Source organism: Methylosinus sp. RM1 (genome assembly GCF_011378635.1).
GTDB lineage: Bacteria > Pseudomonadota > Alphaproteobacteria > Rhizobiales > Beijerinckiaceae > Methylosinus > Methylosinus sporium.
Genome location: NZ_WOVC01000008.1, coordinates 57,672 through 114,324 on the forward strand (window position 1 = coordinate 57,672; position 56,653 = coordinate 114,324).

General features: G+C 66.3%; 50 protein-coding genes (1 of these 50 running past the window's edge). 19 read left to right on the forward strand and 31 right to left on the reverse strand.

The window, feature by feature from the left end; genetic code table 11:
• On the reverse strand, positions 1-194 hold the 5' portion of the coding sequence (locus FMZ75_RS07595; RefSeq protein WP_024880662.1) for an aminotransferase class I/II-fold pyridoxal phosphate-dependent enzyme. 1,048 nt of this gene lie to the left of the window's left edge; 194 of the gene's 1,242 nt are visible here — the first part of the coding sequence; the start codon lies at positions 192-194; its stop codon lies beyond the left edge, outside the window.
• Between the two features lie 224 nt (positions 195-418).
• Here FMZ75_RS07595 and ccmA point away from each other — a divergent pair, with 224 nt between their 5' ends.
• Both ccmA and ccmB read left to right on the forward strand, forming a co-directional pair.
• Positions 419-1,090: a heme ABC exporter ATP-binding protein CcmA gene (ccmA, locus tag FMZ75_RS07600; RefSeq protein WP_166142072.1), complete on the forward strand. Its 672-nt coding sequence runs from the start codon at positions 419-421 to the stop codon at positions 1,088-1,090.
• Positions 1,087-1,758 (forward strand): heme exporter protein CcmB, encoded by a 672-nt coding sequence (gene ccmB / locus FMZ75_RS07605; protein WP_166141910.1) that lies wholly within the window; start codon positions 1,087-1,089, stop codon positions 1,756-1,758. Before ccmA ends, ccmB begins: the two co-directional genes overlap by 4 nt.
• A 5-nt stretch (positions 1,759-1,763) precedes the next feature.
• On the opposite strand, the gene FMZ75_RS21530 is transcribed toward ccmB, so the two are convergent.
• The 3 genes from FMZ75_RS21530 to FMZ75_RS07625 form a co-directional block, all read right to left on the reverse strand.
• The gene (locus tag FMZ75_RS21530; protein ID WP_246728837.1) at positions 1,764-2,468 is read right to left on the reverse strand and encodes a nucleotidyltransferase domain-containing protein; all 705 of its coding nucleotides are present in this window, start codon (positions 2,466-2,468) and stop codon (positions 1,764-1,766) included.
• 27 nt (positions 2,469-2,495) lie between these two features.
• Entirely contained in the window at positions 2,496-4,913 is a 2,418-nt protein-coding gene (locus tag FMZ75_RS07620) for a penicillin-binding protein 1A (RefSeq protein WP_108917465.1), read from the reverse strand.
• A 143-nt stretch (positions 4,914-5,056) separates the two neighbouring features.
• The gene (locus FMZ75_RS07625; RefSeq protein WP_246728838.1) at positions 5,057-6,301 is read right to left on the reverse strand and encodes an N-acetylmuramoyl-L-alanine amidase; all 1,245 of its coding nucleotides are present in this window, start codon (positions 6,299-6,301) and stop codon (positions 5,057-5,059) included.
• 822 nt (positions 6,302-7,123) lie between these two features.
• On the opposite strand from FMZ75_RS07625, the gene FMZ75_RS07630 reads away from it, so the two are divergent.
• On the forward strand, positions 7,124-10,042 hold the full coding sequence (locus tag FMZ75_RS07630) for a ribonuclease E/G (RefSeq protein WP_166141916.1): 2,919 nt from the start codon (positions 7,124-7,126) through the stop codon (positions 10,040-10,042).
• 67 nt (positions 10,043-10,109) lie between these two features.
• Here the strand turns inward: FMZ75_RS07630 and FMZ75_RS07635 are convergent, their stop codons facing one another.
• From FMZ75_RS07635 to FMZ75_RS07645, 3 genes are read right to left on the reverse strand one after another with little or no spacing between them, the layout of a single operon-like run.
• On the reverse strand, positions 10,110-10,346 hold the full coding sequence (locus FMZ75_RS07635) for a cysteine rich repeat-containing protein (protein WP_161913268.1): 237 nt from the start codon (positions 10,344-10,346) through the stop codon (positions 10,110-10,112).
• Between the two features lie 25 nt (positions 10,347-10,371).
• The gene (locus FMZ75_RS07640; RefSeq protein WP_166141917.1) at positions 10,372-11,247 is read right to left on the reverse strand and encodes a sterol desaturase family protein; all 876 of its coding nucleotides are present in this window, start codon (positions 11,245-11,247) and stop codon (positions 10,372-10,374) included.
• A gap of 37 nt (positions 11,248-11,284) precedes the next feature.
• Positions 11,285-11,584, reverse strand: coding sequence for a hypothetical protein (locus FMZ75_RS07645; protein WP_166141919.1), 300 nt, complete (start codon positions 11,582-11,584; stop codon positions 11,285-11,287).
• Positions 11,585-11,766: 182 nt separating this feature from the next.
• Here FMZ75_RS07645 and FMZ75_RS07650 point away from each other — a divergent pair, with 182 nt between their 5' ends.
• A complete protein-coding gene (locus FMZ75_RS07650; protein WP_166141921.1) occupies positions 11,767-12,480 on the forward strand; it encodes a response regulator in 714 nt (237 codons plus the stop codon).
• A complete protein-coding gene (locus FMZ75_RS07655; RefSeq protein ID WP_246728840.1) occupies positions 12,477-13,814 on the forward strand; it encodes an ATP-binding protein in 1,338 nt (445 codons plus the stop codon). Before FMZ75_RS07650 ends, FMZ75_RS07655 begins: the two co-directional genes overlap by 4 nt.
• A 9-nt stretch (positions 13,815-13,823) precedes the next feature.
• On the opposite strand, the gene FMZ75_RS07660 is transcribed toward FMZ75_RS07655, so the two are convergent.
• Together FMZ75_RS07660 and FMZ75_RS07665 are read right to left on the reverse strand one after the other, a co-directional pair.
• Entirely contained in the window at positions 13,824-14,987 is a 1,164-nt protein-coding gene (locus FMZ75_RS07660) for an aminotransferase class I/II-fold pyridoxal phosphate-dependent enzyme (RefSeq protein WP_166141923.1), read from the reverse strand.
• Between the two features lie 60 nt (positions 14,988-15,047).
• Positions 15,048-17,102 (reverse strand): M3 family metallopeptidase, encoded by a 2,055-nt coding sequence (locus FMZ75_RS07665; RefSeq protein ID WP_166141925.1) that lies wholly within the window; start codon positions 17,100-17,102, stop codon positions 15,048-15,050.
• A gap of 152 nt (positions 17,103-17,254) precedes the next feature.
• Between FMZ75_RS07665 and epsC the strand changes: the two genes are divergently transcribed.
• The gene (gene epsC / locus FMZ75_RS07670) at positions 17,255-18,190 is read left to right on the forward strand and encodes a serine O-acetyltransferase EpsC (RefSeq protein ID WP_166142076.1); all 936 of its coding nucleotides are present in this window, start codon (positions 17,255-17,257) and stop codon (positions 18,188-18,190) included.
• 3 nt (positions 18,191-18,193) lie between these two features.
• On the opposite strand, the gene FMZ75_RS07675 is transcribed toward epsC, so the two are convergent.
• A complete protein-coding gene (locus tag FMZ75_RS07675) occupies positions 18,194-18,469 on the reverse strand; it encodes a hypothetical protein (protein ID WP_108917458.1) in 276 nt (91 codons plus the stop codon).
• A gap of 134 nt (positions 18,470-18,603) precedes the next feature.
• On the opposite strand from FMZ75_RS07675, the gene FMZ75_RS07680 reads away from it, so the two are divergent.
• Positions 18,604-18,999: a YidH family protein gene (locus FMZ75_RS07680; RefSeq protein ID WP_166141927.1), complete on the forward strand. Its 396-nt coding sequence runs from the start codon at positions 18,604-18,606 to the stop codon at positions 18,997-18,999.
• A 6-nt stretch (positions 19,000-19,005) separates the two neighbouring features.
• Here the strand turns inward: FMZ75_RS07680 and FMZ75_RS07685 are convergent, their stop codons facing one another.
• Positions 19,006-19,890: a hypothetical protein gene (locus FMZ75_RS07685; RefSeq protein WP_166141929.1), complete on the reverse strand. Its 885-nt coding sequence runs from the start codon at positions 19,888-19,890 to the stop codon at positions 19,006-19,008.
• A gap of 315 nt (positions 19,891-20,205) precedes the next feature.
• On the opposite strand from FMZ75_RS07685, the gene FMZ75_RS07690 reads away from it, so the two are divergent.
• The 3 genes from FMZ75_RS07690 (at position 20,206) to FMZ75_RS07700 (ending at position 25,488) form a co-directional block, all read left to right on the forward strand.
• Positions 20,206-21,816 carry a PepSY domain-containing protein gene (locus tag FMZ75_RS07690; RefSeq protein ID WP_246728842.1) on the forward strand — a complete coding sequence of 537 codons (1,611 nt, stop codon included), beginning with the start codon at positions 20,206-20,208 and terminating at the stop codon, positions 21,814-21,816.
• 394 nt (positions 21,817-22,210) lie between these two features.
• Positions 22,211-24,661, forward strand: a complete 2,451-nt coding sequence (locus tag FMZ75_RS07695) for a TonB-dependent receptor (protein WP_166141931.1) — start codon at positions 22,211-22,213, stop codon at positions 24,659-24,661.
• A 68-nt stretch (positions 24,662-24,729) separates the two neighbouring features.
• Positions 24,730-25,488 carry an outer membrane protein gene (locus FMZ75_RS07700; protein ID WP_246728843.1) on the forward strand — a complete coding sequence of 253 codons (759 nt, stop codon included), beginning with the start codon at positions 24,730-24,732 and terminating at the stop codon, positions 25,486-25,488.
• A gap of 16 nt (positions 25,489-25,504) precedes the next feature.
• Here the strand turns inward: FMZ75_RS07700 and FMZ75_RS07705 are convergent, their stop codons facing one another.
• Entirely contained in the window at positions 25,505-26,146 is a 642-nt protein-coding gene (locus FMZ75_RS07705; protein WP_166141933.1) for a LysE family translocator, read from the reverse strand.
• A gap of 326 nt (positions 26,147-26,472) precedes the next feature.
• Between FMZ75_RS07705 and petA the strand changes: the two genes are divergently transcribed.
• From petA to FMZ75_RS07720, 3 genes are read left to right on the forward strand one after another with little or no spacing between them, the layout of a single operon-like run.
• Complete coding sequence (petA, locus tag FMZ75_RS07710) at positions 26,473-26,991, forward strand: ubiquinol-cytochrome c reductase iron-sulfur subunit (RefSeq protein ID WP_142861492.1); 519 nt, start codon at positions 26,473-26,475, stop codon at positions 26,989-26,991.
• A 40-nt stretch (positions 26,992-27,031) separates the two neighbouring features.
• Entirely contained in the window at positions 27,032-28,282 is a 1,251-nt protein-coding gene (locus tag FMZ75_RS07715; RefSeq protein WP_166141935.1) for a cytochrome b/b6, read from the forward strand.
• 22 nt (positions 28,283-28,304) lie between these two features.
• On the forward strand, positions 28,305-29,162 hold the full coding sequence (locus FMZ75_RS07720; RefSeq protein ID WP_166141937.1) for a cytochrome c1: 858 nt from the start codon (positions 28,305-28,307) through the stop codon (positions 29,160-29,162).
• 40 nt (positions 29,163-29,202) lie between these two features.
• On the opposite strand, the gene FMZ75_RS07725 is transcribed toward FMZ75_RS07720, so the two are convergent.
• Positions 29,203-29,829, reverse strand: a complete 627-nt coding sequence (locus FMZ75_RS07725) for a MarC family protein (RefSeq protein WP_142861489.1) — start codon at positions 29,827-29,829, stop codon at positions 29,203-29,205.
• A gap of 162 nt (positions 29,830-29,991) precedes the next feature.
• Between FMZ75_RS07725 and FMZ75_RS07730 the strand changes: the two genes are divergently transcribed.
• Complete coding sequence (locus tag FMZ75_RS07730) at positions 29,992-31,419, forward strand: MBOAT family protein (protein WP_166141939.1); 1,428 nt, start codon at positions 29,992-29,994, stop codon at positions 31,417-31,419.
• 3 nt (positions 31,420-31,422) lie between these two features.
• Positions 31,423-32,640 (forward strand): alginate O-acetyltransferase, encoded by a 1,218-nt coding sequence (locus FMZ75_RS07735; RefSeq protein WP_166141941.1) that lies wholly within the window; start codon positions 31,423-31,425, stop codon positions 32,638-32,640.
• A gap of 62 nt (positions 32,641-32,702) precedes the next feature.
• Here FMZ75_RS07735 and FMZ75_RS07740 read toward each other — a convergent pair whose 3' ends face one another.
• The 4 genes from FMZ75_RS07740 to FMZ75_RS07755 all read right to left on the reverse strand — a co-directional run bounded on the left by FMZ75_RS07740 (position 32,703) and on the right by FMZ75_RS07755 (position 35,580).
• Entirely contained in the window at positions 32,703-33,497 is a 795-nt protein-coding gene (locus FMZ75_RS07740; RefSeq protein ID WP_166142083.1) for an EcsC family protein, read from the reverse strand.
• A gap of 176 nt (positions 33,498-33,673) precedes the next feature.
• Positions 33,674-34,402, reverse strand: a complete 729-nt coding sequence (locus FMZ75_RS07745; protein WP_166141943.1) for an SDR family NAD(P)-dependent oxidoreductase — start codon at positions 34,400-34,402, stop codon at positions 33,674-33,676.
• Positions 34,399-34,950 (reverse strand): Uma2 family endonuclease, encoded by a 552-nt coding sequence (locus FMZ75_RS07750; protein ID WP_166141946.1) that lies wholly within the window; start codon positions 34,948-34,950, stop codon positions 34,399-34,401. Before FMZ75_RS07750 ends, FMZ75_RS07745 begins: the two co-directional genes overlap by 4 nt.
• A 6-nt stretch (positions 34,951-34,956) precedes the next feature.
• Positions 34,957-35,580, reverse strand: a complete 624-nt coding sequence (locus FMZ75_RS07755; protein WP_166141949.1) for a DUF938 domain-containing protein — start codon at positions 35,578-35,580, stop codon at positions 34,957-34,959.
• Positions 35,581-35,718: 138 nt separating this feature from the next.
• Between FMZ75_RS07755 and FMZ75_RS07760 the strand changes: the two genes are divergently transcribed.
• Complete coding sequence (locus FMZ75_RS07760; RefSeq protein WP_166141951.1) at positions 35,719-38,859, forward strand: autotransporter domain-containing protein; 3,141 nt, start codon at positions 35,719-35,721, stop codon at positions 38,857-38,859.
• 168 nt (positions 38,860-39,027) lie between these two features.
• On the opposite strand, the gene purF is transcribed toward FMZ75_RS07760, so the two are convergent.
• From purF to FMZ75_RS07805, 9 genes are all read right to left on the reverse strand, one after another.
• Positions 39,028-40,587: an amidophosphoribosyltransferase gene (purF, locus tag FMZ75_RS07765; protein ID WP_370464686.1), complete on the reverse strand. Its 1,560-nt coding sequence runs from the start codon at positions 40,585-40,587 to the stop codon at positions 39,028-39,030.
• Between the two features lie 41 nt (positions 40,588-40,628).
• A complete protein-coding gene (locus FMZ75_RS07770; RefSeq protein WP_166141953.1) occupies positions 40,629-41,315 on the reverse strand; it encodes a CvpA family protein in 687 nt (228 codons plus the stop codon).
• Positions 41,316-41,667: 352 nt separating this feature from the next.
• On the reverse strand, positions 41,668-42,057 hold the full coding sequence (locus FMZ75_RS07775; RefSeq protein WP_244594737.1) for a hypothetical protein: 390 nt from the start codon (positions 42,055-42,057) through the stop codon (positions 41,668-41,670).
• A gap of 253 nt (positions 42,058-42,310) precedes the next feature.
• Positions 42,311-43,729, reverse strand: coding sequence for a DNA repair protein RadA (gene radA, locus FMZ75_RS07780; protein ID WP_108918125.1), 1,419 nt, complete (start codon positions 43,727-43,729; stop codon positions 42,311-42,313).
• The gene (locus FMZ75_RS07785) at positions 43,722-44,942 is read right to left on the reverse strand and encodes an MFS transporter (protein ID WP_166141955.1); all 1,221 of its coding nucleotides are present in this window, start codon (positions 44,940-44,942) and stop codon (positions 43,722-43,724) included. Before FMZ75_RS07785 ends, radA begins: the two co-directional genes overlap by 8 nt.
• Before the next feature lie 133 nt (positions 44,943-45,075).
• A complete protein-coding gene (locus FMZ75_RS07790; RefSeq protein WP_370464688.1) occupies positions 45,076-45,435 on the reverse strand; it encodes an integration host factor subunit alpha in 360 nt (119 codons plus the stop codon).
• Positions 45,436-45,724: 289 nt separating this feature from the next.
• Positions 45,725-46,714, reverse strand: coding sequence for a beta-ketoacyl-ACP synthase III (locus tag FMZ75_RS07795; RefSeq protein WP_166141957.1), 990 nt, complete (start codon positions 46,712-46,714; stop codon positions 45,725-45,727).
• Positions 46,711-47,760: a phosphate acyltransferase PlsX gene (gene plsX / locus FMZ75_RS07800; RefSeq protein ID WP_142863145.1), complete on the reverse strand. Its 1,050-nt coding sequence runs from the start codon at positions 47,758-47,760 to the stop codon at positions 46,711-46,713. The genes FMZ75_RS07795 and plsX overlap by 4 nt, the downstream gene beginning before the upstream one ends.
• A gap of 259 nt (positions 47,761-48,019) precedes the next feature.
• Complete coding sequence (locus FMZ75_RS07805; protein ID WP_246728844.1) at positions 48,020-48,661, reverse strand: DUF177 domain-containing protein; 642 nt, start codon at positions 48,659-48,661, stop codon at positions 48,020-48,022.
• Positions 48,662-48,913: 252 nt separating this feature from the next.
• Between FMZ75_RS07805 and FMZ75_RS07810 the strand changes: the two genes are divergently transcribed.
• Both FMZ75_RS07810 and FMZ75_RS07815 read left to right on the forward strand, forming a co-directional pair.
• Positions 48,914-49,369 carry an outer membrane protein assembly factor BamE gene (locus tag FMZ75_RS07810; RefSeq protein WP_166141959.1) on the forward strand — a complete coding sequence of 152 codons (456 nt, stop codon included), beginning with the start codon at positions 48,914-48,916 and terminating at the stop codon, positions 49,367-49,369.
• A gap of 370 nt (positions 49,370-49,739) precedes the next feature.
• Positions 49,740-50,696: a transglycosylase SLT domain-containing protein gene (locus FMZ75_RS07815; RefSeq protein WP_246728845.1), complete on the forward strand. Its 957-nt coding sequence runs from the start codon at positions 49,740-49,742 to the stop codon at positions 50,694-50,696.
• A gap of 58 nt (positions 50,697-50,754) precedes the next feature.
• Here the strand turns inward: FMZ75_RS07815 and FMZ75_RS07820 are convergent, their stop codons facing one another.
• On the reverse strand, positions 50,755-51,774 hold the full coding sequence (locus FMZ75_RS07820) for an AraC family transcriptional regulator (protein ID WP_166141963.1): 1,020 nt from the start codon (positions 51,772-51,774) through the stop codon (positions 50,755-50,757).
• Positions 51,775-51,912: 138 nt separating this feature from the next.
• Between FMZ75_RS07820 and FMZ75_RS07825 the strand changes: the two genes are divergently transcribed.
• On the forward strand, positions 51,913-53,109 hold the full coding sequence (locus FMZ75_RS07825) for a DUF3047 domain-containing protein (protein WP_166141965.1): 1,197 nt from the start codon (positions 51,913-51,915) through the stop codon (positions 53,107-53,109).
• Here the strand turns inward: FMZ75_RS07825 and FMZ75_RS07830 are convergent, their stop codons facing one another.
• The 4 genes from FMZ75_RS07830 to uvrC all read right to left on the reverse strand — a co-directional run bounded on the left by FMZ75_RS07830 (position 53,110) and on the right by uvrC (position 56,641).
• Positions 53,110-53,568 carry a molybdenum cofactor biosynthesis protein MoaE gene (locus FMZ75_RS07830; protein ID WP_142863140.1) on the reverse strand — a complete coding sequence of 153 codons (459 nt, stop codon included), beginning with the start codon at positions 53,566-53,568 and terminating at the stop codon, positions 53,110-53,112. It lies immediately after the preceding gene.
• Positions 53,569-53,620: 52 nt separating this feature from the next.
• Positions 53,621-53,872, reverse strand: a complete 252-nt coding sequence (gene moaD / locus FMZ75_RS07835) for a molybdopterin converting factor subunit 1 (protein ID WP_024880614.1) — start codon at positions 53,870-53,872, stop codon at positions 53,621-53,623.
• Positions 53,869-54,489 carry a CDP-diacylglycerol--glycerol-3-phosphate 3-phosphatidyltransferase gene (gene pgsA / locus FMZ75_RS07840; protein WP_244594734.1) on the reverse strand — a complete coding sequence of 207 codons (621 nt, stop codon included), beginning with the start codon at positions 54,487-54,489 and terminating at the stop codon, positions 53,869-53,871. The genes moaD and pgsA overlap by 4 nt, the downstream gene beginning before the upstream one ends.
• Positions 54,490-54,670: 181 nt before the next feature.
• The gene (gene uvrC, locus FMZ75_RS07845) at positions 54,671-56,641 is read right to left on the reverse strand and encodes an excinuclease ABC subunit UvrC (protein ID WP_166141967.1); all 1,971 of its coding nucleotides are present in this window, start codon (positions 56,639-56,641) and stop codon (positions 54,671-54,673) included.
• Positions 56,642-56,653 lie beyond the last annotated feature (12 nt).

The window sequence follows — 56,653 nt, forward strand, 5'->3', positions numbered from 1 at the left end:
AGAATCTTGGGATGATTGGCGAGGCCGAGATAATCGTAATTGGCGAAGCTGACGAAATGCGTCCCCTTCGCCTCGAAATCGGCGCGAAGCCGATCGATCTGCGCGAAGAAGGGATCGTGATATTGGAGGAGCGCATTGCCGGCGAAACGAAATCGTCTCGATGCGTAGTCCGAAAGGCTGTTATGCTTCGCCACTTAGTGCGTCATCCCTCGAGTCTGCGGCCGCGCGCGCGTCTCGCGGCGCCGCATTGGAAGAGGACGCCCGATTCCTCGGAACGTCCGCGGTCGGCCCGCAGGCTTAGCACCCTTCGGCGCCATAGCGCCAGCGAAAGCATCGTGGCGCGGGGGAAGTCCTCCTATGCCGGCGGGCCAGAGGCGGGGATTTCCCCTGCGGCGGAGTTGCTCTATTGGCTCTGCCGATGACCGACATTCCGCATCCTCCCTCCCGTCCCCATGCCGAGCGCGCCTCCGCCCTACGTCTGCGGGTGGAGGATCTCGCCATCGCCCGCGGCGGGCGGCGCGTGCTCGCGGGACTCGGCTTTACGCTCGCGAGCGGGGAGGCGCTGATCGTCACCGGCCGCAACGGCGCCGGCAAATCGACGCTTTTGCGGGCGCTCGCGGGGCTTTTGCCGCGTCTTTCCGGCCATATTGCGATCGAGGGCGCCACGGAGGCGGAGGAGCCGGCGACGCTGCTGCATTATCTCGCCCATGCCGATGGGCTGAAGGCGCCGCTCACCGCCCGCGAGAATCTGGAGTTCTGGGCGCAATTTCTGGGGGAGGAGCCGGATCGGCGCAGCCTCGCCCCGGCGGAGGCGCTGGAGCGCGTAGGGCTCGCGCATCTTTCGGAGACGCCGGTCGCCATGCTCTCCGCCGGGCAGAAGCGCCGCATCGCGCTCGCCCGGCTGCTGGTGGTCTTCCGGCCGCTATGGCTGCTGGACGAGCCGACCAGCGCGCTCGACGCCGCCTCGCGGGTGCGGCTCGCCCGGCTGATGACGGAGCATCGCGCGCTCGGCGGAATGATCATCGCCGCCACTCACGAGCCGCTCGGCCTCGAGGATGCGCGCGAGCTGGCGCTGGGAGCGAATTCGTGAATTCTCCGCTTCTCGCTCTCTTCCTGCGCGATTTGCGCGTCGCTCGCCGCATCGGCGGCTCGGCGACCATGGGCGTCGTGTTTTTTCTGGTGATGGTGTCGATCGTCCCTTTCGCCATCGGCCCGGACCCCAATCTCCTCGCCCGCATCGGCCCGGCGATCCTCTGGATCGCGGCGCTGCTGGCGAGCCTTCTCTGCCTCGATCGGCTGTTTCAGGCCGATCTCGAGGACGGCTCGCTCGATCTCTTTCACCTCGGCCGCGCCCCGCTCGAGCTGGCGGTTCTGGTGAAATGCGCCGCCCATTGGGTGACGACCGGCCTGCCGCTGACGCTGGCCGCGCCTTTTCTCGGCCTGATGCTCCAGCAGGAGGAGGCCGCGCTCGCCGCCGTGACGGTCACGCTTCTGGCCGGCACGCCAGCGCTGACGCTGATCGGCGCCATAGGCGCGGCGGCGACGGTGACGCTGCGCCGCGGCGGCCTGCTGATGGCGCTGCTGGTGCTGCCGCTGACGATTCCGGTGCTGATTTTTGGCGTCTCGGCGGCGGAGGCGGCGACGGGCGGCACAGTATCCTTCGCCGCGCCTTTCGCCATTTTATGCGCGATCAGCCTCGGCGCGCTGGCGCTGTGTCCCTTCGCCGCGGCGGCGGCGTTGCGGAGCGCGGGGGAGTAGAGGCGTCACTCTGTAGCCAGCAAAGCCGCTATGCTATCGATGAAGTGCGTCGCCGCCACGATCGCGTCTTCTGCGTCAGAGGGCGTGACATCGGCGCCGGGACCGGCGCCGATGTCGCTGATTTCCTTGTAGATATAGGCTTTCGCGAGGAATTTCGGCAGCGACTTGTCGATCGCTCCGCTGTCTTTCGCCAGACGAGCGAACTCGGCTCTCGCGCCGGAGTGGGTCTTCACGCTCTTTCCGGTCGCTTCGACGATGAAGGCTTCGGCTGCGTGAAAAGCGGCGTAATAAGCGCAACGAGCGGCGACTTTGGAGAGTCCGATCGCGGCGATCTTTCGGGCGTCGCTCAGATCCTCGCGCGCCTTCTCGAGAAAGTCGGCGGCTTCCGCTTTCACAGATCGACGCCTTCGCGTCGTAGCTCTCCCATCAGCGCGGTCGGCTCGCGATAGGCTGCTGCGAGGAAGGGGCAGGGCGTTGATGACGGCCCCGGTGTCGTAGAGAATGTCTGTCTCGATCTCGGCGATCCGATCCGCCTCGCGGCCGAGGCTCTCCATATCCGTCAGAAAAATCGCCACGTCATAATCGGAATCGGGACGCGCATCGCCGCGCGCCCTCGAGCCGAATAGCACGACTCGTTCGAGCCGCGGGCCGTAAGCCTCGCCGAGCGCGGCGCGGAAGCGGCTCATGATCGGATCGATCGCTGTCATCATCGGCCGAACATCGCTTCCCGCCCCGCTTCAGTACAACCCGCCCGTTCCGCTGCCCACCTGCTTGTCCACATCCTGCGCGGCTCCAGACTGGAGCCCGCCGTCGCTGCCGGCCGGGGAGTAGGAATCCGGAGGCGCAGTGCCGGGCTTGAAGGCCTCGAGGATCGAGCCGGCGCCCTTGGAGCGCAGGCCCGAATGCGGATCGACCGAGATCAGCTTGATGCCCGGAGGCACGCGGAAGGGCACGTCGGGCTTGTCCTTCAGCGCCACCGTCATGAAGTCGCGGAAGATCGGCGCGGCATAGGTCGCCGCCTGCGCGCTCTTGCCCTCGCCGACGGGGCGCGGGCGGTCGTATCCGATATAGACGCCGACGGCGAGATCGGGCGAGAAGCCGACGAACCACAGATCCTTGGCCTCGTTGGTGGTGCCCGTCTTGCCGGCGAGATGCTTGCCCACGGCCTTGATCGACTGCCCGGTGCCGCGCTCGATGACGCCTTCCATGATCGAGGTGATCTGATAGGCGGTGAGTGGATCGAGCACCTGCTCGCGCTTGTCGATCAGCTTGGGCTCGTTCTGGCTCTCCCATTTGGGGGCGTCGCAGCCCAGGCACTGGCGCTCGTCATGGCGGTAGATCGTCTTGCCCCAGCGGTCCTGAATGCGGTCGATCAGCGTCGCCTTCACCCGTTTGCCGCCATTGCAGAGCATGGAATAGGCGGTCACCATGCGCATCACCGTCGTCTCGCCGGCGCCGAGCGCCATGGGCAGATAGAGCGGCATTTCGTCATAAATGCCGAAGCGTTTGGCGTATTCGGCGATCAGCGGCATTCCGACGTCCTTGGCGAGGCGCACCGTCATCATATTCTTGGAGTGCTCTATGCCATAGCGCAGCGGATGCGCGCCCGTGCCGTGAGCGCCCTCGAAATTCTCCGGCGTCCAGCTCTCGCCATTGGCCTGCACGATGGTGATCGGCTCGTCCAGAATGGAGGAGGAGGGCGTGTAGCCATTGTCGAGCGCGGTGGCGTAGACGAAGGGCTTGAAGGAGGAGCCCGGCTGGCGCAGCGCCTGCGTCGCGCGGTTGAACTCCGATTGATCATAAGAAAAGCCGCCGACCATGGCGAAGACGCGGCCCGTATAGGGGTCCATCGCCACCATGGCGCCGGAGATTTCCGGAATCTGGCGCAGCCGAAACTGTCCCGGCCGGCCCGAGAGCGGCTCGACATAAATGACGTCGCCCGGCGACAGGGCGGCGCGAATGCTGCGGCCGGCCCAGCGCATCCCTTCCTGGCCGAGCTGGCCGGTCTCGCGCTCGCGCGCCACCTCGCCGGATTTCTCGCGCCCGGGCTGCAGGCCGATGCGGGCGAAGCTGTCATTCGTCTCCAGCACCACGGCGAGACGCCAGGGCTTCACATCACCCAGAGCCGGAATATCGGCGAGCGGCAGGCCCCAATCATAGGAGATGTCGATATGGCGCATCGGCCCGCGGAAACCATGCGCCTCGTCGAAGCGCACGAGGCCGTCGGCCAACGCCTTGCGCGTGATGGCCTGCATCTTGGGGTCGAGCGTCGAGCGCACCGAGAGGCCGCCCTCATAAAGCTTCTTGTCCCCATATTTGTCGAGCAGCTCGCGGCGCACCTCCTCGGCGAAGAAGCCGGCGACATAGGTGTTGGGCGAGGTGACGCGCGGATTGACGCCGAGCGGCTCGGTCTTGGCCTTGTCGCCGTCCTTCTGCGAGACGAAGCCGTCGGCGACCATGCGATCGATGACATAATTGCGGCGCTCGAGCGCGCGGTCGCGATGCAGGAAGGGGTGATAGTTGTTCGGCGCCTTGGGCAGAGCGGCGAGATAGGCGGCTTCCGGTATCGTCAGCTCATAGACCGATTTGTTGAAATAATTCAGCGCCGCGGCGGCGACGCCGTAATTGCCGAGGCCGAGATAGATCTCGTTGAGATAGAGCTCGAGGATGCGGTCCTTGGGATAGGCCGCCTCTATGCGGAAGGAGATCAGCGCCTCGCGGATCTTGCGCTCGAAGCTGCGCTCATTGCCGACGAGGAAGTTCTTGGCCACCTGCTGGGTGATGGTGGAGGCGCCCTGCATGTGCCGGCCGCCTTGGGCGAGGATCGAGGCGGCGCGGGCGATGCCTTCGAAATCGACGCCGTTGTGCGTGTAGAAATTCTTGTCCTCGGCCGAGATGAAGGCCTGCTTGACGAGCGGCGGAATCGCCGAGCTCGGCAGGAACAGCCGGCGCTCGCGCGAATATTCGGCGAGAATGGAGCCGTCATTGGCGTGGATGCGCGTCGTGACCGGCGGCTCGTAATTGCGCAATTGCGCCGTGTCCGGCAGGTCTTTCGAGAACACATAGACGACGCCGGCGGCGGCCGTCACGGCGATCAGGAAGACGATGGCGCCGGTCGCGAAGAGGAAGCCGAAGAACCGGACGAGCAGACGCATGACGGATGATCCTCGAAGGAGACGCATTGCCGTGAAATCTGGCGCGCGTCGCGCCGTCGGCGTCTCGTTTAGAGATATTTTATCGCGACGGAAACCCGAATCGGCCCCGCATCCGCGCCCTTCCTTATGCCAGTTTTTATGTTTTATTGTGGGCGCGCGGTCGCGGCCACGGCTTGCGCGGGCGCGCTGGCCTGCGCCTGCTCGCGAGCCGGGTCCTGGCGTTCCTCGAAATAGCGCTCGATCGCCTGCGCTGTGGCCGCGGCCGCGCGTTCGCGCCATTCCGGCGAGACGAGCCGCGAGAGATCGCGCGCGCTCGAAAGATAGCCGAGCTCGAGCAGAACCGAGGGAATATCGAAGGCCTTCAGCACGACGAAGCCGGCGGAACGGCTCGGATTCTTGTTGAGATGGCCGAAGGTTTGCCAATAGGCGATCAGCGTGCGGGCGAAGACGCGGCTATAGGCGCGGGTCTCGCGGCGGGTGAGGTCGTAGAGAATGTCGCCGACCTCGCCGGCGTCCTCCGATTTCGGCTCCAGCCCGGCGGCGCGATCGGCGAAATTCTCTTTTTCCGCGATCTTCGCCGCCTCGGCGTCCGAGGCGCGGCCGGAGACCGTATAGACCGTCGCCCCTTCGACGCTCGCCTCGCCGAGCGTATCCGCATGAATCGACAAGAACAATTCGGCGCCTGCCTGGCGAGCGACGCGCACCCGCTCGTCGAGCGCCATAAAGGCGTCTTCATTGCGGGTGAGGGCCACGCGCAGTCTGCCGCTCGCCTCGAGCTTGGCCTTCAGCACGCGGGCGAATTCGAGGACGATGGTCTTCTCCTGCTCGCCATGCGGTCCGGCCGCGCCGACGTCGACGCCGCCATGACCGGGGTCGATGATCAGCATGGGCTTGCTTCCCGGCGGCGGAGGCGGCTCCACGGCCGCGCTCTGTGCGATTCTCGGGACGGCGGCCGGCGCTCTTCGGGCCGCCTCTGCGGCAAAGCTCGCGGGGTCGGTCGCTTCGAGCTCGACGACGAATCGGGGAGACTTCGGCTTCGAATCGCTCTCGGCGCGGATGATTTTGGCCGGACGCGCGAGATCGATGACGATTCGCGACCGTCCCGGCGCGAAATGGCCGAAGCGGAAGGAGGCGACGAGATCGTCGGCGCCGCGCTTGTCCTTGGCCGGGCGGCCGATTTCGGGGTCGAGCCGGAAGGCCATTTCCGGCAGATCGACGACGATTCGGTACGGATCGGCGACGGGAAAGACAGTGGGCGTCACCTCTGCCGTCGTCTCGAAGACGAGGCGCGCCCGGTCCTTCTTCTGCTCGATTCGCGCGGCGATCGCCGAGACCGGCTCGGCCGACGACGCGGACTCGGCGCCGGCGCCGAATGGGGCGAAAGCCAAGCTAAAGGTCAGAACCGCCGCAGAAAATCGTCGCCGAGGCGCGAGCCGGCCCGACCGATCCTGAGCCCGCAAAGGCCGAGCTCCCCTCGGTCGCCTGTCGTTCATTTCGAAAATCGCCCCGCTCGCGCGCTCGCCCGAAAACAATATGGCGCGGCTCGCGCATGGGCGCGAGCCCGAAATCTTTCTGAGGATATCTGGTTAACGCGAAGTTTAGGACAGGCTGTGGGCGAAGGCGCCGAATGGGCTCGCCCAACTTGCGGTGTCGCCTTCGAGACATTATGTATGGAAACGTTCCGTGGAAGGGTCCGAAATACGCCGCGCGTATTTCGTCGGCTCTCGGCGCTGGGAACCGTCTCGGGACGGACGGCGTGTTTTCCGCGGAACGAACACGTTCGAATGCACGCCTCGCGCGCGGGTTCCGGACGGGCGGGCGCCGCCGTAAGGCGCTGTGACATAAGGTTTTTGTGACGAGCTCATGGCGAAGTACGAGCTCATGGCGAAGTCCATGACATGCCGCCGATCGAGGCCCCGCTCAGCTCGCGAGTATCGCGCGCCGGCGGAGCAATCGATTCGCGCTGTCGCGCCGAGCCGTCGTCACTTCGGCTCCCGGTCGGATTCGCTTCGGCGGCCGATCGGGCCTCTCGCCCAGTCCGCCGGCGGTCGCGCCGGTTCGCGTATCCGATGTTTCGCGATCGACACCAACTCCCAGAAAACACGCGTCGACGCTCCGACGCTTCGCCGGACCGCGGTCGCATCATCCTCTAGGGGATGTTCGCTCGAGACCGCCGGCGTCGCCTCGCGTCGCGCCGCAAAGAGTTTCTCATGGCCAACAAAATGCTCATCGACGCCTCCCACCCGGAGGAAACCCGCGTAGTCGTGCTACGTGGAAATCGCGTTCAGGAATTCGACTTCGAAGCCGCCGACAAAAGGCCTCTGCGCGGCAATATCTATCTCGCCAAGGTCACGCGTGTGGAGCCTTCGCTCCAGGCCGCCTTCGTGGATTACGGCGGCAATCGCCACGGCTTTCTGGCCTTCGCCGAAATTCACCCGGATTATTATCAGATTCCCGTCGCCGATCGGATCGCTCTGCTCGAGGAGGAGAGCCGCGTTCATCAGCAGGAGGACGAGGAGCCGCGCCAGCACAGCGGACGCCGCCGCTCGCGCCGCCGCCATTCGGACGGAGCGGAGAAGCGCGCCAACGCCGATGAGGTGATTTCCGAAAGCGCGCCCGAAAACGAGGAGGGCGCCGAGGCCGAGGCCCCGGCCGTCGAGGCGGCCGGTCCTGTCGAGGCCGAGACGCGAGCGCAAGCCGAGACGCCGGCGCAGGACCCGAGCGTCGAGAGCGCCGAGCCCGAATCGGCGCCTGTCGCGGAGGTGGCCGAGGCGCTCGCGCCGGAGGCGGCCGAGGCGCCGATCTCCGTCGATCCGCAAGGCTTCGGCGTCGTCGAGGCCGGCCATGCCGAGGAAGCGCCGGCCGAGCCGGCCGAGGCCGATCACGAGGTCAAGGCCCGTCGCCAGGACGAGCGTGATGAAGAGCATGAGGCCGAGCGCGAGGAGGCCGAGGCCCGCCGCCGCGACGACGACCATGACGACGAGGAAGAGCACGAGGACGAGGAAGAGCACGTCGAGCATATCGGCGGCGACGCGATGGAAGAGGTGCCGCACCGGCCCTCGCGCTCGCGCCGTCAGTACAAGATCCAGGAGGTCATCAAGCGCCGCCAGGTTCTGCTCGTGCAGGTCGTCAAGGAGGAGCGCGGCAACAAGGGCGCGGCGCTGACCACCTATCTCTCGCTCGCCGGCCGCTATTCCGTGCTGATGCCCAACACCGCGCGCGGCGGCGGCATCTCCCGCAAGATCACCGACGGCGCCGATCGCAAGCGCCTGAAGGAGATCGTGCAGGAGCTCGAGGTGCCGGAGGGCATGGGCGTCATTCTGCGCACCGCCGGCGCCACCCGCACCAAGGCCGAGGTCAAGCGCGACTTCGAATATCTGCTGCGCATGTGGGAGAGCGTGCGCGAATTGACGCTGCGCTCCAGCGCGCCGACCCTCGTCTATGAGGAAGGCTCGCTCATCAAGCGCGCCATTCGCGATCTCTACGGCCGCGACGTCGAGGAGGTCATCGTCTCCGGCGAGGAGTCCTATCGTGAGGCCAAGGACTTCATGCGTATGCTCATTCCGAGCCACGCCAAGAACGTCCGCCTCTATCGCGATCCCAATCCGATCTTCGCCGCCGCCGGCGCGGAGGCGCAGCTCGACGCGCTCTTCTCCAATCAGGTGACGCTGAAATCGGGCGGCTATCTCGTCATCAATCAGACCGAGGCGCTGGTCGCCATAGACGTGAACTCGGGTCGCTCCACGCGCGAGCACAATATCGAGGACACGGCGCTGCGCACCAATCTGGAGGCGGCCGACGAGGTCGCCCGCCAGCTGCGCCTGCGCGATCTCGCCGGCCTCATCGTCGTCGATTTCATCGACATGGAAGAGAGCCGCAACAATCGCTCGGTCGAGCGCCGCTTGAAGGACGCGCTGAAGAACGACCGCGCCCGCATTCAGGTCGGTCGCATCTCGCATTTCGGCCTGCTCGAAATGTCGCGCCAGCGCATCCGCGCCGGCGTGCTCGAGGGCTCGACCGTGCCCTGTCCGCATTGCGCCGGCGCCGGCACGGTGCGCTCCACCGCCTCCATCGCGCTGCATGTGCTGCGTGTGCTCGAGGATGCGCTCATCAAGAGCGCGGCGCATGACATCATCCTGCGCACGCGCACTGTGGTGGCGCTCTATATTCTCAATCAGAAGCGCGGCCATCTGCAGGCGCTGGAGCGCCGCTTCGGCGTCGCCATCACCGTTTCGGCGGACGACAGCCTGACCGGCACCTCCTATCATGCGCTGGAGCGCGGCGAGCCGGCCACCGGCGTGCGCGAGCTTCCGACGCAGCAGCCGCTGCGCGTCGATTCGCTCGCCGATCTCGAGGAGGAGATCGAGCCCGCCGAGACCGAGGCCGAGGCGGACGAAGGCGAAATCATTGCCGAGCGTCGGCCGGAGGCTCCGCGGCGGGAAGAGCGTGCGGAACGCGCGCCTTTCACCGAGGAAGAGGGCGAGGGGCAGGCCCGCGGGCGCCGTCGGCGCCGTCGTCGGGGACGCGGCGGCGGAGTGGCTGGCGGTGAAGCGCCGGCGCCGGGCGCCGAGCAGCCGTCGGATGAAGGCCTCGCCATTGTCGCGGAGATCGATGGCGTGCCCGCCGCGCCGGCCAATGAGGTTCCGCGGCCGGCGGAACGCGGCAGCCGCGGCGGACGCGGTCGTCGCGCCGGCCGCTGGACCCGCTCCTCGCCGCTGCCGCCCGAGTTTCGCGAGCAGGGCGCCTTCCCGCTCGACGAGGGCGCCGCAGAGACGGCCGTCTCTGCGGCCGAGGCGCATATTCCGCCTTATGAGGCGACCGAGGCGGCTCCGGCTCCCGTCGTGACGGAGGCGGCCCAGATCGCCGAGGCTCCGGCCCCGGAAGCTCCGGCCGATTCGGCTACGCCGGTCGAGGTCGCGGCCCCTGCCGCGCTTGCGCCCGAGGCTCCCTCGGCGGCTGCGGAGGCTCCAGAGCCCGCGGCTCCGCCTACCCCCATCGTGCACGAGGCCGTAGCCCCGCCGGCTCCGCCCCGCAAGCCGACCGAGACGGTTATTACCGAGGCCGACCCCAATCGTCCCAAGAAGGGCGGCTGGTGGCAACGCGCCAAGGCCTCGCTCGGCGGCGAGTGACGAAAAAAGCGCGACGGCCTCGAGCGGCCGTCGCGCCTTTCTTTTCCGTGGGAGCCTACTTGCCGAGTTACTTGCCGAGCGCCTTCGCGCAATCCGGCCCGAGTTCCGACGCATGGTTCTGCAGGCAGGCGATGATGCGGCCGCCGCCCGGCATGACGCCGCTGCAGAAGCGCTGATAATCCTGCTTGCAGGCTTTCTTCATCGCATCGGCCTTGGCGCCGGCGGGCGCCGTCTGCGCTGCGGCCGGACCCGCGGCCAGGGCGAGCGCGACTGCGGCGAGGGCGTAAAGCGTCGTCTTATTCATCGTCATTCTCCTCTTTTTAAAAAGCTCAGGCCGGGATGGCCTTCGCCTCGCCGGGGCGGGGCGTTTCCTCGGATGCGCCGGGCGGCGCGAGCAATGTCCGCCAATCGGCGGCGGAGGCGGCGTCGCGGAACATTGCGGCCCATTCGCCGAGCGCGATCTTCAGCGGATTGAAGCTCGGCGTTCCGCCGACGAGCCCGTAGCGCAGCGCTTCCTGCTTCGGCGCCTCGGCGAATGTGCCGAATAGGCGATCGAAGAGGATCAGCACGCCGCCGTAATTCCTGTCGAGACAGGATTCGTTGGAGGCGTGATGCACGCGATGATGCGCCGGCGTGTTGAGCACATATTCCAGCACGCCCAGGCGCGGACAGAGTTCTGTATGGATGAAGAACTGGTAGAGCAGATTGCCGGTCAGCATCAGCGCTATGGCGATGGGGTGGAAGCCGATGAAGGCGAGCGGCAGGAAGAACAGGAAATTGCCCGAGAGCCCCGCCGTCCATCCGAGCCGCACCGCCGCCGTATAATTCATGCGCGTCGGCGAATGATGAACGCTATGCGTCGCCCACAGCCAGCGCACGCGATGCGAGGCGCGATGGTCCCAATAATAGAAGAATTCGACGCCGATGAAGAGCGCGACGAGAGCGAGCGCGCTGGTCGGATCGAAATCGAGGAGGCGATGCTCATAGGCGAGGGCGTAAGGCCCGGCCATGATCAGCGCCTCGGCCCCGCGCAGCAGCGAGCGGCCGAGCGCGACGCCCAGCGAGGCGGCGCTCTCGCGCAGATCGTGACGCTCGTGCGCGGTAAAACGCGCGAACGCATATTCGAGCGCCATGAAGCCGATGGCGACGGCGAGAATGATCAGCCTCGCATGGAGGTCGATCGGAGAGTTCGTGAGTTGCGGCATGATGCGAATTCCTGGCGGCTCGACGCGGGCCGGCCGCTCAACGCGAGACGGAGCGGGAATAGCTATAGGATCGGCCGCCTCGTCCCGAGCCTTGGCCGCTGACATTGCAGACGCCGCCGGCGCAGCTCGCGGCGCCGGAGCGGCTCCAGGCGCCGTGCGGACCGGAGGCGCCGCGCCCCCAGGAGCAAGAGCCGCCGCCGCAGCTTCTCGAAGCGTTCCAATTGCTCGTCCCGCGCGGGCCGGTGAAGGAGCCGCTGCGCGTCCAGGCGTCGGCCTCGGAGACGGCGGCGAGTATCGTCAGCGCGGCCAGAGCCGGAGCGGCGATGGATCGAAACATGTGAAATCTCCTCTTCCTCTTGCCGTCGATGCTTCGACGTGAGGATGAGGATGCGCGCGCTTCGTCCTGCGCCGATCACCATCGCGCGACTTTTCGTCTCCTTTTGTCGCGCTTTCGTAACATCGTGTAACAGCGCCTCCCGCGCTCTTGCGTGAAGGGCGCTGTGGATCGACATTCGCCTCATGAGCGCGCCCGCAGCCCGAATTCTGATGGTGGAGGACGATCCCGAGATCGGCCGGCTGGTCGGCGATTTTTTACGCCGTGAGGGCTTCGAGCTCATTCTCGCTCAGGATGCGCGCGCGATGGACGAATCGCTCTCTCGCGCGCGGCCGGATCTGCTGATCCTCGATCTGATGCTGCCGGGCGAGGACGGCCTCTCCATCTGCCGGCGCTTGCGCGCGAGCGATTCTCTGCCGATCCTGATGCTGACGGCGAAAAGCGACGAGATCGATCGCGTCGTCGGCCTCGAAATGGGCGCCGATGATTATCTGACGAAGCCATTCGGGCCGCGCGAATTGCTCGCCCGCGTGCGCGCGCTGCTGCGTCGCGCCCAGGCGGAGCCGATCCGGCCGGCGAGCCGGCGCTATGCTTTCGATCGCTTCGTGCTCGATCTCGACGCGCGCAACTTCGAATCGGCCGACACGCCGATCGCGCTGACCAGCGCGGAATTCGATTTGCTCGCTTGTTTCGTCCAGCATCCGCGCCGCGTGCTGACGCGCGATCAATTGCTCGATTGGACGCATGGCCGCAACGCCGATCCTTATGATCGCGCGATCGACATGCTGGTCTCGCGCCTGCGCAAGAAGCTCGATGCGGCGGGGGCGAGCGGCGATCTCATCGCCACTGTGCGCAATGGCGGCTATTTGCTCAAAGCCGAGGTCCGACGCCTCTCATGATGTCGCGCTGGACCATAGCCGCGCGCCTCACGCTCATCGTCATCGTGAGCCTGACGGCGGTTTGGGTCGCCGCCATCGCTGCGCTCTATCGCTTCACCGCCGATGAGAGCGCGCGGGCCCGGCCGACGCCCGAGCATGTCGCCGCCGTCGTCGAGCTGATCGAGCGCACGCCGCCGCAAATGCGCGCGCTGGCGCTGGAGGCGGTGGCGTCGCCCCTATTCGCGCCGCGGCTCTTGCCGGCCGGCGTGGTCATGGCGCCGTCCGGTCCGCTCGTCGCGGACGACATTCGCCGCGACTATGCCGACGCGCTGGATGGCCGCGCGCTGATTTTGGAATGGCGCCCCACTTTGTCGATCGGCCGCCGATTTCCGCGTCTCGCGGGCGCGCTCTCCAATGCGCTCGAGTTCCGCATTTCATTGCGGGGCGGCGAGACGCTGCTCATCGACACGCGCGGCGCGATGATGGTGGCGCGCTCGGGCGTTCCGGTCGGGCTGCTCGCCGGCCTTTTCGGCACGCTCGTGGCGCTCGCCGCTCTGCTCGTCATGCATCGCGAGACGAAGCCGATCGCGCGTCTCGCCGCCGCGGTCGACGCGATCGATCTTTCCGGCGAGCCGGCGCCGCTGCCGCGCCAGAGCGGCAATGCGCCGGAAGTGCGCGCGCTCGTCGCCGCCTTCGAGCGATTGCAGGCGCGGCTCTTCGGTCTCCTGCGCGCACGCATGGCGCTGATCGGCGGCATTTCGCATGACGTGCGCACATTCGCGACGCGCCTGCGGCTGCGTGTCGAAGCGATCGCCGACGATGGCGAGCGGAGCCGCGCCATTGCGGATATAGACGATATGATCCGGCTGCTCGACGATGCGCTTCTCTCGAGCCGCGCCGGCGCCGGAGAGCTCGCGCGCGAGATGATCGACGTCGCGGCGCTGCTTCGCGCCGAGGTCGAGGATCGTGCGCAGAGCGCTGCTGTCGATATAGATTTGGACGGCGTCGCCGATGCGATCATTCTCGGAGATCGATTGGCGCTGCGTCGCGTCTTCGCCAATCTTATCGACAATGCGCTGAAATATGGCCATGCCGCGCATGTTTCTCTCACATCGCGCGGCGCCTGCGTCGAGATCGCGGTGGAGGACGAAGGGCCGGGAATTCCGGAGGCGCAGCGCGCGCTGATGCTGGAGCCGTTCAGCCGGCTGGAGACATCGCGCAGTCGCGGCGCGGGCGGCGCCGGCCTCGGCCTCGCCATTGTGCGCGCGCTCGTCGAGGCGCATGGCGGCGAGGTGACGATCGGCCGCGCTGTGAAAGGCGGCGCGCGCGTCGCCGTTACGCTACCTTTGTTTTAAAAGGTCGGTTCACTTTCCGAGCCAGGTTGCGAGGCGGTCGAGGCCGAGGCGCACCTCGCTCTCGGCGCCGGCGTAGGAGAAGCGCAGCATTCGCTTGCCGCGCGCGCGATCGAAATCGATTCCCGGCGTGACGGCGACGCCGGCCTCCTCGAGCATTCGCTTGCAGAAGGCCGCCGAATCCGCGGAAAAACGCGAGATATCGGTGTAGATGTAAAAGGCGCCGTCCGGCGGAGCGAAATCGGCGAAGCCCAAGCGCGGCAGCCGTTCCAGCAAGAGCGCGCGGCTGCGCGCATAACTCGCCTTCACCGCCTCGAGCTCCGCCTTCGCCTCGAAAGCCTCGAGCGCGGCGATCTGCGCCAGCGTCGGCGCCGAAATGGCGAGCGATTGCTGCAGCCGCTCCATCGGCCGCATCAAAGATTCGGGCGCGACCAGCCAGCCGAGCCGCCAGCCGGTCATCGCATAATATTTCGAAAAGCTGTTCACGACGATGGCGTTGCGCGAATGCGCCAGCGCCGTCTCGCAAGGCCGCTCATAGGAGAGGCCGTGATAGATCTCGTCGGAGACGAAGAGAATTCCGGCGTCTTCGCAGAAGGCGCAGATTTTTTGAAATTCCGCGCTCGGAATCATCGCGCCGGTGGGATTGGCCGGGCTCGCCAGCAGCGCGCCGTCGAGGCGTTTTGCGCGATGCGCCGCCTCGAGCAGAGCGGCGGTCGGCGAATAGCGCGTGTCGGCGCCGACATCGATCAGCACGGGCTCGAGACCGAGCGAGGCGAGAATATTGGCGTAGGCCGGATAGCCGGGCGCCGTCATGGCGATGCGCGCGCCCGGATCGAAACCGGCGAGAAAGGCCAATAGGAACGCCCCCGACGACCCGGTGGCGACGATGACGCGCTCCGGCGAGACATCGACGCCATAGGCCTCGCCATAATGGCGCGCGATGCGCTGGCGCAGGGCCGGGCGGCCGAGCGCTTCGGCATAGCCAATGACGCCTTCGGCAAGCGCGCGCGTTGCGGCCTCACGCACGGCGAGCGGCGCCGGCGCGCCGGGCTCGCCCAGCTCCATATGGACGAGGCGGCGGCCCTGCCGCTCGAGCTCGCGCGTTTCGCTCAGCACATCCATCGCGATGAAAGGCGCGATCGCGCTGCGTCTGGAAGGGGAGGGAGGCGTCGTCATTCGATCAGAATAGCGGAGACGAATATGACATTCATGGGGCGCGCCGTCGCGCTCGCGCTCCTATCGCGCGAAGCCGCGCTGACGCAGCAGCGCGTCGACATTCGGCATTCTGCCGCGAAAGGCGACATAGGCCTCGGCCGGATCCTGCGTTCCACCGGCGGCGTAGATGTGACGGCGCAAGCGTTCCGCAATGTCGGGCGCAAAAGGATCGCCGGCCTCGAGGAAAGCCTCATAGGCGTCGGCGTCCAGCGTTTCCGCCCAGAGATAGGAGTAATAGCCGGCAGAATAGCCGTCGCCGGCGAAGACATGGGTGAAATGAGGCGTTCTGTGCCGCATGACGATCTCTTCCGGCATCGAAATGCGCGCGAGGCTCTCACGCTCGAAGCGAAGCGCATCGAAGCTCTCGTCGATGGCGCTTTCGTGCAGATCGAGATCGACATAGGCGGAGGCGCAGAATTCGACGCTGGCGAAGCCCTGGTTGAAGTGCCGCGACTTCTGGATGCGCTCGAGCAATTCCTCCGGCATGGGCGCGCCAGTCTCGGCGTGGCGCGCGAAGCCGCGGAGAATTTCCGGCTCCAGCAGCCAATGCTCATAGAGCTGCGAGGGCAGCTCGACGAAATCGCGCGCGACATTTGTGCCGGCGACGAGCGGATAGGTGACGTCCGACAACATTCCGTGCAGCGCATGGCCGAACTCGTGGAATAGAGTGCGGGCGTCGTCGAGGCTGAGCAGAGTCGGCGCGCCATCGGGCGCGCGCGAGAAATTCAGCACATTGACGACGATCGGACGAATGCGTTCGTCGAGATTCTCCTGGCCGCGAAACTCCGACATCCAGGCGCCGCCGCGCTTGGAGGGCCGCGCGAAATAATCGCCGAGGAAGAGCGCGACATGCTCGCCTTTCGCATCGCGGACGTCGAAGGCGCGCACGCTCGGGTGATAGAGATCGAGCCCTTCCACCTCGATGAAGGAGAGGCCGAACAGACGTGTCGCGACATGGAAGGCGGCGGCGATCATCTGATCCAGCTGGAAATAGGGACGCAGCTCCGCTTGATCGAGATCGTAGCGCTCCTTGCGCACGCGCTCGGCGTAATGGCGCCAGTCGGCGGCGCCGATCGCGACATTGGCGCCGTCGCGCTCCGCGAGCGCTTGCAGATCGTCGCGCTCGGTCTTCGCCGCGGCGAGAGCGGGCGCCCAGACGCGATCGAGCAGCTCGCGCACGGCCGTGGGCGTCTTCGCCATCGTGTCGTCGAGCTTATAGGCGGCGAAATTCGCAAAGCCGTTGAGCCGCGCGCGCTCCTCGCGCAGGCGCAAAATCTCGGCGATCAAAGCCCGATTGTCGGTCGCGCCGCCATTCTCGCCGCGGCTGGCCCAGGCGCGAAAGGCGGTCTCGCGCAGATCGCGGCGCGTCGAGCTCTGCAGGAAAATCTCGACGCTCGAGCGCGCGAGGGTGACGCCATATTTGCCGGGCGCGCCGCGCTCTTGCGCGACCTGCGCCGCCGAGGCGCGGAAATCTTCCGACAGTCCGTCGAGATCGCTCTCCTCGAGCAGCAGGAGATAATCGGCCTCGTCGGTGAGGACATTCTGCGCGAAAGAAGTGGTGAGAGTGGCGAGGCGCTCGGAAATCTCCGTCATGCGGCGCTTCGCCGTCTCGTCGAGCTTCGCGCCGGCGCGCAAAAAGCGCTTATGCGTGAGCTCCAGCACGCGCGCCTGCTCCGCCGTCAGCGCCAGCGCGTCGCGGCGCGCATGGAGCGCGTCGACGCGGGCGAACAGCGCGGCGTTCAGCAATATCTCATTCTCGTGCCGCGCCAGCGCGCCGGACATTTCGCGCTCGATCTCCTGAAGCTCAGGCGTGGAGTCGGTCGCGGAGAGATTCCAGAAGACGCCGCCGACGCGGGCCAGAAGGCGGCCGGAGCGCTCGAGAGCGGCGATCGTGTTCTCGAAATCGGGCGGCGAGGGATTTTCGGCGATGCGCGCGATCTCGGCCAGATTTTCGGCCATGGCGGCCTCGAAGGCGGGACGGTAGTGCTCGGCCTTCAGCGCGCCGAAGGCCGGCAGGCCGAAAGCGGGGGACGAGGCGGAGGGCGGCGGCGAGAGCAGCGGATTTTCGATCGTCATCTTTTTCCTCGGTCTTCGCCGCGAGATTAGGCGCTCGCGCGCCCTCGCGCCAGTTGTCCTCCATCCCACATTAGTGTAGTAGATTTATAGACTGAGTTTGAGGGGCGGCGCGGGTGACGCAGCAAGCAAAGCATGGGCCGCAGGCGGAGCCCATTCCCACCAGAGCCGAATTCGGCGGCTTTCCGCGGCTCGGCGGCATTGTCGCGGAGCTCGGCGAATTGCGCCGCGCCTCACAGAAGCGGCGCTATCGTGACGGGCGCCTGCCCGAACTGCCCTCGCGCGAGGCGACGATCGAGATTATCGAGGACCTCGCGGCGAGCCTCTACCCTCGCCATTTCGGTCCGCCGGAGCTGACGACAGACGGCGCCGACGGCTTCGTGCTCTACACGCTGGACAAGAGCCTGCGCGCCTTGCGCGAGCAGGTGCGCCGCGAGCTGCTATTGCTGGCCAATGGCTCCGATGACGGAACCATCGACCATCGGCCGCGCGCGCATGAGATCGTCGACGCTTTCGCGCAGGCGCTGCCGCAGATACGCGCGCTGCTCGACACCGACATTCGCGCAGCCTTCGAGGGCGATCCTGCGGCGAAGAGCCTCGACGAGGTGGTGTTCTCCTATCCCGGCCTTTCGGCGATCATTCGTCACAGGCTCGCGCATCGTCTCTATCTGCTCGGCGCGCCCATGCTCGCGCGGCTCGTTTCGGAAATCGCCCATTCGGCGACGGGAATCGACATTCATCCGGGCGCGGAGATCGGCGAAGGCTTCTTCATCGATCACGGCACCGGCGTCGTCATCGGCGAGACCGCGATCATCGGCAAGAATGTGCGGCTCTATCAGGCGGTGACGCTGGGCGCGAAGCGCTTCGAGGTCGATGCGAGCGGCGCGCTGGTGAAGGGCGGCGCACGTCATCCGATCATAGAGGACGATGTGGTGATCTACGCCGGCGCCACTGTGCTCGGACGAATCACGATCGGCCGCGGCTCCGTCATCGGTGGCAATGTCTGGCTGACGCATGGCGTGCCGGCGGGCAGCAATGTCACTCAGGCGAAGCCGCTGAGCGAATCCTTCACCTTCGGCGCCGGCATCTGAGCGTCACGGGGTCGGCGCGGCGGCGCTCGCCGGCGTCTCTTCCTTCGCGTCTCCCTCGCCCATAGGGACGTTCCGCTCGGAGAGCGCCGAGCAGAGCGCCGCCGCATTGTCCCATGTGCAGGTCGTCGCGCCGACGCCGCGCGTGCATGTGCATCTGTAGAGCACGCCGGAGATGCATCGCGTGGCTCCCGAATCGCTCGTCGATCGGCAATCCTGGGCGGAGGCCGCGGTCGCGGCGATCAGCATGGCGGCCGACAGGCGCGTCAACGGATAGATCATGGCGGAAGCTCCGAAGATGTCTGCGGATCGACGAGGGGCTATTTATCGCGCCATCGAAGCGGATCAATGTGCGTCGTCTCGTCGCCCTGCATATGATCCGCCGGCATCCGCCCGGAGCCGCGAGAGGAGACGCCATGATACGTGACTATGTCAGCCATGCCGCCAATGAGCGGACGTTTCTCGCATGGGTTCGCACCGGCGTAGCGATCATGGCGCTCGGCTTCGTGATCGAAAAATTCGATCTGTTCGTGCGCACGATCAGCCTCACGCTTCCCGAGGCGGAGCGCGGCGCGATATTGCGGCGTTTCGAAAAATTGTCGGGACCTTTGACGAGCGGGGGAGGCGGGGGCCTGCTGGCGCTCGGCGGCGTTGTGCTTATCATAGTCGCAACCGTGCGTTTCATTCACACGCGGCGTCTCATCGCCGACGAGGCGCAGCATGGATTCGACGCGGGCGTCGTCGAGCTCGTCATTCTCTCCGCGCTGCTGCTGCTCGGCTCGGGATTCGTCGTCTATCTCGCGATCGGCTGAGGCCGCTCAGCGGCCATGCGTTCCGGTCGCGGGAATGTCCTCCTCTTCCATTTGGACAGAAGGCGATCGCTCGGCGGGCGTCTCGAGATATCGCGGCGCGCGCTGCGGCCGGCCTTCCTGCTCGGCGCGGCGGAATTCCTCGTATCCTTCATAGATCGGCGCGAGGACGCCATTGCATTCCGAGCGCGAGAGTTTCGTCTTGTGCATCAGCGTCTCGACGATGCGCTCGAGCTCCTTGTGCAAATGTCGCAGGCGCATGGCCGTGACCGATTGCAGCTCCTCGAAGATCGCGAGGCTCAGCCGCTCCTTCTCCTCCTCGGAGAGCGAGGCCGTGTAGTGAGTCTTGTGCATGAAAGATTGGGCCAGCCGAAAGGCGGTGTTCATATTGCGATCGTCGACGCCGTCCTGCGGCGGGGCGCCGATGAAAATATGCTCGGCGATGCGCGGCGCCAGCGCGCGCATCGCATGGAGCGCGTCCTTGTCGGCCGGCGTGGCGAGATCATTGATGAAATGCGCGACGCCTCTCTCTTGCTCGAATTGCACATCGGCGAGCCAGAGATCTGAGCCGGCGCGTCCCGAGCCGCGAAACAGAGTGACGCTCTGCGTGCGCACGCCGCCGGTCGCCGAGATCAGCATGATTCCAGCCGCGCGCGCCGCCGTGCGGCGACGTCCCGATGTGTCGGGATCGCAGGCGTTCATGCGCTTGCCGACCGCGCGCCGCAATGCGCGCGCGGCTTTCTCGGCGCGGGCGCGTTCGGCCTCTATGCGCTGCTGCTCGCGCAACGCGGCGAGCGCCTGCTCGCGCGCGGCGATCGCCGCAGCGTCGATCGCCGATATCTCCGGCTTGTGCGGTTTCGTTTTGCGTCGAGTATGCGCGATATAGACGCCCATCCGCTCCTCCGCAGATCGCCTTCACCGATCGATCGCGATTTCGTGCGACGTCGCGATCGTCTCAGGCGCAGGGGGAACGCTAGCGCCGGAGGCGACGCCTCGGCGATTGTGGAGAATCCGCTTGTGGCGATCCCGCGATTCGTCGCCGGGCGGGTGGCGGCGCAGGCGCGCATCGCGCTGCAATAGCGCGGAAAACTGGATATATTCCTATTTACCTAGTCGTATTTGTCATTTATGTTTCGTGACGATTTTTCGGGATTTCGCCGCGGGCGGATCGACGCCGGCGGCCATTCAGCGCGAGGCGGAGCGTCACGAATGTCGATCTTGCTTTTCCTTCATCGATGGGTGGGCGTCGTATTGGCGCTGTTCATGCTCGTCTGGTTCTCGACTGGACTTTCCATTGCGTTCATCGGCTCGCCGACGATCGATCGCGCGCAGCGGCTCGCTCATGCGCCGGCGCTGCTCCCGCAGGACGGCTGGCTTTCGCTCGGCGAGGCGCTGACCGCGAGCGCTCCGGCGCGCGCGCAGGCCGTGAAAGCGGGCGGCGGCGGAATGGTCGGGGGTGGAATGGGGGGCGGCGCGGGGCGCGCGCGCGCCGACCATGGCGGCGCCAAGAGCGAGCGCGGCGTCGCCGATGCGCGGCTGCTGCGAATCGGCGAGGAGCCGGTCTGGCTCGTCGAGGACGACGCCGGCCGCCGTTTCGCTCTCTCCGCGACCACTGGCGCGCTGCTCGAATTCGATCGCGAGGCGGCCGAGCGCATCGCGCGCGACTGGCTCGGCGCGCCCTCGCTGCTCTATCTCGACACGGTGGAGGCGGCTGTCGGCCTGCGCAATGCGGAGGCGCTGAAGCCTTTCCATCGCTTTGCGGTCGGCGATGCGGCGGGAACGCAGATCATCGTCTCCGCGCGCAGCGGCGAGGTCGCGCAAGTGGCGACGCGGGTCGAGCGCGCTTTCGTCTATGCCGGCAATTGGCTGCATCTTTTCCGCTGGCTGGACGCGCTCGGCGCCGGCGATTATCGGCGCGACGCTCTGACCTATGCCGGATTTTTCGCGGCCGTCGGCGCTTTCACCGGAATCGTCCTCGGCTGGATCAAGTGGAAGCCGGGATTTTTCGGCCGTCCGACCTATGCGCGCGGCCGCACGCAGCCCTATCGAGAGAGCTGGCTGAAATATCACTTTTGGGCCGGCCTCATCGGCGGGACTTTCGCTTTCGGCTGGGCGGCGAGCGGTTTTCTCTCCACCAATCCGGGGCAGATATTCTCGCAGGCGACGGCGAGCCGCGAGGAGCTCGGGCGCTATCGCGGCGGCGGGTTGCCGCAGACCCTGCGCGAGTGGCGGCCTTCCGCAGCGCTCGGCCTTTCGGCCGAAGTCGTGGAGCTCTCCTGGAGCCGATTGGGCGAGGAGGCGCTGCTGATCGCCCGATCGCGTGACGGCGCGCGCCGCGCCGTCTCTGCGCCGGGCGCCGTCGCGAGCCTCGGCGAGCCGGCGCTGCGCGCCGCCGCGGAGCGGCTGAAGGAGGGCGTCGCCATCGCCGGCGCCGAGACGCTCGCCGATTATGATTCCTATTATTTCGCCAATCATCGACAGACGGCGCTGGACAAGCCCTTGCCCGTGCTGCGCGTCGATTTCGCGGATGCGGAGCGCACATCGCTCTATATCGATCTGGCCGACGGCCGCCTGCTCGCCAAATTCGACACGAGCCGGCGCGCCTATCGTTGGCTCTATTCGGCTGTGCATCATTGGGATTTCGGCTGGTTCCGCAATCATTGGCTCTGGTGGGGCTGGATGGGCGTGTGGATATCCTTCGGCGTCGCGCTGAGCGCCAGCGCCGTGGTGTTGGCCTGGCGGCGTCTGCGGCGCTCGCTTCCGGCTCCGCAGGCGGCGAGCGGCGAAAAGCGCGAAAGTCGCGCCGCGCAGACCGCCTGACCGGCGCGCAGCCGATCTCAATCTCTATTGATACCATAGGATAGACTAGAAGAGCCCCGCCTCCCTCGAGGAGGCGGGGCTCTTCGTTCGCGCATATCGTCCTGTGGCGTCGGCGCCACAGGCGGCTCCAGAAAGTCGAAGCGCTGCGAAGAGGTCGAGCGCAGCTGTTGACGCGCTCTTATAAATCTACGTAATCTATAGATATTATACGTAAGCGCGCCATGGTGGAGCGAGCGTAACCCGCGCCGCGTCTCACGAGAGCCGCGCGCGGCGGGACATGGGGAAGAATTCAGTGATGTCGAAAGCGAGGGGAATAGGCGGCGCGTCGCGTGCGAGTTTGTTGCGCAGCGTCGGTTTTGCGTCATTGGCGGCGGCCGGCGTTCTAGCCGTTGGAATGGCTTGTGGCGGCTCGGCTGCGGCGCAGACGGCTCCGGCGCCGATCCCCGATCCGGTGGTCGGCCAGACGGGCGCCGCCGCGGTGAGCGCGCAGGTCGACGACGTCACCGTCACGGCGCGCAATCGCGAGGAGAAGGCGCAGGACGTTCCTCTGCCCGTCAGCGTCGTCGGCCCCAAGGCGGCCGGGCGCGAGCGACTCGAGCGTTTGTCGGATTTCGCCGAGAAGGTCCCCAATTATCGTCCGAACATCTCCAACCCGCGCACCTCCGGCACGGCGATCCGCGGCGTCGCCGGCGGCACGGGCGCGTCATCGGGCGGCGCCGACGGCTCGGAGGCTTCGGTCGGCTATATCGTCGACGATGTTTTCTACACCCATGTCGGCTTTCAATGGCAGGACTTCGTCGATCTGCAATCCTTCGAGGTGGCGCGCGGCCCGCAGGGCACGCTGCTCGGCAAGAACACGACGGTCGGCGCGGTCGTCATCCGCACGCAATTGCCGGCCTTCACGCGCTCGGCGACGATCGAATCGTCTTTCGCCAATTACAATCGCTTCATCGAGAAGCTCAACGTCACCGGCCCGATCATCGACGACAAGCTCGCCTATCGCGTCACTTTCTATCTCGACAAGGGCGACGGCTGGATACGCGACGCCGTCACCGGCGCGAGCTATCTCAACAATGATCGCTGGGGCGTGCGCGGGCAGCTCTATTATGTCGGCGACGAAATCACCAACCGGCTCATCTTCGACCGCTCCGCCTCGCATGAATACAATAATTCCGGCAGCGGCGTGATCGGCGACTCCGTGCCGCTCTTCGCCAATGGAACGCTCGGCGCCTCTTACGCGACGACGCTCGCCAAACGTCTCGGCAAGCCGATCCTCACCTATGATCCCTACACGCGCTTTCAGACGCGCGTCGGCACGCTCGATCAGCGCACGATCGGCGTCTCCGACACATTCACCTGGAGCCTCGGGGAGAACACGCTCACATCGATCTCCGCCTGGCGCGAGTTCCGCCTGCATCCGCGCAATTCGCTCGGCGAGCAGCTCACGGAGATCACCTCCAACGCCTATGACGTCTCCGTCGATCAATTCTCGCAGGAGATACGTTTCACCTCGCCCAAGGAGCAGACGTTCGAATGGCAGACCGGCCTCTATTCGCTCTATGAGCGCGTCTGGTCGCTCAATCATTTCGACTTCGGCTCCGATGCGGGCCGCTGGTTCAACTCGGGCAGCTCGGCGACGGCGGTCGCGCAGCGCAATTCGCTGCTCAACGGCTTCAAGAATCATCGCGACGGCAAGGCGACGACCTTCAGCGTCGCGGCCTTCGGGCAGGGAACCTATCACATAGACGAGCAATGGGCGCTGACCTTCGGCCTGCGCGACACTTATGAGATTCGCGAAGGCTCGGTGTTCGCCTGGGAGGAGGCTTGGGGGGAGGGACTCAATCCCTTCGTCGTCGATGCGGCGATCCGCGGCGGCGGCGGCGTCGGCTTCTACGACACGGGCGCGGTGAAGAAATATTTCAACTCGCTCTCCGGCCTCTTCAATCCCTCCTATCGCTACAATGAGAACGTCCTCGTCTATGGCTCGGTGGCGCGCGGCGAGAAATCCGGCGCGATCAATACGGATGCGCAACCGATCCTCGACGACAAGGGCAACTTCAAGCAGTTTCAGCCCGTCATCACCAAGCCGGAGGTGTCTTGGGATTACGAGCTCGGCGTCAAGACCAATTGGCTCGACAACAGGCTCATCGTCAACGCCAACGTCTATTGGAACGATATTTTCAATTATCAGGCGCAGCTCGTGAATACCGACTATCGCGACAGCACTGGCCAGGTCCTGCGTCGCAACTATCTCGGCAACATCGGTCATGTGCGTCTGCGCGGCATAGAGCTCGACGCGCGCTGGAGCCCGGTCGAGCGCCTGTGGCTCACGCTCAACGGCGCCTATGCGGAAGCGCGCTACATCAATTTCGACAAATCGCCGCCGCCGGCCGATTGGCTCTGGCCGACGGTGGCGGGCCAGCCGGCCGCGCCGGCGTCGCTCAATCGCGACAACTCACGATTCGAGAATTTCCCGCTGTGGTCGTTCAACGCCGGCGCCAATTACGAGCTTCCGCTCGGCAATCTCTTCGCCGATGTCGGCGGCTGGGCCAACCGTCCCGTCACCGGAATCCTCTATGCGAATCTGTCCTGGCGCGACAAGCAGCGGCTCACCAATCCTTATTCCGTCTTCCAATATTGGCAGCCAGCCTATGCGCTGGTGAATGCGGGAGCGGGACTGCGCGCCGACGACGAGAGCTGGCAGCTGATGTTCTGGACGAAGAATCTCTTCGATCAGCGCTACGTCACCGCCTGGAGTCCGGGATCGGTCACCACGGCGGCGACCGTGACTCTGCAGGCGCAGCCGCGCACTTTCGGCGGCACGCTGACCGTCAAGCTCTATTGAAGTTTTGGCTGCTTTCGGCGCGCTCGCGTGGAGCGGCGCGCGGCGACGAGCGTTCGAGGAGTGCAAACATGCGATATATGAATGACAGGCTTCGGCTGATCGGCGCCCTTGTCGGCGCGCTCGCGGCGGGCTCCGCCATCGCCTCCGATCTTCCTTCCGCCAAGGCGCCGCCCGCTCCGCTGGCGGCCCCGGCTCCCGCGTTCAGCTGGCAGGGGTTCTATGTCGGCGCCTATGCCGGCGCGCTGCTCGGCGAGGGGACCTTCACCTATTTGCGCGACACGCCCATTCGCGGCGCGGGCTTCCTCGGCGGCGGAACGCTCGGCTATAATTGGCAATGGACGCCGACGATCGTCCTCGGCCTCGAAGCCGATTTCGGCTATCGCGGGTCGCAGAATGCGGAGACGGTCGGCTGGAACACGCCGAGCGCGACGGAGACTGGCGTGTTCGGCACATTCCGCGGCCGCGTCGGCTACGCCTTCACGCGCAACTGGCTCATATACGGAACGGCGGGCCTCGCCTATGGAAGCGATTTCGTGCCGACGGCTTTCACCTCCCAGCTTCCGCTGACCCTCGGCCAGCTCTCCACCGGAACGACGGTGCGCGCCGGCTGGACCGCGGGCGCCGGCGTCGAATACGCATGGTCCGACAAAATCTCTGTGAAGGGCGAATATCTCTATACGGAGCTCGCGGATTCTGGCGTCGCCTATTCCACCAATTTCGGCGCCGTCCCGCTCAATGTCAAGAGCGCCGGCCATATCGTGCGTGGCGGCGTCAATTATCATTTCGCGACGCCCGCCGCTCCGCCGGCGCCGATCCTGACCAAATGAGGCCGGCGCGCGGCGGTCAGCGCGCGGCCGTGACGCCGCTCCATTCGGCGCCCAGCATCGCCAGCACCGACGCGAGCAGCAGAACGCCGGCGAGCCGTGAGAAATCGCGACTCGCCGACGGTTCCGGCGTCCACCGCCGCGCGCCATAGCTCGCCGCATAGCCGAGCGCGGAATAGAGCGTGAGGCACAGAAAGCTCGTCGTCCAGCCATAGACGAGCGCATGGCGCCAGAACGGCCCGTCGGCGGGCGCGAAGAATTGCGGCAATATGGCGAAATAGAAGAGAAGTCCCTTGGGATTGAGCAGGCTGGTCGCGACGCCGGCCGAGAAGGAGGCCCATTCGCTGCGCCTGGGGCCGCGGCTCGGCGCGTGGAGCCCGCCCTCCGAGCGGACGAGCCGAAAAGCGAGCCAGGAGAGATAGGCGACGCCTATATATTTGAGGGCGAGGAACAGCGCCGGAAACGCCTCGAAGACGAGCTGAAACCCCGCCGCCACCAGCAGGGTGAGCAGCGCATAGCCAGACGCTATGCCGGCCGCGGAAAAGCAGCCCGCCCGCCCGCCGGCGGCCAGCGAGCGGCCGAGCACATAGAGCATATCCGGTCCTGGAACCGCGATCAGGCTGACAACCGTCGCCACGAAAACCAGATAACGGCCGCTCACTTCGCCTGCGCTCCACTTCGACAGCCCGCATGAGGGCCGTCGGCGCCGCTCGCGTCAAGAGGCGTCCGTGGCGTCAGGCCCGGCGCGGGTCCCGGCGGTTGACAAATTTTCCCGCGGGCCGTTTGTGGACAACAGCGGGCTGCTGCGCCACTGATCCCGAGGCGGCGGCAAGCGCGCTATTTGTCGCAGCGACGCGAAGGCCGCTTGCGGTCTCACGCCAAACTGCTCAAAACAGGCGCGCCCTCGCGAATAGATTTGTTTCTATTCGTGTTCCGAGCCGAGAGGCAAGGGGGCCAAGGTCGAACTCGCGAGAGAGGTTCCAGAAAGTGAGCAATGCGACAAAGGCGGAGCCGAGCCGCCGGGATATTTTGTTCCTCGCCACGGGAGCGGCGGCGACGGTCGCAGCGGGCGCCGCCGTATGGCCGTTGATCGCGCAGATGAATCCGGATGCTTCGACGCTGGCGTTGGCCTCGACGGAGCTCGACATTTCGGCCATTCCCGAGGGGCAGATCGTCACCGTCAAATGGCGCGGCAAGCCCGTTTTCGTGCGGCACCGCACCAAACAAGAGATCGAGGCCGCGCAGAACGTCCCGCTCGCCGAGCTTCCCGATCCGCAGGCCGATTCGGCGCGCGTGAAAAAGCCGGAATGGCTGGTCGTCGTCGGCGTCTGCACGCATCTGGGCTGCATTCCCACCGGCCATGAGGGCGAGTTCCACGGCTGGTTCTGCCCCTGCCACGGCTCCACCTACGACACCTCCGGCCGCATTCGCAGCGGTCCGGCTCCGAGCAATCTCGAAGTGCCCGATTACGCTTTCCTGAGCGACACCAAGATCAAGATCGGCTGATCACGGCCCCGTCGCCATCCCAACCTCCGAGACGACATTCATGACCGGACATTCGACTTACACGCCGAAGAGCGGCTTTGCGCGCTGGCTCGAGCGGCGCCTGCCGATCCTCGGCTTCATCCACGAATCCTTCGTCGCCTATCCCGTTCCGAAGAATCTCAACTATCTTTGGACCTTCGGCGCGATCCTCTCCTTCATGCTGGTCGCGCAGATCGTGACCGGCATCGTTCTGGCGATGCATTACACGCCGGAGACGACGCTCGCCTTCGATTCGATCGAGCACATCATGCGCGATGTGAATTGGGGCTGGGCGCTGCGCTATGCGCACGCCAATGGCGCCTCCATGTTCTTCCTCGCCGTCTATATCCACATCTTTCGCGGCATGTATTACGGCTCCTACAAGGAGCCGCGCGAGGTGCTGTGGATCCTCGGCGTCGTGATCTTCATGCTGATGATGGCGACCGGCTTCCTGGGCTATGTGCTCCCCTGGGGGCAAATGTCCTTCTGGGCCGCGACGGTGATCACCAATCTCTTCACCGCCATTCCCTATGTGGGCAATTCCATCACCACTTGGCTGCTCGGCGGCTATTCGGTCGACAACGCTACGCTCAACCGCTTCTTCGCGCTGCATTATCTCTTGCCCTTCGTCATCGTGGCCATCGTCGGCCTGCATGTCTGGGCGCTGCATGTGACGGGGCAGAACAATCCGACCGGCGTCGAGGTCAAGGATATCAAGAAGGAGACCGTGCCCTTCACGCCCTATGCGACGCTGAAGGACGCCGTCGGCCTCGTGGTCTTCGTCGGGCTCTTCGCATGGCTCACCTTCTTCGTGCCGAATTACACGGGCCATCCCGACAATTACATCGAGGCCAATCCGCTGGTGACGCCGCCGCATATCGTGCCGGAATGGTATTTCCTGCCCTTCTACGCGATCCTGCGCGCCATTCCCAACAAGCTGATCGGCGTCATCGCGCTGTTCGCCTCGATCCTCATCGTGGCGGCGCTGCCCTGGCTCGACACGTCGAAGGTGCGCTCGGGCGTCTATCGTCCGGCCTTCAAGAAGTTCTACTGGGTCTTCGTCTTCGTCGCGGTCGGCCTCGGCTATCTCGGCGCGCAGCCGGCGGAGGGCGTCTATCTCATCGCCGCCCGCATATTGATGGCCTATTACTTCCTGCACTTCCTCGTCGTGCTGCCGCTGCTCGGCAAATATGAGCAGACGCTGCCGGAGCCGCGCTCCATCGCCGCCTCCCTCGGCGAGGCCGCCACCCCGGAGGAGAAGCCCCATGCGTGACGCGCGTCGAGGAGCATCGATCATGAAGTCGGTTGTCGACTCTTGGAAGTCCATCGTCATGGCGGCGGCCCTCGCCGGCGCGGCGGGCGCCGCTCTGGCCGAGGAGGGCGGCGCGCATTCGCAGCCCAAGCCGCCGCGACAGGAATGGAGCTTCGCCGGCGCCTTCGGCCATTACGACAATGCGCAGCTTCGCCGCGGCTACAAGGTCTATAGGGAGGTCTGCTCGAGCTGCCACTCGATCTCGCGCCTCGCCTTCCGCAATTTCGCCGAGAAGGGCGGGCCGGAGATCTCCGAGGCGGAGGCCAAGGCGCTGGCCGAGAGCTATAAGATCAAGGACGGCCCCAACGACGCCGGCGATTATTTCGAGCGCCCCGGCCGGCTCAGCGACCGCGTCCCGCCGCCCTTCCCCAATGAGCAGGCGGCGCGGGCGGCGCTCAACGGCGCCTATCCGCCGGACATGTCGGTTCTCGCCAAGGCGCGCGGCTATTCGCGCGGCTTCCCGCTGTTCCTCGCCGACGCTTTGCCCGGCTTCTCCTATCAGGAGCATGGCGTCGATTATATCGTCGCTCTGCTCACCGGCTATGTGGATGCGCCGCAGGGCGTCGAGCTGGCGCCCGGCCAATATTACAATCTCTACATGCCCGGCCGCCGCACCGGCATGCCGCCGCCACTCTCGGACGGCGCCGTGACCTATGACGATGGAACGCCGCAGACGGCGGCCCAATATGCGAAGGATGTCAGCGCTTTCCTGATGTGGGCCGCCGAGCCGCATCTCGAGGAGCGCAAGTCGATCGGCCTGAAGGTGGTCGGCTTCCTGATCGTCCTGTCCTTCCTGGTGTATTTCACCAAGCGCAAGATCTGGGCGGACGTCCACCACTGACGCGAGACGGCGACGCGATCCCGAGAGATCGCGTCGCCGTTCACACCTGCAGAAACGCCCGCACGCCATCGGCCACGAATTGCACGGCGAGGGCGGCGAGCAGGACGCCCAGCAATCGCGTCAGCACGACATTGGCCGCCGTGCCGAAGAATTGCGCCACCTCTCCCGCGATCAGGCAGAAGATCAGACAAATCGCCATTATCGCGGCGATCACCGCGATCAGGCTCGCAATCAGCGTCACGCTGCCATGGGCGTCGCTGGCCAGCAGCACGGTCGCGGTGATCGCGCCGGGGCCGGCCATTAGCGGAATCGCCAGCGGATAGGCGGCGATATTGTGCACATGCTCGGCGAGGGCCTTTTCCGCCGCTTTGGAATCGCGCTGAATGCGCACGCCGAACACCATTTCCGAAGCGATCGAAAATAAGAGAAATCCGCCCGCAATACGGAAGGCGGGAATGGAAATGCCCATCGCGCCGAGCAGCCGCTGGCCGATCAGCGCCGAGCCCGCGAGAATAGCCAGCGCATAGACGGCGGCGCGAAAGGCGATCGCGCGCTTCGTCCGCGCCTCGAGCCCCGATGTCGCGGCGACGAAGACCGGCGCGAGGCCGAGCGGCTCGACGACGACGAGCAGCGTCACAAAGGCCGAGACGAGATAGTCGAGATCCATCCCGGCCTCCGCTGGGCGAGCGTCGCGGAGGCAGATAGAGCGCGGGGGGCGATGCGCCAGCCGACGCCGACGCCGAGCTTACGCTGGCGCCGCCGATTGTTCGCGCCCCGCCACTCTGCTAAGACGCAGACCTTCACGAGGGAAAGGGCCGCGGACGAGAGGATGCTCTTTTATGAACCGCTGTTTCTGTTTCTCTTCGCTCCCGCGGTCTATGGCCTCTATCTGCTCGTCGGCGGCGATCGCGGCGCGCGTCTCGCCATTCTGCTCGCGGCGAGTCTTTTCTTCTACGCCTGGAGCGAGCCGCTCTTCGTCTTTGTCGTGCTCGGCTCCGCTTTCGCCGATGTCTTCATCGCGCGTCGGATAGCGGCGCTTCCGCCCGAGCAGAAATCGCGCAAGCTCTGGCTCGCGCTCGGCGTCTCCGCCAATCTCGGCCTGCTCGTCTATTTCAAATATGCGGGCTTTCTCGTCGCCAATCTCGACGTCGTCCTGCGCGCGCTCACCATGCCGGGGCTCGCCTTCGCTTCGGTCGCGCTGCCGATCGGCGTCTCCTTCATCGTCTTCGAGAAGATCACCTTTCTCGTCGATGTGCATCGCGGCGCCACCGCGCCGGCGCAGAGCCTCTCGCTCTACGCTTTCTATGTGTTCTTCTTTCCGAAGCTGCTCGCCGGGCCGATCGTGAAATATCACGATATCGCCGAGCAATTGGCGCGGTTCCGCCATGCGACCAGCGAGGATTTCACGGAGGGTTTCGCGCGCTTCATGCTCGGCGTCGGCAAGAAGCTGCTCATCGCCGACACGCTCGCCGGCGGCGCCGATCTCGTCTTCTCGCAAGACGCGTCGCGCATCGGCTTTCTCGACGCATGGGCGGGCGTGCTGTTCTTCACCTTCCAGATCTATTTCGATTTCTCCGGCTATTCCGACATGGCGATCGGCCTCGCGCGCATGTTCGGCTTTCGGCTGCAGGAGAATTTCGACATGCCTTATGTGGCGGCGAGCGTCAGCGAATTCTGGCGCCGCTGGCACATGTCGCTCACCTCCTGGATTCGCGACTATCTCTACATTCCGCTCGGCGGCAATCGGCGCGGCGAAACGCGCACGCAGGTCAATCTCTGGCTCTGCTTCCTCGCCTCGGGCCTGTGGCACGGCGCGGCTTGGACCTATGTCGCCTGGGGCGCCTATAATGGCCTCTTCCTGGTGCTCGATCGGCTGTTCCTGCTCGATTGGCTGAAGCGCCGCCCGGTCTTCCTCGCCAATCTTCTGACTTTCGTCGTGGTGACGATCGGCTGGACCGTGTTTCGCGCTTCGTCGCTCGAGCAGGCGGGCGCCTTCTACCTCGCAATGGCGCGGCCTCTCGCGGGCGGCGCCGAGCCTGTCGTCATCCCCGCCTATCACTTCGTCGCGCTCGCCATTGCAGCGGCGATCTGTGTCGCGCAGCGGCTCTATCTCTCCTTCGGCGACAGGCTCTCCTCGAGCCTGCTGGCGCAGCGTCACGCTTTCGCGCTCAACGCTTTTCTCGCGCTGCTCTTCGTCTGCGCGGTCGGCAAGGGCCTCGCCGATCCGTTCAAGCCCTTCATCTATTTCCGGTTCTGAACGATGCGCCGCACGCTTCTGCATCGCTCGCCCATCTACGCCGCCGCCGGCGCGGTCCTGTTCTTCTTTCTCGCGAGCCTTTGGAATTACGCGGTCGAGCGCGACTATCCGAAATTGCGGCTGCGTAGCGCAAATCCGCTCGCCGGCGTCGCCAAGCCGGCGCCGACGGAGGTTTCGCTCGGCAAAATCCTCTCCGGCGAGACCCAGAAGAGCTTCTCCGACAATCTCGCGCAATCGCTGCCGGTGTTTCCCTTCGCGGTGCGCGCGCGCAATCAGCTGCTCTATTCGCTGTTCGGCGCCTCGGGAGCGAGCGGCCTCGTCATCGGGCGCGACGCGCAATTGTTCGAGCGTTTCTATATCGATGAATTCTGCCGCCGCGATGCGCCGCCGAGCGAGCCGACGCTGGCGCGCTGGGCGCAGCGCGTCGCCGAGAACGAGGCCGCCGTCCATGCGCGCGGAAAAGGCTTCGCCTATGTGATTTCGCCGTCCAAGGCCTCGCAATATCCGCAATATTTTCCCGCCGGGATGAAATGCCCGGCGCAGGCGCGCGGAACCATCGACAAGCTCGCGCCCTATCGCGCGGCGCTAGAGGCGCGCGGGCTGCGCTTCGTCGATTCGCCGGCGCTGCTCGAGGCGCGCAAAAAGGATTTCGACATAGACTTCTTTCCGCGCGGCGGCACGCATTGGAATCTGCTCGGCGCGGCGCTCGCGACGCGCGAGGCGACGCGCCTCATCGGCGATGAGGCGGGCCTCGGCTTCTTCGATTTCGACTGGCGCCGCGACAATGTCGCCGTGGGAGCGGATCGCGATCTGCTCGATCTGCTCAATCTTCTCTGGCCCGATCCGCATTATCCCGTCGCGACGATTCTGCGCGCGCCCGATGCGAAGGCGCAATGCGCGCGCGCGCCCAGGCTGCTCGCGCTCGGCGGCAGCTTCGTGCGCGAGATCATCGTCTCGCTCGCGCAGGCGCCTTGTCCGCCGCAGATCGATTATTGGTTCTCCATGCGGCTCGCCAATGAAGACTTCGATCTCGTCCGCTATCACACCGCGCCCGGCGAGACCGGCAATGGCGAGCGGCGGCCGGCCGATCTCACCGAGCTGCGCGCCAGCGCGGAAGAGGCCGACGCCATTCTGCTCGAGGAGAACGAGGCCAATATCGGCACGCTGAGCCAGGTGGAAAATCTCTGGCGCGCGCTGCATCCGGCGGAAGTGGCGAAGTAGCGAATAGCGAATAGCGAGTAGCGAATAGTAAGAAGCTCTACTCGCTACTCGCTACTCGCCGATCAAGCGGCCGCCGCGCGCCCTGCCAAGCGCGCATATTCGCCAAAGACGATCTCGCGGCCATAGGCGCGCTCCAATCGCCGCACGGTGAAATGGCCGCGCGCCAGCGACTGGAAATGCCGCGTGAAGGCGATATTGACCGCCGCCCCGCCCAGAGCGCCGAGCACGGGCGCCGCCTGCGCCGCGGCCTTTTGCGAGACGACGACGCCGAAGCGCGTCGAAATCTGCGCGATGAGCCGCGCCAGCACCGGCGCCGTCTCGTCGGCGACCGCGGTCGCGGCGACATAATGCGCGGCGTCGCTCACCGTTTTGGCGAGCAGGCCGCGAATGGCGAGATAGCCGCCCTCGAGGATGTTGCCTTCCTCCGCATGGCCGCCGAGCGCGAAGACCTGCAGACAGGCGATCGTCGCCTCTGGATCGGCGAGGTCCTCGCCCTCGCTGCGGGCGATGTCGGCGATCGAGCGCAGCATGATGACGGTGGAGACCGGCAGCTCGATCGGTAGGCTGGCGAGGCCGATGGCGCCGCCGATCGCGCCGCTCGCCGCGGCGAGGCGCAGATGCAGCCGCGAGGCGTCGCGCGCCGGGGTGGCGGGATCGAGGCTCGAGATCGCGACGCGCAGGGCCGATTTGATGCCGCGGCGGGTCGCGCTCGCGGCCACTTCCTGCAAGGCTGTGGGAATGATGCGGCCGGCGAAGCCGATCTGCCGTCCGGCGAGAGCGGTGAGCCGCTGGGCGAAGCTCTCGCGCTCCAGAATTTCGACCGCCGCTCGCAGAGCGGCGCGGTCGGCCTCCGTCATCGGCCGCTCGATCACGACGGGAAGTGCCTGCGACACGCTTGCTTTTCCTCTCCGATCGCTCCCGCCCCGGCCGCTAAGATCGGATGAAAAAGCCTGCGCCGCAAGGGCGAGCGCGGCCTTGTGCGAAGGCGCATTCTCCCACGGCGGCCGAGCACGAGATGCGCTCGGATGGGCGTTCAGTCGAAATCGATGAGGCTGTCGGTTGGAAAGTCGTAGAGCTTGCCGGTCTCGCTCCAATCCGGGCGGCACAGAGCGACGAGCTTGGGCGCCAATTCCTCGGGCGTGCGCAGCGTCATCGGATCTTCGCCCGGCATTGCGGCGGCGCGCATCTGCGTGCGCAGCGGGCCGGGATTGGCCAGCATCACCTTCACTTGTGAGGTGTTCTGCGTCTCGGCGGCGTAAGTGCGGCCGAGCGCGTTCAGCGCCGCCTTGGTGACGGCGTAAGGCCCCCAATAGGGCTTGATGCGATGCGCCGCGCCGGAGGTGACGAACACCGCGCGTCCGGCGTCGGACGAGCGCAAGAGAACGTCCATCGCGCGAATGAGTCGCCAATTGGCGGTGACATTCACGTCGAAGAGACGGCTCCATTGCGGCGGATCGACATGGGCGAGCGGCGTCACCGGGCCGAGCAGGCCGGCGTTGCCGACCAGAATGTCGAGCTTCTTCCAGCGCTCGTGAATGCAGGCGCCGAGCCGGTCGAGATTGTCGAATTCGGCGACGTCGAGCGGGACGATGGTCGCCTGGCCGCCGAAGGCGACGATCTCGTCATAGAGGAATTCGAGCGCGCCTTGCCCGCGCGCCAGCGCGACGACATGCGCGCCCTCGCGCGCGAGAGCGACGGCGAGCGCGCGGCCTATGCCGCGCGAGGCGCCGGTGACGAGGGCGACGCGGCCTTCCAGAGTCATGCGAAAATATCCTTCAGCGCGAGGTCGAGTCCCGGCGGATCGAGCCTTATCGACCCTTCGGTCACGATCTCTTCCCGCATCGCCGCCGCGCCGTCACGGCGGCAATGCGTCACGGTGCGGCGGGCGAGATCGACGATGAGATAATGGGCGAGGCTCGCCGCATGGAAATAGCCCTTCCGCTTCACGCTCTCGTCGTTCGTGTCGGGCGAATGTCCGAGAACAGTGACGACGACGATGGGGGCAGGGGCGAGCATGTCTTCCGTCGCGATGGAAGCGCCGCAATTCACCAGAATGTCGGGCTCATAGACATTATGCGCGTCCACCGCGACGCCCAGGCCGCCGACATAGGCCTCGCAAGGCGCGCCGGCGCTGACCAGAGCCTCGGCGATGGCGCGCCAAATCTTGCCCTTGGCCGCCACATGCGCGGACGGCTCGCGCGGCATGGGGACGATCTCGCCATCGACGAGCTCATAACGGCCTTCCTCATGCCGCTCAGACCAGGCGAGGAAGTCCGCTATCGTCATCGGCTCGCGGGCGGGCGCTGTCATGAGCGCCTATCTAGCACGGAGCAGGCGAAACACGAGGGTCAGATTATTGGCCGGCATCTCCACGATGCGCGGCTCGGAAAACCCGTTTTTCTGCGCGCAGGCGATCACCGTTTCTAGGTCGCGCACGCCCCAGGCGGGATTGCTCGCGCGAAGGCTGGCGTCGAACTCCTCATTGCTCGGCGCGGTATGGGCGCCGCCGCGCTTATAGGGGCCGTAGAGGCACACCGGCGCGCCCTCCGGCAGCATCGCCGCCGCCGTGGCGAAGAGGCTCTCCGTCGACTCCCAGGGCGAGATATGAATCATGTTGATGCAGACGATCGCGTCGGCCTTTGTGAGAGGCCATGGCTGCTGCGTCGCATCCAGCGCGAGCGGCGCGCGGAGATTGCGAAGCCCCATCGCCGCGACCCAGGCCGCGACGCTCTCGCGCGCTCTTTCGTCGCGGTCCGTGGGCTGGAAGACGAGCCCCGGCAGAGCGGCGGCGAAATGCGCGGAATGCTCGCCCGTGCCGCTGGCGATCTCCAGCACGAGCCCTTCCGCCGGCAGCTCCTCGCGCAGCACCTCGAGGATCGGCCCGCGATTGCGCGCGGCGGCGGGGGCGTAGAGGCGTTTGTCGTCTGCTTCCGGCGTCATCGGGGGCCTTTCTGATCGCGACGAAGCAAGAGCGGGGCCGCGCCGTCGCGGCCCCGATGTCATCAGGCATACATGAAGGAGCAATAGGGGCAAACAAACAGCAAAGTTCTAGCTAAGCTCATGAGGAGAGCGACAAAAATGAAGAGACGTCTCTTTGCCTCGGCGGCTTTCGCCGGCGCTTTCGGCATTGCGCCTCATGCCGCCATGGCGCAATCGGCGACCAATATCGCCAACGCCAATCTCCTCTCCGGCTTCAGCCTGCTCGGCAACACGCCGGCCGGCGTCACTGTGCTCGATCAAAATCTCGCCACGGCGATCGGCATCAACAATAATTCTTCCGCCGCAGTGCGGGCGCAGGCGATTTCCGACAATACGATCGCCTCGCTCGTCGGCTCGATGCAGAACGGCATGTCGGTGGCGGACGCGCTCGGCTCCAATCTCTTCGCGACCTTCGCGACGAAGAATTCCGTCGCGCCGAATTACACGGCGACCACCCTCTCGGCGAATTTCTCGAGCCTCTTCACCCAGGTCAACACGCTGATCACGGCGGGCGACTCCGCCTTCACCAAGAATTATTTCGCCAATGGCAGCACGGATGGAAATCCGGCGCATCAGGCGGTCGGCGTCTCGCTGCCGGCCGGCGGCCAGTTCAATGTCTATGACAAGGCCTATAATCCGCTGCCCGCCAACGCCAACACGGTCGGCGACAGCCGCCCGGCGCAGGTGGCGCCGACGCAGATTCAGACCTTCGTCGCCAATGATTATTTCGGCGTCTCGACCAATTCCGCCACGGCGATCCTGCCGACGCTCAAGAGCAACGCCTCCTTCCCGAGCGGCCATTCCACCTATGGCTTCACGTCCAGCCTTCTGCTCGCGATCATGGTTCCCGAGCGCTATCAGCAGCTCATCACGCGCGGCGCCGAATTCGGCAACAGCCGCATCGTGCTCGGCGCGCATTATCCGCTGGATGTGATCGGCGCGCGCATCCAGACCTATTATGATCTGGTGCAGATATTGAACGGCAATCCCGATTACGCCAATCGGACGGTTCCGGGCCTGCTCGGCGGTACCATCACCACGACCAGTGACTTCCCGGCGCTCTTTGCCGCCGCGCAGAGCGATCTTCGCGCGCTGCTGAGCACATGCTCCGGCGGGATCGCCGCTTGCGCCGCGACATCGGCGCCCGACCGCTTCAGCAGCATTTCGACCGACAAGGCCAATTACACCTATTGGCTGACCTATGGCCTCTCGCCGGTCGGCCCCACCAATCTGGCGCCGGTCGTTCCCGTCGGCGCGGAAGTGCTGATCGCCAGCCGCTTTCCCTATCTCACCACGGCGCAGCTGCGCGACGTGCTGGCGACGACGGAGCTCGCCTCCGGCCAGCCGCTCGACGACGGCTCGGGCTATGCGCGGCTCAATCTCTTCGCCGCGGCGGATGGCTATGGCTCCTTCGGCTCGCAGGTCTCGGTGACGATGAATGCGGCGCTCGGCGGCTTCAACGCGAGCGATTCCTGGAACAATGACATTTCCGGCGCGGGCGGCCTCACATTGAACGGAACCGGCCGTCTGAAGCTCACCGGAGCCGACACTTACGCGGGCCCCACCATCGTCAATGGCGGCATGCTGGAAGTCGCCGGCTCCATCGTCTCGGCGAGCATGGTAAATTCGGGCGGAACACTGGCCGGCGCCGGCACGGTCGGCAATGTGACGGTGAATTCGGGCGGAACGCTCGCGCCCGGCGCCGTGGACGCGATCGGGACGCTGACCGTCAAAGGCGCGCTCGCCTTCCAGCCGGGCTCGATCTATTCGGTGCGCGCGACGCCTCTGCTCGCGGATCGGACCAATGTCACGGGGACGGCCGCGCTCAACGGCTCGGTGAATGTGCTCGCCGGCTCCGGCCTCTACCTGCCGAGCACGTCCTACACGATCCTGAACGCTCAGGGCGGCGTGTCGGGGAGCTTCTCCAGCGTCGGAACCAATCTCGCCTTTCTGACGCCGCGGCTCGGCTATGACGCGAATAATGTCTATCTGAGCTTGAACCGCAATGATCTCGCCTTCGGCGCAGTGGCGGCGAGCGCCAATCAGCTCGCTGTGGCCAATGCGCTGACGGCGGCGAGCAAGGGCCCCTATGGCGCGGCCGGCGCGAGCCTCTTCAACACGCTCTATCTGCAGAGCGCGCAGGGCGCGCAATCGGTGTTCGACACGCTGAGCGGCGCCGGCCTCGCGGGTGCGCAATCGACGGCGATCCATGTCGGCGCGCTGGCGAGCTCGGCGATCGCTGATCAGGCCGCCTTCTGGCGCTCCGGCGAGACCAGCGACGTCACCGGAATCACCTCGCGCGAGAGCGTCGCCGGCGCGCTCAACTATGCGAAGCTCCAATCGCGCAAAGGTCCGATCGTCGTGAAGAGCCCGCCGGTCTTCACCCGCACTTGGCGCGCCTGGGGCTCCTTCTTCGGCGGCGCGGTGGACACCTCGTCCGACGCCGGTCTCGGCTCGCCTTCCTCCAAGGCCAATTATTATGGCGGAATCATCGGTCTCGATTATCAGATCGATCCCGATTGGCTCGTCGGTGTCGCGGCCGGCGGCAGCTCGTCGAATTTTTCGGTCGCGTCACAGCAGAGCAGCGGCGAGATCACCGCTTTCCACGGCGGCGTCTATACGAGCCGTCTCTTCGGCCGCTCTTATGTCGAATTGAGCGAGACGTTCAGCGTCTTTCAGAATTCGACGACGCGCACGGCCGGCGGCTTCGGCTTTCTGCCCTATGACAAGCTCAAGGCGGATTTCTCCTCGCGCGAATATCGCACCCGCGGCGAGATCGGCCATGGCTTCGACATCGGCCGCGTGAAGCTGACGCCCTTCGCCGCGGCGGAGGTCGCCTTCTACGAATCCGACGCCTTCACCGAGAAGGGCCTCAATCCGGCGAGCCCGCTGGCGCTGACGAATAGGGGCCAGTCGACGACCTCGCTGCCGACCTTCCTCGGCCTGCGCTTTTCTGACAGCTTCCGCCTCGACAATGGCTGGCGCGTCACGCCCACGGGCAGCGTCGCTTGGGTGCATGAGTTCTTCCCGCAGCGACGCCTCGCCAATACGCTGGTCGCGCTGCCGGGAGCGAGCTTCTCCGTCTTTGGTCCGCGGGAAGCCTATAATCTCGCGCAGATCAAGGCCGGCGCGCAGATCTATCTCGAGGATCGCCTGGCGCTCTTCGTCGATTTCCAGGGCGAGTTCTCGGATATGACACGCAGCTATGGCGGCAAGGGCGGGCTGAAATACAGCTGGTGAACGATCGGCTTCGCCGCTCCTGACAAGTCGGGAGCGGCGACTTGTGCGCACAGGCGCATTCGCTCCGCGGATTCGTCATCTCTGAAAAATCAGATCGGCGAAATCGCGCAGATTGCGCGTGACGAGTCGCGCGTTCTTGGTCAGCGCAATTCCGGCGATCGGCGTGACTCAGCTCGCCTCCGCCAGCAGCGACAGCTGCGTGCGCACGCGCTCTTCGGTGACATCGGTGAGCGTCGTCGGATAGTCGCCCGTGAAGCAATGATCGGTGAATTGCGGCCGCACGGGGTCGCGCTTCTCCTCGCCCATGGCGCGGTAGATGCCGTCGATCGAGAGAAAGGCGAGGCTGTCCGAGCCGATATATTGCCGCATCTCCTCGAGCGTATGCGTCGCGGCGAGCAGCTTCTCCTTCTGCGGCGTGTCGATCCCGTAATAATCGGGATTGGTGATCGGCGGCGAGGAGATGAGGAAATGCACCTCGCGCGCGCCGGCGTCGCGCATCATCTGCACGATCTTCACCGAGGTGGTGCCGCGCACGATCGAATCGTCGATGAGGATCACGCGCTTGCCGGCGACGACGGAGCGATTGGCGCTGTGCTTCAAGCGCACGCCGATCTCGCGCACGGACTGAGTCGGCTGGATGAAGGTGCGGCCGACATAATGATTGCGGATGATGCCGAGCTCGAAGGGAATGCCCGACTCGCGCGCATAGCCGATGGCCGCCGGCACGCCGGAATCGGGCACCGGCACGACGACGTCCGCCTCGATCCTGCGCTCGCGAGCGAGTTCTGCGCCCATCGCCTTGCGCACCTCATAGACCGGCCGGCCATGCACGATGGAGTCGGGGCGCGCGAAATAAATATATTCGAAGATGCAGGGACGCATCTGCTGCGGCGGAAAGGGCTTGACGCTTTCGAGCCCCTCTTCCGAAATGACGACGACCTCGCCATTCTCGACGTCGCGGACGAAGCGCGCGCCGATGATGTCGAGCGCGCAAGTCTCCGAGGCGAGAATATATTTGCCGTCCAGCTCGCCGATGACGAGCGGGCGAATGCCGAGCGGATCGCGCGCGCCGATCAGCTTCTTGTTGGAGAGCACGACGAGCGCATAGGCGCCCTCTATGGAGCGCAGCGCCTCGATGAAGCGCTCCACCAGCCGCGTCTTGCGGCTGCGCGCCACGAGATGGAGAATGACTTCCGTGTCGGAGGTCGATTGGAAGATCGCGCCTTCCTCGATCAGATCGCGGCGAAGCGTGAGCGCATTGGTGAGATTGCCATTGTGGCCGATGGCGAAGCCGCCCGTGTTGAGCTCGGCGAACAGCGGCTGCACATTGCGCAGGATCGTCTCGCCGGTGGTGGCGTAGCGGACATGGCCGATCGCCGAATTGCCGGGCAGGCGCTTGATCGTGCTCTCATGCGAGAAATGATCGCCGACGAGGCCGAGGCGGCGCTCCGAGTTGAAGCGCTTGCCGTCGAAGGCGACGATGCCCGCCGCCTCCTGGCCGCGGTGCTGCAGGGCGTGCAGCCCGAGCGCGGTCAGCACTGTCGCTTCGGGATGGTCGAATATGCCGAAGACGCCGCAATATTCGCGCAGCCGATCGCCGTCGAGATCGTCGTCGCCGGACGTGGCCTCGATGTTCGGCTCTCTCTCTATGTTCGATTCGGCCTCGATGTTCGCCTCGATGTTCGACATGGAAGGACGCCCGCCGCCGTCCAGGTCGGAACCATTCATGTTTCGCCACTCCACCATTTGCGCCGAAGCGTCCCGAGCGCTCAGCGCGCCTTGTGACCCGAGACGAGGGCGTCGAGTTTCTGTTGTTCGTTCGCGCCATATGTGGCGACGGACGGGCGATTTGTAAGATCGCCGCGCTTTTCGGGCGCAGGTTCGGCGTCGCCTTTGCCGGCGTCGCTGTCGGATTCGGCCGGCGGCTCATCCGCGCCGACGCCCGCCTTTTTGGTCTTGATCTTCGCGACGAGGCCCTCGATGTCGTCGGGCAGATATTCGCGCAGCTTGTCGCCGGAGGCTTGCAGCACCGGCTTGGTGCGGGCGTTCTTGATCCACTCCGGCTGGCTCGCGTCCGGCACCAGCCAAGCGTAGAACACAAAGGCCACGACCGCGAGAAGCAGACCGCGCGCCGCGCCGAAGAGGAAGCCCAAAGTGCGGTCCAGCGCGCCGATCTTGGAGTCGAGGATGACGTCCGAGAGCTTCACGGTGAACAGCGACACCACCACCAGAGTCGCGAAGAAGACGATCGCCGCCGCCGCGAGCAGGGCGATATTGTCCTTCGGGACATAGGGCTTGACGTAAGGCACGACGAGCGGATGCAAATAATAGGCCGCTGCTGCGGCCGCCACCCAGGACAAAATGGCCAGCACTTCGCGCGTGAAGCCGCGCAGCAGCGCGAGCAGGCCCGAGACCAGCACCACTATGGTGACGGCGAGATCGAGATAGGACGGCATTGCAAGGCCTCTCGTGTTTCGTCTTCTTCAGAGCCGATCCGATCGGATCGGAAAGGCTCTCGCTTGTCGCTCGGAGCGAATGTCGATCGCTCCGACGTCGAATCCCTCGGGTCGCGCGCGGCGCTCGAGCGGACCTTACACGAGGCGCCGCCGAAGCTCGACGCCGGCGCGTTCGCCGTCGCCGTCGGAATCTCGAGGCGGAGTATAAGGGAGCGGCCGAAATTCGTCACGTCCCGGCGTGGGCGGCGCCGTTTGTCCACAAGCGGCCGCGCGCGCGAAGCCTACAAACCCCGCGATTGCGGCATTTGCGAGAAGCGCGGCGGGCGAAGCGGGGCGACCGCCGCAACGGCGCTCAGGCGGCTCGGCGAATCTCGCCCAGAGTGGAGGCGGCGATCATCAGCGCCATGCCGTGCAGGCGGGCCTCGTCGCGGCCCTGCCAGCGACGCAGAATCACGCGGAAGAGCTCGTCCATCACCGTCTCGTCTATGGCTTCGAGCGAGCGCTCTTCTATGTTTGCGCGGCGGGCGAGCAGCACGAGATCGTTGCGAGCGTCGCGCGCTAGCAGCGGCTCACCCTCGAGCAGGCTGCGCCACATGCGGCAATGCTGCCGTCCGAGCGCATCCCACATCTGTCGACGACCGCGAAACCAGGCCTCGTAGACGCTGAATATTCGGTCCGCCACTAGTGGTTCACTCCAACGGGCGATTTCTCTGCTCGTCTCCGCAAATTCCCGAGATTGCATCGTCTGGCCTCGTGGAAACCTGTAAAACGCGTGATTCGTTGAATGAAATCATTATTGCCCATGGTTAATTTTCTGCAACCATCCGAGCCGGACGCTGCACCGTTTATTCTGCCTCTACGTCGTCATTCCTGTGGTGAATGTTGAGGGCGCCAAGCAAAAATGCGTATTCATCCGGGCTATGACTACGTGTTCTTTGTTCGACGAGAGAGCGCTTCGGCGCGGCGCGAGCGGCCAGAACGCGGCTCGCGGCGAGTCAATCGCGCCGCGGCGCGCGGCCCCGCTCGCGCCCGCCGACCGAATCTTTCGCAATGTCGGCGACCAGCGAGGCGACATGGCCGCAATGCGACAAAGCGACTCCCGACATTTTGTCGTCTTCGTTCGTCTGCTGGGCCTGCGGCAGCACGGCGCGGCGAAAGCCGAGCTTGCCGGCCTCCTTCAGCCGCGCGCCGGCGTGGATCACGGGGCGGACCGAGCCCGAGAGCGCGATCTCGCCGAAAAACAGCAGCTCGGCGGGCAGGGTCGCGCCGGTCAGCGAGGAGACCAGCGCCGCCGCCGCGGCGAGATCGGCGGCCGGCTCGTCCGCACGCAGGCCTCCGGCGACATTGAGATAGACGTCGTGCATTCCGAGCTTGAGCCCGGCATGGGCTTCGAGCACGGCGAGAATCATCGACAGTCGATTCGAATCGAAGCCGACGACGGCGCGTCGCGGCGTGCCGAGCGAGCTGGGCGCGACCAGCGCCTGAATCTCCACCAGCATGGGGCGCTGGCCCTCCATGCCGGCGAGCACGGCGGCGCCCGGCGCGGCGGCGTCGCGGCCGGCGAGAAATAGGGCGGAGGGATTGGCGACCTCGGCGAGGCCGGCGCCGGTCATCTCGAAGACGCCGATCTCGCCGGTCGCGCCGAAACGATTCTTCGAGGCGCGCAACATGCGGAAATGATGCGCGCTGTCGCCCTCGAAGGAGAGCACGGCGTCGACCATATGCTCGACGACGCGCGGGCCGGCGACCTGGCCGTCCTTGGTCACATGGCCGACGAGAATCACCGTCGATCCGCTGAGCTTGGCGTGGCGCAGCAGCGCCTGGGCGCTGGCGCGCACCTGAGTCACCGTGCCGGGCGCCGATTCGGCGGCCTCCGTATGCATCGTCTGTATGGAGTCGATGACGATCAGCGCCGCGCGCTTGCCGCTGGCGCAGGTGGCGAGAATATCCTCCACCTGCGTCGCCCCGGCGAGCTCGACCGGGGCGTCGGAAAGGCCGAGCCGCTCGGCGCGCAGCCGCACCTGGGCCGCAGCCTCCTCGCCCGAAATGTAGATCACCCGCTCGCCACGCCGCGCCAGCGCCGCGCAGGCCTGGATCAGCAGCGTCGATTTGCCGATGCCGGGCTCGCCGCCGAGCAGCGCCACCGAGCCGGGCACGAAGCCGCCGCCGGTCACGCGGTCGAATTCTTCAATTCCGGTGGCGATGCGCGGGGCAGGGCGCGCGTCGCCGGCCAGCGCCTCGAGCGCGAAAGGCCGGCCGCGCCCGACGCGCGCCGTCGGACCGAAGCCGCCGCCGGCGCCGCCATTCTCCTCGACGATCGTGTTCCACTCGTTGCAGGACTCGCAGCGGCCCTGCCAGCGGTTCGTCACCGCCCCGCAGCTCTGGCAGACGAAGCTTTGGCGGGCCTTAGCCATGGCGCGCTTCGCCCTCTCCCGACATGGCCGGCAGAAGCGCCAGCGGCGCCAGCGCCGCGGCGGCGGCGCAGCCATAGGCGAAGCCTTGGCCGCTCGCCTCGGCCAGCGCGCCGAAGGCGACATTGCCGGCGATCACCGCCACCGCGTTGGCGAGGCCGAAAACGCCGAAGCCGGTGGCGCGCAAATGCGCCGGCGCGGCGCGGGCGACCAGAGCCGAGAAGGCCACTTGCGCCAGCGCTATATGCAGGCCCCAGAGCGCGATCCCGACGAAGACGAAAGAAAGCTCCTGCGACGCCGCGAGCGCGGCCTCGGAGATCGCCAGCGTCACGCTCGCGGCGACGAGCAGACGGCGCTCGCTCCAGCGATCGACGAGCTTGCCGGCCGGATAGGCGGCGAGCATTGCGACGAAGGACATCGCCACCAGCGTCAGCGGCGCGAAGGCGATGCGCAAGCCGGCGCCCGTCGCCCGCAGCACCAGAAAGGCTTCGCCCACGCGGGCGGCGGCGAGCAGCGCGCCGAAGGCGAGCAGCAGCCATAAGGCGCACGGCAGCTCGGAAAATCCGGCGAGCAGCGCTTTGCGCCCCGTGGCGGGCGGGCGCGTCTCCTCCGGCTCGTGAACGAAAATCGCGAGAACCAGCACGCAGATCAGCGCCGGCAGGCAGGCGATCCAGAAGACGAAGCGCGTGTCGTCATGCGTCGCCAGCATCAATCCGATCGCCGCCAGCGGGCCGATCACGGCGCCGACCGTGTCGAGCGTCTGGCGCAGGCCATAGGCGGCGCCGCGCTGCTCCGACGTGGTGACGTCGGCGATCAGCGCGTCGCGCGGCGCCCCGCGCAATCCCTTGCCCACACGGTCGAGAACGCGCGCCGCGATCACCTCCGCCGCGCCGCCGGCGAGCGGAAAGATCGGCTTGGTCGCCGCGGCGAGGGCATAGCCGAACAGCGCCAGCCCCTTGCGCCGGCCGATCATGTCGGAGACGCGGCCGGAGACGACTTTCACGGCGAGCGCCGTCGCTTCCGCCGCGCCTTCGATCCAGCCGATCTCGGCGATGGCGACGCCGAGCGTTCCGGCGAGATAGACCGGCAGCAGCGCATGGATCATCTCGGAGGAGAAATCCATGAACAGCGAGGTCACGCCCAGCGCCCAGACGGCGGAGGGCATGGACGCGGCCGCGCGAATCGTCGTCGCGGAGGCGGGGGCTCGCTCGCTCATGCGCGCTTGTATGTCGCCGATCATCGCCTCGGCAAGCGAAAGCGAAAAGCGCTCGGATTTTTCGAACGGACGCCTTCGATCGATCAGGCCGCGCTCCGAGGCGCGCTTTCAGCGCGTCGGGTGGACCAGCGCTCTAATCTTCGATCGCGCGTTGTCCGTTGATGCGCGCGCGCAGCACATTGGACGCCTTGAACATCACGACGCGGCGCGCGGTGATCGGCGCCGAGGCGCCGGTCTTGGGATTGCGGCCGACGCGCTCGCCCTTGGAGCGAATGTGAAAGGAGCCGAAAGAGGAGAGCTTGACGTCGTCGCCGGAAACGATGGCGTTGAAAATTTCCGACAGCACGGCTTCCACGAACTCGCCCGACTCGGCGCGGGAGAGGCCGATGCGGCGATGGACGGCGTCGGCGAGATCGGCGCGCGTCACCGTGTGATGCGCCGGAGCGGTCGACGTCGTGGAGGTCGAATTCGTGGAGGTCGAATTCGTGGAAATGGCGCGCTCGTCGCGGGAAAGGTCTTCGACTGCCGGCGGGGCTTTTTCTGAAACATTTTGTGACATGATCGGCCTTATCGATTCAAAACGAAAACTAACATCGTCGAGTTCGACTTCTTTTTCTGGTCTGTGACAACTCTCGCGGGAGAAGGGTTCGTCGCGAAGCATCGCGACGGGCCATAGCGGGCCCTCATCGCGAGGCGCGAAAAACTCAATTTGATTATTTTTCAGAAACTACGGCGAAAATCAAGCGCAGGTTGCAGTTTCAGGACCGGGATTTCGTGGCGCCTCACCAGCGGATGAGCGCCGACCCCCAGGTGAATCCGCCGCCTACCGCCTCGAGCATCACGAGATCGTCACGTTTGATGCGGCCGTCGTCGCGCGCGACCGACAGAGCGAGGGGGATGGAGGCCGCAGAAGTATTGCCGTGCAAATGCACTGTGGCGACGACTTTTTCCGGCGCTATGCCGAGCTTTGCGGCCGACATGTCGATGATGCGGCGATTGGCCTGATGCGGCACGAACCAGGAGAGATCGGCCGCCGTGAAGCCGGTCGCCGCAAAGGCGTCCGTCACGACATCCGTCACCATGCCGACGGCGAAGCGGAACACTTCCTTGCCTTCCATGCGCAAATGGCCCACCGTGCCGGTGGAGGAGGGGCCGCCGTCGACATGCAATTTGGCGCGATGGCGTCCGTCCGAGCGCAAATGCGTCGTCAATATGCCGCGCTCGGCGAGCGAGCCTTCGCTCTCGCGCGCCTCCAGCACCATGGCGCCGGCGCCGTCGCCGAACAGCACGCAGGTGGTGCGGTCGTTCCAGTCGAGAATGCGCGAGAAAGTCTCCGCGCCGATGACCAGCGCGCGCTTGTGCGAGCCGGAGCGCAGAAATTTCTCCGCCGTCGCCAGAGCGAAGACGAAACCCGAGCACACGGCCTGAAGATCGAAGGCGGCGCCGCGCGTCATGCCGAGCGCGGCCTGAATCTGCGTCGCCGTCGAGGGGAAAGTATAATCCGGCGTGGACGTTCCGACGATGACGAGATCGATGTCCTCCGGCCCGAGGCCGGCGTCGGCGAGGGCGGCGCGCGCGGCCTTCTCCCCCAGCATGGAGGTGGTCTCGCCGGGCGCGGCGATGTGGCGCTCCTTTATGCCGGTGCGCTGGGTGATCCATTCGTCGCTGGTGTCGACAGTGGCGGCGAGCTCCTCATTGGTGAGGATGCGGCTCGGCAGATAGCTGCCGAGACCGACGACGACAGAGCGCAGAGGGCGCGGAGAAAGAGTCACTGAGCGGCTTCCTGGTCGTCGCGGCGGCTCGAGGCCAGCATGTCGCGGATCTTGGAGAGCAGGCCTTGATGCGCCATCTCATAGCCGATCTCGACCGCGCGGGCGAAGGCCAGCGCGTCGGCGCCGCCATGGCTCTTGATGACGATCCCCTCGAGGCCGAGAAACACGCCGCCGTTGATGTTGCGAACGTCGATCTTGTCGCGCAGCTCGCGAAAGGCGCCGCGCGCCAGCAGATAGCCGATCTTGGCGAGCCAGCTGCGGCCGATCGCCTCGCGCAGATAATTGGTGATCTGAGTCGCTGTGCCTTCGGCGGTCTTCAGCGCGATATTGCCGGAGAAGCCTTCCACCACCACCACGTCGACGACGCCCTTGCCGATCTCGTCGCCCTCGACGAAGCCGTGATAGTCGAGATCGGGAAGGTCCGCCTCCCGGAGCAGGCGAGAGGCCGTCTTGACCTCCTCGACGCCCTTTATCTCCTCGACGCCGACATTGAGCAGGCCGACGCTCGGCCGCTCCATGTCGAAGAGCGAGCGCGCCATCGCCGCGCCCATGACGGCGAGATCGACGAGATGGCGGGCGTCCGCGCCGATGGAGGCGCCGACGTCGAGCACGATGGAATAGCCGCGCGCCGTCGGCGCCGGCCACAGGCAGGCCAGCGCCGGCCGCTCGATCTTGGCCATTGTGCGCAGGCAGACCTTGGCCATGGCCATCAGCGCGCCGGTGTTGCCGGCCGAGACGGCGACATCGGCCTCGTTCTTCTTCACCGCCTCGATCGCCTGCCACATGGAGGAGACGCGGCGCCCGGAGCGCAGCGCCTGGCTCGGCTTGTCGTCCATGCGCACGGCGACGTCGCAATGGCGGACGGTCGCGACGCGGGCGAGGCGCGGATGCGCGGCGAGCTCGACGCGAATCGACGCCTCGTCGCCGAACAGCAGGAAGCTGCTGTCGGGGTGACGATCGTGAGCGATAGCGGCGCCGGCGATGGTGATCTTCGGACCATGATCGCCGCCCATGGCGTCCAACGCTATGCGAATGGGCTGCGCCATTCTGCCTCGTCTCCCGACATTGTTTACGAATGACGTACGAATGACGATCCGCGCGGCCCGTATTGTTCCGCCCCACGGGGCCGCCGGTCGCGCGAAAGATGCGGCGAAGCGGAGCGGCCAGGCGCCCGCTCGTTTCTCGGTTCCGCGCGATCGCTCGTCGCGGACCGAACTCGCCGCCGGCCCAAGGCGCCAGCCGCTGACGAATTGCCATTTGCGCCGCTCCAGCGCAAGAGCAATTCCTGCCGGAGCTTTCGCTTCCCTACTTTCGGCGTCGCTTGCCGGAGTCTTCGCCGAGCGCGTCGCGCAGGCGAGCGAAAGGCGAGACTTTCGCCGGCGCCTCCTCTGGCGGCTCGGTCTCGTCGGGCAGGGCGAAGCGCGCGCCCGGCTTGCGCGGATAGGGGTCGAGCGCCAGCGCCAGAAATTCCGCGACAATGGCGCCGAGATCGATTCGGCCGTCGACCAGCGGGTCTGGCGCATCCGCGTCGAGATCGGCGATATGGCGGCTCGCTCGCGGCTCCTCCTTCTGCTCGACGGGCTCCGCCTCGCGCCGGCGCCGCGACATGCGCTCCGCCGGGGGCGGGGCGGTCGGCGTCGGCTCGGGCGCGAAGGAGACGTCGATCGGCTCGACGATGCGGGCGTCGAATTCTTCCAGCGTCACCACGCAGGTCTGGCGCACATCGGCGGTGAGCTCGCCCTCGACGCGCAATCCGCCGCGGCCCGCCCGCGTCACTTTCAGCTTCGCCTCGAGGCGATTCAGCGCGGCGAGATCATCCATCTCGGCGAGCGCCGCGCGTTCGGCGGCGTCGGCGGCGATGGTCAGCTCGAGCCCGTCCTCGGGGACGTCGACGGCGGCGAGCGGACGCGCGAAAGGGTTTTCGGGCAATTGCAGATCGTCGCTCATTCGCCGCTCCTCGACTCTTTTCGACGTCGCCGCTTCGGCCGGCCACGGTGAAATATAGATGGGCGCCGCGCCCATTGGGGGAAGCTTCGCCATTTTCCGGCCATTGATACGGTCGAAGACGCGCCGACGCCAGCCTCCGGGTCGCGCCGGAGGCGTCGCCGCTTGCTTTCGCGCCAGCCGAGAGTTAGGCAAACGCTTCGAACATTGTCGCGATAGAGGTCGGCCTCATGGAGGCCCAGCGCGGAGAGAAACATGGGGTTTTCGCTCGTCGTCGTTTCGCGGCAGGCCCGCTGCCTCGCCGCTCTCGCTCTGCTCGCGGCGCCGCTCGCCGGGTGCCTCGGCTATGACGGCGTCATCAACCGCGGCGCCATCATCGAGGAGCGCAAGGTCGCGCAGGTGAAGGTGGGAATGCCGGCCCCGCAGGTTCTCGCTCTTCTCGGCACGCCCTCGACGACATCGACGATCGGCGGCGACGCTTGGTACTATGTGAGCCAGCGCATCCAGCGCGAGCTCGCCTTCCTGCCGCCCGAGGTCGCCGACCAGCACATTCTCGCGGTCTATTTCGACAAGACGAAAAAGGTCCAGCGCATCGCCGACTATGGGCTGAAGGACGGCAAGGTCGTCGACTTCCTCAGCCGCACCACGCCCACGGCCGGGGCCGAGTTCAATTTCATCCGCAATATGCTGGCGAAGCTGACCAGCTTCTGAGGATTCGAGAAAAATCCGAGCTTTTTCAATCGGAAGCATGGCTGTGTCGATTTGGCGCAATTGTGGCGGCCGAATCGGCCGACCAGCTTCGTACGTAGCCGATCGCTTCATTTTTAAAGGCTTGTGGGAAATACGGAGCGCCGGCCGAATGTGACGCGCGCGTGACGCGCGCAGTCGATTTTTCGCCCCTCGCGGTTGCTAGCCTCTGTCTCGTCCAAACAACAGCGAGGAATGAAACAGAGTGTCTTTCGAAGCGATAGCTCCTGCCGTTCGCGGCGAAGCGTCGGCGCCGAAATGGTCGCGCTTTCTGCCCGTGTTCGACCGCGCAGACGCGGACCGCCCCCTCGCGGGGGCCGACGGATCCGTTCACATGCTCCTTCGCGCTTTCGCCATAGCGACGGCTCTCGCCTTCGCCCTGGTGGCCGCGTTGCTCTCTATGCCGGATGGCTGGGGCCGGTTCAGATCGTCGGAGGCGTCGCGAGCCGGCGCGCGGAGCCGCCCGGCGCCGCCGCCCTTGTTTTTTCTGACCAATCGCGGCCTCACCGATCAGCCGCTCGACGCCGACGCCGCCGAGGCGATAGGCGAGGCGGTGAAGGCTTGGTCCGGCTCCGCCGACGCCGAAGCCGACAAAAACGTGGCCGGCGCCGCTCCGATGGTGCTGCAGTTCGGCCCTGTGCGCGTCGCCCGCGCCATTGTCGAGCACGTCGTGCAGGCCGCCCGCACCACGGGATCCGATCCTGCCCTGCTGATGGCGATCGCCGACAAGGAGTCGAGCTTCGCGCCGAAGGCCAAGGCCAGCACCTCCTCGGCGAGCGGATTGTTCCAGTTCATCGATTCGACGTGGCTGAAGGCTGTGCGCATGTTCGGCCGCAGCCATGGCCAGGAGGCGGCGGCGCAGGCGATCGGCGGCGACTATCGCGTCGCGCCGCAGAAGCGCTCCGAAATCCTCGCCATGCGCAATGATCCGTATCTTTCCGCCGTGTTCGCGGCCGAGATGCTGAAGCATGACGGCGAGCGCATCGCCGAGCGCATCGGCCGTCCGCTGACGGCGGGCGAGACCTATCTGATCCACTTCCTGGGGCCGGACGACGCCGCCCGCTTCATGGCGAAGGTGGAGGAGGCGCCGAACACGCCGGCCGCCAAGCTGCTTCCGCGGCCCGCCCGCGCCAATAAGCCCATCTTCTTCGCCCGCGAAGGCAAGAAGATGAAGCCGAAGTCTGTCGGCGAGGTGCACGAGGCCTTCGAGACGATGATGGGCAAGCGCTCCGATCGCTACAAAGGCGTGGAGCGGCAGCTCCCAGCCGCGGCGCTCGCCTATACGGAGTGAGCTTCGTTCGAAGAAAATGAGAAAGGCGGCCTCGCGGGCCGCCTTTTTCGTCTCTGGTCTATCGCTCCGCGGCTCGCGCCAATTCCCGCCAGCGGCTGGGCGCGAGGCCGCTCCATTGCTCGAAGGCGCGGGTGAAATGCGCCGGATCGCTATAGCCGAGCTGCGCGGCGATCTCGGTGATCGAGAGCTCCGGCCGGCGCAGCAGGCCAATCGCGCGGCGCTGGAGCGTGTCGCGCAGGAGATCGGCGTAGCTCAGTCCGAGATCGCCGAGCCGACGCTGGAGCGTGCGCTTCGACAATCCGGCGCGCCGCACGATCGTCTCGAGCGTGGGGCGGCCGCCGAGCAGCTCCAGCTCGATCAGCACGGCGATCCTGCCGGGAAGATCGTCCGGCGCCGGAATGTCGAAGATGCGGGCGATTTCCTCGGCGCCCAGTCCATCGCCTTCGCCCAGTCGCGGATTGACGGCCATCAACAGCCGCTGATCGAAGACGATCGAGCCCGGGCCGTCGCAGAGCACGATGTCGGCGCCCATCTGCTCGCCGATCGATCGTCGCGCGCTCGCCGGCAGGCCGCCGAACATCACGCGGCGCGGCAGCCAGCGCGCGCCGGCGAAATGCCGCACGAGGGCGATCATATACCAGACGGCCAGCATCTCATTCTGCGGCCGGCCCTCGGTCGCAGGATCGTCCAGCTCATAGGACCAGACGGCCTCCTCGCCCTGTCGTCGCAGGACCAGCCGCGTCGCGCTCTGCAGCATATGCGGCAGGCTGGCTCCGGCGCGATGGATGGCCTCGAGCAGCGTCGGCGCCCGTGTCACCCATTTGCCATAGACGCCGAGGCCGGCGATCGACGTCCGGCGGCCGAGGCGGGCGGCGAAGGCTTCGTCGGCCAGCTCGCGGGAGGCGGCGGCGAGCAGGCGAAAATGATCGCGCAGCGGCAGCAGCGTGTCCGGCGATTCGAGCAGGCCGAGCGGCAGCTCCGCGCGGCGAAACGCGCGCTCGATCGAGCCGCCGGCGCCGCCGACGACCTCGGCGATCGGCCCCAGCGTGCTCGCGCGTGTGTAGCCCGTTTGTCGCATCTGCCCTCGCGCGCCATCGTCCGGCGTTTTCGGCATGTCCTGGCAAGCGCCGCCAGCGGCCGGACGATAGCATTCCCTATCGGCTCACAAAGGCCGATCCATCGGGGGATTTGCCCGAGTTCGGGGAGGATTTTGGACATGTGCTTCTATTGTCTCGCGCGCGCCTCGGCCGCATTGTCTCGACGCGACATGTTGCGGATGGGCGCGCTCGGCGCCGCGGCTCTGCCTTTCGTCGCCTCGCCCGCGACGGCCGAGAGCGCCGATCTCGTGCGCGACGATTTCAAACGCGATATGGAGGCGCTGATCGCGCGCGCCCGTTCGGGCGCGCTCGTCTCCTATCGCCTGTTCGAGATCGATGGCGACGATCTGCCGTGGATCGATCTCGGCCTCGCGGCGGCGAAGGGCCAGCAGGTCAGCTTTCTCGTCGCCGGGCGCATGTGGATCGCTCGGCCCTATGACCTCTGGTTCAAGCCGGGCCTCGTCTTCCATGCGCGCACGCGCGGCAAAAGGCCGATGTACAGCCCGGGCGTCGACACCGGCACGATGATCGCCGCCCATGACGGCCCGCTGGAGATCGCGCGCTCTGCGGCGCAATTCGCCGATGCGGATGGCAGGCTGTGGACGCCCGAGGCGGAGTATCGCAAACAAGAGGTGAAGATCGTCGGCGTCGCGCTGGTCTGGAAGGGCGAGGCGCTCTCCGGCCTCGAGAGCCTCGCCGCGGCGGGGGACGTGAATGGTCTCGTCGCGGCGGAGATCGCGCGGCTGAAACGCGGGCGCAAATTGCCGGAAGGCTGGAACGATCACTTCAGTCTCGGCGGCGGCGCCGACGCGTTCGGCCGCGAAGCGGATGGCGAGATCGTCTGCGAGAGCGCCGGCTCCGCCTCCATCATCGAGCGCCCGCTGCCGCTCGCCTTCGCGTCGCGGCCCAAGCTCGGCTGGCGCTGGAAGATCGACCAGCTTCCTTCGGCGAAGCCGGAGGATGTCGCGCCTTTCCACGATTATCTCTCGATCGGCGTGAAATTCGAGGACGGTCAGGACCTCACTTATTTCTGGAGCGCCGGCCTGCCGACCGGAAAAGTCTTCCGCTGTCCGCTCGCCGGCTGGAGCGCGGTCGAGACTCATATGGTCGTCGATTCGGGCGCCGCGGGGCTCGGCGAGTGGCGGGCGCTGGAGCGCGACGTCGCCGCCGATTACGCCGCCCATATCGGCGGGCCGGCCAAGGCGATCAGCCATATTTGGCTGCTGGCGATCACGCCCTTCCAGCGTCGTCGCGGCGCCTGCCGCTACGCCGACATTCGCGTCGCGACGGCGGATGGGGCGGTGACGAGGCTCTAGCTATTTGTTCCAGCGTTCGGCGGCGGCGTCGTCCTTGGCCTTGGCCTCGACCCAGTCGCCGACGCTGCCGTCGGCGCGATGCTCCTTCTTCCAGAAGGGGGCGCGCGTCTTCAGATAATCCATCAGAAATTCCGCCGCGGCGAAGGCCTCGCCGCGATGGCGCGCGGCCGTGACGACGAGCACGATTCTCTCGCCCGGCAGAATGCGCCCGTGGCGATGGATGACAGTGAGCGCCGATAGCGGCCAGCGGGCGAGCGCCTCCTCGGCGACGCGGGCGATCTCCGCCTCGGCCATGCCGGGATAATGCTCGAGCTCCAGCGCCGAGAGCGCGCCGTCCTCGTCGCGGCAGAGGCCGGTGAAGGAGACGATCGCACCAATGTCGCGGCGGCCCTCCTCGATCAGCGCGGCCTCATGGGCCGGATCGAAGGGGGCGGATTGGATGCGGATGGTGGGGGTCATGGAAGTGTGGGGTTCGATGCGAGCATGAAGGCTCGCTCTTGTCCGTCGCGCCTCACCCTCCGGTCATCGGCGGGAAAAAGGCGATCTCCCGCGCTCCGGCGATGGGCGTCTCATGGCGCACATGGGCCTTGTCGATCGCCGTGCGAATGACGGCGGCGTTCTCGAAAGCCAGAGCATAGGCTTCGTCGCGCGACTTCAGCCAGGCGATCAGCTCGCCGACCGTCGCCACCTCCGGGGGAGGGGAGAGCTCCTCCTCCGCGCGGCCGATGCGCTCGCGCACCCAGGCGAAATAGAGGGCCTTCATCGCGCCTCATCCGTTCCGAAATGCGCCCAGCCGGCTCTCATATAGTCATAGCCGGTATAGAGCGTCAGCAGCGCGGCGATCCACAGCAGCACGCTGCCGATATTGACCGTGCCGGGCAGCACCAGCTCGCCGGCGCGGCCGGCGATGAAGAAGCCGAGCGCGAAGAGCTGTAGCGTCGTCTTCCATTTGGCGATGGCGCTGACCGGCAGCGGCACTTTCAGCTCGGCGAGATATTCGCGCAGGCCGGAGACCAGAATCTCGCGGCACAGGATGATGAGCGCCGCCCATATTGTGACGCCGGCGATGGTCTGATCGGCGACCACCATCAGCAGAGTGGCGGCGACGAGCAGCTTGTCGGCGATGGGGTCGAGCATGGCGCCGAGCGTCGATTGCTGCGCCCAGGCGCGGGCGAGATAGCCATCGAAGAAATCGGTGATGCCGGCGGCGGTGAAGACGCCGAGCGCCGTCCAGCGCATCCAATGCTCGTCCGGCCATTGCAGGAGGCCCGCGACGACCGGCACGGCGACGAGCCGGCCATAGGTCAGAATATTGGGCAGGGAGAGCGCGCGCCCGCGGCGCGGCGGAATGGCCGTCGATGTCATGCCGCGAAGGAACATGCCCAGCGCCTCTCTTGTCAATAGAAGAGACGGGCGCCTCGACGGCGCCGCGCTCCTCCGCCGCCGGTCCGATCTCCCGCGCAACAGCGGGAAGCTTCGGCAAAACCGGCATTTTGCCGCTCGAGGCGCGCCGGCGGGAACGTCGCCGAGCCGCGCACAAATTTTAGCCGCTGGCCGCCGATCAGCCGCCGCGCTGGAAATGGTCGAAGACGAGCCGCGCCGTCGCCTTGTTCACGCCCGGCACATTCTCGAGGTCGCAGAGCGCGGCGCCCGCCACCGCCTTGGCGGTGCCGAAGGCGAGCAGCAGCGCCCTTTTGCGGGCCGGGCCTATTCCCGCGATCTCGTCCAGCGGGTTCTTGGCGAATTCCTTCTTGCGACGCGCGCGATGCGTGCCGATGGCGAAGCGATGCGCCTCGTCGCGCAGGCGCTGGACGAAATAGAGCGCCGGATCATGCGGCGGCAGGCGGAAGGGCTCGCGGCCCTCGACGAAAAACATCTCGCGGCCGGCGTTGCGGTCGGCGCCCTTGGCGATGGAGGCGATGGTCACACCCTCGAGGCCGATCTCCGCCGCCACGGCGCGCGCGGCGTCGAATTGCCCGCGGCCGCCGTCGATAATCACGAGATCGGGCTTCGACGGAAACGCGTCCGGCGCTTCCTCCTCGGGCTTTTCCGCGTCTTTCGCAATGCGGGCGAAGCGGCGCGCCAGCACCTCGCGCATCATGGCGTAATCGTCGCCGGGCGTGATCTCGGCGCGCTTTATGTTGAAGGTGCGGTAATGCGTCTTCATGAAGCCCGTCGGCCCGGCGACGATCATCGCGCCGATCGCCTGTTGGCCGCCCGTATGGGAATTGTCATAGACCTCGACGCGGCGCGGGGGCTTCTCCATGCCGAACATCTCGCCGAGCGCGATGAGCAGCTTCTCCTGGCTGGCGTCCTCGGTGAGCTTGCGCGTCAGCGTCTGCTTGGCGTTGGTCTGCGCATGCTCGACCAGCTCGCGCTTCTCGCCGCGCTGCGGCGTCGCGATCTCCACCTTGCGGCCGAGCTTGTCCGACAGCGCTTCCGTCAATAGCTCGCGATCCTCGATCACATGTGAGAGCAGCACCAGAGGCGCCGGCGGATGCTCGCCATAAAATTGCGCGAGGAAGGAGCCGAGCACTTCTTCTTCCGAAAGGCTCTGATCGGCGCGCGGGAAATAGGCGCGGTCGCCCCAATTCTGAAAAGCGCGAAAGAAAAACGCCTCGATGCAGAAGCGCCCCGCCTCTTTGGCGATGGCGAAGACGTCCGCCTCCTCGACGCTGTGCGGATTGACGCCTTGCGTGCCTTGGATCAGCGACAGCGCGGAGATGCGGTCGCGCAGCCGCGCGGCGCGCTCGAATTCCAGGCGCTCAGCCGCCGCGGTCATCTCCATGGCGAGCTGCTCGCGCACGGAGCGGCTCTTACCGGTGAGGAAGTCATGCGCCTCCTGCACCAGCACGGAATAATCCGCGATCGAGATTTCGCCCGTGCAGGGGCCGGCGCAGCGCTTGATCTGATAGAGCAGGCAGGGCCGGGTGCGGTTCTCGTAAAACGAATCGGTGCAGGAGCGCAGCAGAAACGCCCGTTGCAGCGCATTGAGCGCACGCCCCACCGCGCCGGCGTTGGCGAAGGGGCCGAAATAATCGCCCTTGCGCGAGCGAGCGCCGCGATGCTTGGCGATTTGCGGCGCATCATGATCGCGCGCGATGAGAATATAGGGAAAGCTCTTGTCGTCGCGCATCAGCACGTTGAAGCGCGGCTTCATCTGCTTGATGAGATTGGTCTCGAGCAGCAGAGCCTCGGTCTCGGTCTCGACCGAGATGAACATCATCGAGGCGGTCGCCGAGATCATGCGCGCGATGCGATTCACATGGCCGGCGAGGCGCGTGTAGCTCGCTATGCGCTTGCGGACGTTCTTGGCCTTGCCGACATAGAGAACCTCGCCATTCTCGGCGATCATGCGATAGACGCCCGGCCCGTTGGGCGCGTTCTTCCAATAGGATTTGATGACCGACACGCCGCGCTTGACGCTCTCCGGCGTATCGGCCGCGAGCTCGGGCGGAGCGGCGCCGTCGGCCTCTTCCGTGAGGTCTTCTTCCTCATCGAGGGTTTCGGGAAGGTCGGGCGTATCGCTCATGCGGCGAGATTT

Coding starts and splice junctions, on each gene's coding strand:
- ccmA (WP_166142072.1), top strand. CDS start 419: ATGACCGACATTCCGCATCCTCCCTCCCGTCCCCATGCCGAGCGCGCC.
- FMZ75_RS21530 (WP_246728837.1), bottom strand. CDS start 2,468: ATGATGACAGCGATCGATCCGATCATGAGCCGCTTCCGCGCCGCGCTC.
- FMZ75_RS07620 (WP_108917465.1), bottom strand. CDS start 4,913: ATGCGTCTGCTCGTCCGGTTCTTCGGCTTCCTCTTCGCGACCGGCGCC.
- FMZ75_RS07630 (WP_166141916.1), top strand. CDS start 7,124: ATGGCCAACAAAATGCTCATCGACGCCTCCCACCCGGAGGAAACCCGC.
- FMZ75_RS07635 (WP_161913268.1), bottom strand. CDS start 10,346: ATGAATAAGACGACGCTTTACGCCCTCGCCGCAGTCGCGCTCGCCCTG.
- FMZ75_RS07640 (WP_166141917.1), bottom strand. CDS start 11,247: ATGCCGCAACTCACGAACTCTCCGATCGACCTCCATGCGAGGCTGATC.
- FMZ75_RS07645 (WP_166141919.1), bottom strand. CDS start 11,584: ATGTTTCGATCCATCGCCGCTCCGGCTCTGGCCGCGCTGACGATACTC.
- FMZ75_RS07650 (WP_166141921.1), top strand. CDS start 11,767: ATGAGCGCGCCCGCAGCCCGAATTCTGATGGTGGAGGACGATCCCGAG.
- FMZ75_RS07655 (WP_246728840.1), top strand. CDS start 12,477: ATGATGTCGCGCTGGACCATAGCCGCGCGCCTCACGCTCATCGTCATC.
- FMZ75_RS07660 (WP_166141923.1), bottom strand. CDS start 14,987: ATGACGACGCCTCCCTCCCCTTCCAGACGCAGCGCGATCGCGCCTTTC.
- FMZ75_RS07665 (WP_166141925.1), bottom strand. CDS start 17,102: ATGACGATCGAAAATCCGCTGCTCTCGCCGCCGCCCTCCGCCTCGTCC.
- FMZ75_RS07675 (WP_108917458.1), bottom strand. CDS start 18,469: ATGATCTATCCGTTGACGCGCCTGTCGGCCGCCATGCTGATCGCCGCG.
- FMZ75_RS07680 (WP_166141927.1), top strand. CDS start 18,604: ATGATACGTGACTATGTCAGCCATGCCGCCAATGAGCGGACGTTTCTC.
- FMZ75_RS07685 (WP_166141929.1), bottom strand. CDS start 19,890: ATGGGCGTCTATATCGCGCATACTCGACGCAAAACGAAACCGCACAAG.
- FMZ75_RS07690 (WP_246728842.1), top strand. CDS start 20,206: ATGTCGATCTTGCTTTTCCTTCATCGATGGGTGGGCGTCGTATTGGCG.
- FMZ75_RS07695 (WP_166141931.1), top strand. CDS start 22,211: ATGGCTTGTGGCGGCTCGGCTGCGGCGCAGACGGCTCCGGCGCCGATC.
- FMZ75_RS07700 (WP_246728843.1), top strand. CDS start 24,730: ATGCGATATATGAATGACAGGCTTCGGCTGATCGGCGCCCTTGTCGGC.
- FMZ75_RS07715 (WP_166141935.1), top strand. CDS start 27,032: ATGACCGGACATTCGACTTACACGCCGAAGAGCGGCTTTGCGCGCTGG.
- FMZ75_RS07720 (WP_166141937.1), top strand. CDS start 28,305: ATGAAGTCGGTTGTCGACTCTTGGAAGTCCATCGTCATGGCGGCGGCC.
- FMZ75_RS07725 (WP_142861489.1), bottom strand. CDS start 29,829: ATGGATCTCGACTATCTCGTCTCGGCCTTTGTGACGCTGCTCGTCGTC.
- FMZ75_RS07730 (WP_166141939.1), top strand. CDS start 29,992: ATGCTCTTTTATGAACCGCTGTTTCTGTTTCTCTTCGCTCCCGCGGTC.
- FMZ75_RS07735 (WP_166141941.1), top strand. CDS start 31,423: ATGCGCCGCACGCTTCTGCATCGCTCGCCCATCTACGCCGCCGCCGGC.
- FMZ75_RS07740 (WP_166142083.1), bottom strand. CDS start 33,497: ATGACGGAGGCCGACCGCGCCGCTCTGCGAGCGGCGGTCGAAATTCTG.
- FMZ75_RS07745 (WP_166141943.1), bottom strand. CDS start 34,402: ATGACTCTGGAAGGCCGCGTCGCCCTCGTCACCGGCGCCTCGCGCGGC.
- FMZ75_RS07750 (WP_166141946.1), bottom strand. CDS start 34,950: ATGACAGCGCCCGCCCGCGAGCCGATGACGATAGCGGACTTCCTCGCC.
- FMZ75_RS07755 (WP_166141949.1), bottom strand. CDS start 35,580: ATGACGCCGGAAGCAGACGACAAACGCCTCTACGCCCCCGCCGCCGCG.
- FMZ75_RS07760 (WP_166141951.1), top strand. CDS start 35,719: ATGAAGAGACGTCTCTTTGCCTCGGCGGCTTTCGCCGGCGCTTTCGGC.
- purF (WP_370464686.1), bottom strand. CDS start 40,587: ATGAATGGTTCCGACCTGGACGGCGGCGGGCGTCCTTCCATGTCGAAC.
- FMZ75_RS07770 (WP_166141953.1), bottom strand. CDS start 41,315: ATGCCGTCCTATCTCGATCTCGCCGTCACCATAGTGGTGCTGGTCTCG.
- FMZ75_RS07775 (WP_244594737.1), bottom strand. CDS start 42,057: ATGCAATCTCGGGAATTTGCGGAGACGAGCAGAGAAATCGCCCGTTGG.
- radA (WP_108918125.1), bottom strand. CDS start 43,729: ATGGCTAAGGCCCGCCAAAGCTTCGTCTGCCAGAGCTGCGGGGCGGTG.
- FMZ75_RS07785 (WP_166141955.1), bottom strand. CDS start 44,942: ATGAGCGAGCGAGCCCCCGCCTCCGCGACGACGATTCGCGCGGCCGCG.
- plsX (WP_142863145.1), bottom strand. CDS start 47,760: ATGGCGCAGCCCATTCGCATAGCGTTGGACGCCATGGGCGGCGATCAT.
- FMZ75_RS07805 (WP_246728844.1), bottom strand. CDS start 48,661: ATGAGCGACGATCTGCAATTGCCCGAAAACCCTTTCGCGCGTCCGCTC.
- FMZ75_RS07810 (WP_166141959.1), top strand. CDS start 48,914: ATGGGGTTTTCGCTCGTCGTCGTTTCGCGGCAGGCCCGCTGCCTCGCC.
- FMZ75_RS07815 (WP_246728845.1), top strand. CDS start 49,740: ATGCTCCTTCGCGCTTTCGCCATAGCGACGGCTCTCGCCTTCGCCCTG.
- FMZ75_RS07820 (WP_166141963.1), bottom strand. CDS start 51,774: ATGCGACAAACGGGCTACACACGCGCGAGCACGCTGGGGCCGATCGCC.
- FMZ75_RS07825 (WP_166141965.1), top strand. CDS start 51,913: ATGTGCTTCTATTGTCTCGCGCGCGCCTCGGCCGCATTGTCTCGACGC.
- FMZ75_RS07830 (WP_142863140.1), bottom strand. CDS start 53,568: ATGACCCCCACCATCCGCATCCAATCCGCCCCCTTCGATCCGGCCCAT.
- moaD (WP_024880614.1), bottom strand. CDS start 53,872: ATGAAGGCCCTCTATTTCGCCTGGGTGCGCGAGCGCATCGGCCGCGCG.
- pgsA (WP_244594734.1), bottom strand. CDS start 54,489: ATGTTCCTTCGCGGCATGACATCGACGGCCATTCCGCCGCGCCGCGGG.
- uvrC (WP_166141967.1), bottom strand. CDS start 56,641: ATGAGCGATACGCCCGACCTTCCCGAAACCCTCGATGAGGAAGAAGAC.